Origin of the sequence: Micrococcus sp. Mcc28 (genome assembly GCF_024519775.1) — a bacterium.
Classification (GTDB): Bacteria; Actinomycetota; Actinomycetes; order Actinomycetales; family Micrococcaceae; genus Micrococcus; species Micrococcus luteus.
On record NZ_JALJRH010000004.1, the window covers coordinates 115,344 to 171,454 of the forward strand.

Sequence of the window (56,111 nt, forward strand, 5' to 3'; positions counted from 1 at the left end):
GACCGTGGGGATCTCGAGGGCCGCGAGCCGGTCGTAGACGGCGTGGCCGAGCAGGGCCAGGTCGCGGCCGACGTCGTCGGTGAGGCCCGCGATCAGGGACAGGTCCGCCCCGGCCGCGAAGGTCCCCTCCACACCGGTCACGGCCAGGGCCTGGATCGCGCCCGCGGCGGCCCGGGCGGCCTGCTCGTCGAGCACCCGGCCGAGGCCGAGGAGCGTGGCCGGGCCCAGGGTGGCGGGCCGGCGGGGTCCCTGCCCGTTGTCCAGCGTGAGCAGCGCGAGCGTGCCCGCGCCATCGGGCAGGGCGTGGTCGGTCACGGTGACGGTGGTGACGACCTCATCCGGGGCCAGGGCGGGCAGGTGGTCGAAGGAAGCAAGAGAAACGGATGTCATGCGGGTCACACTACCGGCGAGTAGCCTCGGCGTCGACGCGACGCGACGGACCGATCCGGCCGGCCGCGTCGGGGGCTCAGGCGCCGGCGGGATCGGGGTCGAGGAGCGCGACCGTGACGATCGCGCCGACGTTCTCCACCTGCCACGGGCGCGCGCCCCGCTCCGTCAGGAACGCGTCGACGGTCTCGGGGGTGATCGGGGCGGGCGGGGTCCAGCAGATCCGCCGAAGGGTGTCCGGGGTGAGGAGGTTCTCGGTGGGCATCCCCAGCTGCTCGGCCCGTCGGGCGACGCGGGCCTTGGCCGTGCGCAGGCGGCGGTCCGCCACCGGGTCCCGGTCCTTCCAGGCCCGGGGTGGGGGCGGGCCGTCCCCGGTGCGGATCTGCGCCGCGGGGGCGTCGTCCCGCTCGGCGTCCTCGACGCCGGCCCGGATCGCGGCGATCCAGCGCGGGGCCTCGCGGCTCGCGGCGCGGCCGTGGAAGCCGGAGGTCTGGCGCAGGGCGGGGACGGTGCGCGGCTGGGCGGCCGCGGCGGCGACGATCGACCGGTCCGGGATGAGCCGGCCGGGGGCGACGTCGCGGTGGCGGGCGAGGTCCTCGCGGGCCTCCCACAGGCGCTTGAGGACCGCGCGCTGCACGGGGCGGCGCAGCGTCTGGGAGCCCGAGGTGCCGCGCCAGGGGTCCTTCTTCGGCGTGGGCGGCGGGGCCGTGCGCACGTGCTCGAACTCCTGCTCGGCCCACGCGAGCTTGCCGTCGGCCTCGAGGCGCGCGATCAGGGCCTCGCGCAGCGGGACGAGCAGCTCGACGTCGAGCGCCGCGTAGGTGAGCATCGCCTCGGGCAGCGGACGCACCGACCAGTCGGCGGCCGAATGCTCCTTGGCGAGGGTGACCCCCAGCAGCTCCTCCAGGACCGCGGCCAGGCCGACGCGCGGCAGGCCGGACACCCGGGCCGCGAGCTCGGTGTCGAACAGCCGATCGGGGCGCAGCCCCTGCTCGGCCAGGCAGGGCAGGTCCTGGCTGGCCGCGTGCAGGATCCACTCGACGCCCGCGAGGGCCTCCTGCAGCGGGGCCAGCCCGTCGAGGGCTTCGGGATCGACGAGCCAGATGCCGGCGCCCTCGCGCTTGAGCTGGACGAGCATAGCCCGCTGGCCGTACCGGATCCCGGAGGCGCGCTCCGCGTCGACGGCGACGGGCCCGGTCCCCGCGGCGAGCGCCGCGGCGCAGGCCTCCAGGCCCGCGCGGGTGTCGGTGAGCCGGGGGACTCCACCGGCCGGTGTGGCGATCAGCCGCGGGGGCGCGTCCGGGGCGGCCGTCTCGGGGGCGTCGGTCATGCTGCTCCTGTTCGGGGAGGTCGGGGCGGGGACGGGCCGGGGCCCGGTGTGTCGGAGGCGCGGGCGCGCGGTCAGGGGCCGGCCGTGTGGACGTCCGCGGCGTGCTCGGGCGGCAGACCGGCGAACGCGCAGATCATGTCCGACCACGCCTCGAGATGCGAGCCGAGGTCCCGCGGGGCCGGGGTCCACGAGGCGCGCAGCTCGATGTCGGTGGTGTCCGGGGCCGCACTGAGCGTCCCGAAGCCCTCCGCGATGCTGCGCGTCGCGGTGCCGCCGGCGTGGGAGTGCTCGGCGTGGCGGCGCTCGAGCGCCTCCACGAGCCACGTCCACGCGACGGCGCCGGCCAGCTGGTCCAGTGCGACGTCCGGTTCCAGGCTCGCACGGATCCATGTCACCGCCCGGAAGCCTCCCGGCCACCGGGCGTCCGGGGCCGGGTCGTGCAGGAGGACGAACCGCCCCGTGGCCAGCACGCCGCCGGTCGCGCCCGGCCCGTCGCACACGTCGGCGGCGAGGGCGACGGCGAAGGGCGCCTGCCCCTCGGGTGCCGGGATCTCCCGCAGCCGCACCTCGGTCCGTGGCCGCGCATCGCGCAGGTCCGCCAGGGCACGCCGGAACACCCCCGGCGGCACGGGCGCCTCGACCGCCCCGGGGGCGGCGGAGAGGCGACGGGGCCCGATCACGCTCATGCCCGTCAGCCTAGGCTGCGGGGCCCAGCGGGCCGCGGGGGCGCGCCGTGGACGCCACGGCGCTCCCGCACCGGATCAGCGCGCCCCGTCCGGGGCCGCCGCGTCGTCGGCGGGGGCCAGGCGCAGCGAGATCGAGTTGATGCAGTAGCGCAGGTCCGTGGGGGTGTCATAGCCCTCGCCCGCGAAGACGTGACCCATGTGGGAGCCGCACGCCGCGCACCGCACCTCGATCCGCTCCATGCCCAGGGTGGTGTCCTTCAGGTACTCCACCCGGTCCTCCGCGAGCGGTGCGAAGAACGAGGGCCAGCCGCAGTGCGCGTCGAACTTCTCGTCCGAGCGGAACAGCTCGGATCCGCACGCCCGGCACGCGTACACGCCCTTCACGTGCGAGTCCCAGTACTCGCCCGTGAAGGGCCGTTCCGTGCCGGCCCGGCGCAGCACCTGGAACTCCTCGGGCGTGAGCCGTCGGGCCCACTCCTCGTCCGTCAGGCGGGCGCCGCCCGGGGCGGCCAGGGTCTGCTCGGGAGCGGGGACGTCCCGCGCGGGGTCGGGGGTGGGGCCGTCATGGGGGGTGTGGGGAGTCTCGGTCATGCCCGGTGCAACGGTCCGGAGCGCCGTCGTGTTCCCGACCGGCGTCGCATTGGCGGGCGCGCCCGCCCGTGGAGGACAATGGCGCGCATGGCCGCACGACCCCGCCGTCCCCGTCCCCACCCCGCCGACCTGCCGCCCGCCCTGGCCGCCGCCGTCACCGTGGCAGCCCGGCGGGCCGGGGGTCGCGACTCCCGCGTCCGCCGAGCGGGCCGCCTGGTCCGCCGCGGAGTCACCGGATCGGTGCGCGGCGGCGTGGCCGTGGCCTCCCCGGTGGCCCGCTGGGCCCCGCCCGTGCTCAGCGTCGCCGCGGCCTCCGCCTTCGTGCTGGCCGGGGCGAGCTCGGCGCTCGCAGGCGTGTTCGCCCGCACCGTGGTGACCCCCGTGCGCCGCCACGCCGAGTCCACGCCGATCCTCGCCGTCGTCGACACGCCCGCCGGGCAGGACGTGATCCTGCAGGCCGACGAGTACACCACCGTGCCCGGCCAGTACTCCCTCACGTTCGACGACGGCGCCGGATGCGCCCGCATCGGGGAGATCACCTCCTTCGACCCCCGGGACGGCACGGTGCAGCGCGCGGTCGAGGAGGTCTTCTCCGGCGATCTGACGACGGCGACCCGGGGCCGGTTCACCGGCTTCGTCTACCCGACCCCCGCCGACGCCGGGCTCGACGCCGAGGACGTGCAGGTGCCGGTGCCCGGCGGCCACGCCCGCGCATGGCGCATCGAGCCGGACCCCAGCGAGGACGGCGAACCCCGTCCCGCGGAGGGGCTGTGGGCGGTGATGGTCCACGGCCGCGGCGCGCGCCGCAACGAGGGCATCCGCGCCGTGCCGACCGCCCGCCGCCTGGGCATGACGTCGCTGCTGATCTCCTACCGCAACGACGGCGACGCCCCGGACGCCGCCGACGCCCGCTACGGGCTCGGCACCACCGAATGGGAGGACGTCGAGGCGGCCATCCGCTACGCCCTCGACCACGGCGCCCGGGACGTCGTCCTCTTCGGCTGGTCCATGGGCGGGGCCGTGGTGCTGCAGACCGTGGACCGCTCCCCGCTGGCCCCGCACGTGCGCGGCGTGGTCCTGACGGGCCCCGTCATCGACTGGGTGGACGTGCTGCGCCACCAGGCCCGGCTCAACCGGATCCCCGAAGCCGTGGGCCTGCTCGGCCAGTGGCTGCTGGCCAACCGGGCCGGCCGGTTCATCACGGGCCTGGCCGCCCCCGTGGACCTCAAGGCCCTGGACTGGGTGACCCGCGCCGACCACGTGCGTGTGCCCACGCTGATCCTGCACTCCGAGGACGACGAGTACGTGCCCGTCGGCCCCTCGCAGGACCTGGCCGAGCGCAACCCGGACCTCGTGCGGTTCGTCCGCTTCCACCAGGCCCGCCACACCCGCGAGCAGAACGTGGACCCGCGCAAGTGGGACACCACCGTGCGCGGCTGGCTGCGCGCCGTGCTCAGCGCCCCCCGCCCCGGCGGCCGGGGGCGCTGACCGCGCTCAGGCCGCGGCGTCCGCCAGCCCCCGACGGCGCAGCAGCGGCTCGAGCTCGGCGTCCCGGCCACGGAACGCGCGGTAGGACTCCAGCAGGTCACGCGTATCGCCCCGCGAGAGCAGCTCGTCCGCGAACCGGCGGCCGTTCTCCCGCGTCATCCCGCCGTGCTCGCGGAACCACTCCACGGCGTCCGCGTCCAGCACCTCGGCCCACACGTAGGAGTAGTACCCGGCCGCGTAGCCGCCGCCGAAGATGTGCTTGAAGTAGCCGGTGCCGTAGCGCGGAGGCACCAGGTCCGGGTCGATGCCCGCCTCGGTCAGCACCCGGCGCTCGAACGCGGCCGGGTCGGCCGTGGCGGCGTCCACCGTCTCCTCCGTCAGCGAGTGCCAGGCCCAGTCCACGAGCGCCGCGCCCAAATACTCGACCGTGCGGTGCCCCTCGCCCCACAGGTCCGCCGCCTCGAGCCGCTCCAGCGTCCCCGCCGGCAGCGGCTCGCCCGACTCCACGTGCCGCGCGTACGCGGCCAGCAGGGACGGCTCGCGCAGCCACACCTCGTTGACCTGCGACGGGAACTCGACGACGTCGCGCGGCACGTTCGTCCCGGTGAGCGAGGCGTACTCGCCCCGGGCCAGCAGCCCGTGCAGGGCGTGGCCGAACTCGTGGAACAGCGTCGTGGCCTCATCCAGCGTCAGCAGGGCCGGACGCCCCGCCGCCGGGGCCGGCACATTCATCGTGGTGAACACCACCGGGCGCTCGCCCAGGGCGTCCGCCATGTCCCGCACCGTGTGCATCCAGGCACCGCCCGACTTGGTCGGCCGCGCGAACAGGTCCGCGACGAACAGACCCACCCCGGCACCGTCCTCACCCGTCACCTCGAACACCCGGATCCCGGGGCGGTACAGGTGCCGCGCCAGCTCCGGGCGCTCGGCGAACGTGAGCCCGTACAGCGCCGTCGCCGCCGCGAACACGCCCTCGGTCAGCACCCGGTCCAGCTCGAAGTACGGGCGCAGGGCGTCCGCGTCCACCGCGAACTCCTCCCGCGCGTACGCCGCGGACAGCGCCGGCCAGTCCCATGGGGCCACCTCGGCGTCCGTCCGGCCCGCGTGCGCCGCCGCCGTCGCCGCGTCCGCCCGCGCGTTGGCCATCGCCCGCGGCGCCATCGCGGCCAGCAGCTCCTCCACGGCCGCCGTCGACGGCGCCGCCCGGTCCTTCAGCGCCTGCTCGGCCCAGCTCTGCGCCCCCAGCAGCCGCGCCTTGCGCAGCCGCAGCCGCACCATCGCCATCGCCGTCGTCAGCGTCTCGTGCTCCCCGGACCCGCCCCGGCCCGTCGACGCCTCGAACACCTCGCGCCGCATCCCCTCGTCCTGCAGGGACGCCAGCCACGGCTGCGACGTGAACAGGGACAGCGTCAGCAGCCACGGGCCCGCCGCCGCGTCCCCGTCCCCGTGCCCCGCCTCGGCGGCCGCCCCCGCCGCCGCGGCCAGGTCGTCCTCGCTCAGACCGGCCAGGCGCTCGCGGTCCGTGACGAGCACGGCGCGGGCGGCGGTGTCCGCGACGAGGCGGCGCGTGTAGGCGGCCGAGAGGGACGCCAGCTCCGTGTTGATCCCGCGCAGCTCCTCGCGCGCGGCCTCGTCCAGGTCCGCCCCCGCCAGGGAGAGGCGCAGGCGCAGCGTCTCCAGCAGGCGGGCGTCCTCGCCCGTGAGGCCGCCGTCGTCGATCGAAGCGGCGCGCGCCGCCAGCCGCGGGTCCAGCAGGATCGCGTCCTCGTGGGCCGCGAGCTCGGGGGAGAGCTCCTCGGCCAGGGCCTGCCGCGCATCCGTGCCGTCCGAGCCGACGAGCGTGAAGAACATCGCGGCGGAGCGGCGCAGCAGCTGGCCGGACAGCTCGAGCGCACGGACGGTGTTCTCGAAGGTCGGCGCCGTGGCCGCCCCGAGGATCTGGTCGACCTCGGCGCGCTGGGCCGCCATCCCCGCGCGCACGGCCTCGGCCAGCTGCGCGTCGGAGACGGCGGAGAAGTCGGGCAGCCCGTAGGGCAGGTCGGAGGGGGTCGCCAGCGGGTGGTCGGCGGGCAGGACGGAGGGCGCGGAGGTGTGGGTCATGGGCGCGAGTGTAGTCAGCCGTGATCCGCGCCACCCCACCGGGCGTCGCTAGACTGGGCGGTCGAGCCAGCAGACGAGATCCAGACCTGAGGAGGCGTGATGGCAGGACATTCCAAGTGGGCGACCACCAAGCACAAGAAGGCCGTCATCGACGCGCGGCGCGCCAAGGCGTTCGCGAAGTACATCAAGAACATCGAGGTCGCGGCACGTGCCGGCGGACCCGACGTCGCCGGCAACCCCGCCCTCGACCTGGCCGTGTCCAAGGCCAAGAAGGCCTCGGTGCCCAACGACAACATCGACCGCGCCGTCAAGCGCGGCGCCGGCCTCACCGGCGAGGTCATCGACTACGCCGAGATCATGTACGAGGTCCGCGGCCCCCAGGGCTCGGCGCTGCTGGTCGAGTGCCTGACCGACAACAAGAACCGCGCCGCCGCGGACGTGCGCGCGGCCGTCACCCGCAACGGCGGCACCATGGCCGACTCCGGCTCCGTCTCCTTCCTCTTCGAGCGCAAGGGCCTCGTGCGCCTGCCCGCCGAGGGCAACACCGAGGACGGCCTGCTCGAGGCCGTGCTCGAGGGCGGCGCCGACGCCGAGGAGGTCGTCGTCTCCGGCGACTCCTTCGAGATCCTCTCGGACCCCTCCGACCTGCAGTCCGTGGCCAAGGCCCTCGACGAGGCGGGCGTGGAGTACGAGTCCGACGAGCTCGAGTTCGTCCCCACCATGAAGGTGGACCTGGACGCGTCGGGCGCCCGCACCTTCCTCAAGCTGGCCGATGCCCTCGAGGACCTCGACGACGTCCAGAACGTCTTCTCGAACGTGGACATCGCCCCCGAGGTCCTCGCCGAGCTCGACGAGGACTGATCGCGCTGAGCGCGCGCCGGCCCGCCGACGTCGTCCGGATCCTCGGGGTGGACCCGGGGCTCACCCGCTGCGGGATCGCCGTGGTGGACGTGGACGCGCGACGGCGGGCCGCGCTCGTCCACGTCGAGGTCACGGGCACCCCGCCCACCGCCCCCCTGGACCAGCGCCTCCTGCGCATCGACGAGGCCGTCTCCGCGGTCCTCGCCGCGCACCGGCCCGATCGCGCCGCCGTCGAGCGCATGTTCGCGAACACGAACACGCCGACCGTGCTGGGCACGGCCCAGGCCGCGGGCGTGGCGATCGCCGCGGCCGCGCGCGCCGGCGTCCCCGTGGGCCTGCACACCCCCTCCGAGGTCAAGGCCGCCGTCACCGGACACGGCGATGCGGGCAAGGAGCAGGTCACCACGATGGTCACCCGGATCCTCCGCCTCGACGCCCCGCCGCGCCCGGCCGACGCGGCCGACGCCCTCGCCTTGGCCATCGCCCACGGCTGGCGCGGCACCGCCCTCGGCGCGGCCGCCGGCCAGACCGGCCTCGACACCGCGGACCTCGCCTCCCGGGCGGGGCGCTCGCAGTTCGCCGCCAAGGCGCCCGCGCGCGCCCGCCCGCGGGGCCAGCTCACCGCCGCGCAGCGGGCCTGGCTCGACGCCGAGCGCTCGGCGGGCGGCGGGCGACGCCGGTAGGCCGCTGCCGGGCCGGCGTTCGATGATATGTTCGAATCCGCGCCGACCGGCGTCCGTCCGTCCCGACAGGAGGGCCCCTCATGATCGCCTCGCTCAGCGGCACCGTCGAGCACGTGGCCCTCGACCGGGCGGTCATCGCCGTCGGCGGCCTGGGTGTGCAGTTCTCCGCCACCCCGCAGACGCTGGCCACCCTGCACGAGGGCCGGCCGGGGGCGGTGCAGACCCACCTCGTGGTCAAGGAGGACGCCCTGACCCTCTACGGCTTCGCGGACCGCGACGAGCGCGAGGTGTTCGAGGTGCTCATCACGGCCAACGGCGTGGGTCCCCGCCTCGCCCTGGCGATCCTCTCCGTCCACCACCCCGAGACCGTGCGCCGGGCGGTCACCGAGGAGGACGAGAAGACCCTCACCCGCGTGCCCGGCATCGGGCCGAAGATGGCGCGCAAGATCATCGTCGAGCTCTCCGGCCGCCTCGCGCCCACCGGGGAGCCGGTGCCCGAGGCGGAGGCCGAGGCGAGCGCCGAGCCGACCGTCGAGGCGCTCTGGCACGCCGACGTCGTGCAGGCGATGGCCGGCCTGGGCTGGTCCGAGAAGGAGGCGCTCAAGGCCGTCGAGGCCACCGTGGCGGCCCGCCCGGAGCTGGACGAGGGCCGCGACGTCGCCGCGCTGCTGCGTGCCACCCTGCGCGACGTCGGCATGGCCGGCTCTGTGCGAGGCGGGCGATGAGCGCGGAGTCCTCGCCGCTGTCCGCGGCGGCCGTCGACCCGGAGGAGCGTCGGCTCGAGGCCGCGCTGCGCCCCAAGCACCTGGACGAGTTCGTGGGCCAGATGCGCGTGCGCGAGCAGCTGGACCTCATGCTCGCCTCCGCCCGGCTGCGCGACCGCGCCGCGGACCACGTCCTGCTCTCCGGTCCGCCCGGGCTCGGCAAGACCACGCTGGCGATGATCGTGGCCGCGGAGATGAACGCCCCCCTGCGGCTGTCCTCCGGCCCCGCGATCCAGCATGCGGGCGACCTCGCGGCCATCCTGTCCTCGCTCACCGAGGGCGAGGTGCTCTTCCTCGACGAGATCCACCGGATGTCCCGCCCGGCCGAGGAGATGCTCTACATGGCCATGGAGGACTTCCGGGTGGACATCGTGGTGGGCAAGGGCGCCGGCGCCACCTCGATCCCGCTCGAGCTGCCGCCCTTCACGCTCGTCGGCGCCACCACGCGGGCCGGCCTCCTGCCGGGGCCGCTGCGCGACCGCTTCGGCTTCACGGGCCATCTGGACTTCTACACCGAGGTGGAGCTCGAGCGCGTCCTGCGCCGCTCCGCCCTGCTGCTGGACATGCGGCTGGCCACGGAGGGGTACCGGCAGATCGCCCGGCGCTCGCGCGGCACCCCGCGCATCGCCAACCGCTTGCTGCGCCGCGTGCGGGACTGGGCGCTCGTGAAGGGGCTGGCCGAGGTCGGCGCGCACGACGCCGCCGCCGCCCTGGACATGTACGAGGTCGACGGGCGCGGCCTGGACCGGCTCGACCGGTCCGTGCTCACGGCCCTGTGCACCACGTTCGGCGGCGGGCCCGTGGGGCTCAGCACGCTGGCCACCGCCGTGGGGGAGGAGGCCGAGACCGTGGAGACCGTGGCCGAGCCCTTCCTCATCCGCGAGGGCATGGTGGCGCGGACCCCCCGTGGCCGCGTCGCGCTGCCGGGGGCCTGGGAGCACCTGGGCCTCGCCGCTCCGGAGGCCACGCCGGGGCCGTGACGCCCAGGGCGGGCCCCTACACTGGACAGGCCCGCCCACCCCGAGCATCAGGAGTCCCCCATGCCCGTCGCCACCGCCGCGACCCTGCCCGTGATCGCCCAGCAGGCCCAGGGGGGTGGCGGCAGCCTGCTCATGCTCATCGCCTTCGCCCTGCTCGCGGTGATGCTCTTCCTCTCCTTCCGCAAGGGCAAGAAGATGCAGCAGCAGCAGGCGCAGATGCGCAGCACCCTCGCCCCAGGCGTCGAGGTCATGACGGGCGCCGGCATCTTCGGCACCGTCGTGGCCGTGGACACCGAGGGCCAGCGGGTGACGCTGGAGACCGCCCCGGGCACCCGCATGGACGTGCACCTGCAGGGCGTCACCACCGTCGTGGAGCCGGAGACGGCCGCCGCGCCCACCACGGACCCGTCGCGTCTGGATGACGCCCCCGGCACCGAGTACCGCGCCGACGACGCCGACGACCCGCGTCCGCGCCGCGACGACCTGGCCTGAGGCCCACCCACCCCTGCACACGCGGCCCCGCCTGGCGGGGCCGCTCGAATGTGACGGAAGCACCTGAGCAATGGCGAAGAGAACACCCACCGGCTCCGCCGGGCGCACCCTGGCCTGGCTGGCCGCCCTCCTCGTGGTCCTGGCCGCGATCCTCGGCGGGGGCGTGGCCTCCGGCGCGGCCTCCTGGGCTCCCAAGCTCGCCCTCGACCTCGAGGGCGGCACGCAGATGGTGCTGGCCCCCCAGACCTCGACGGGCGAGTCCGTCACCCCCGAGCAGCTGGACCAGGCCGTGGAGATCATCCGCCAGCGTGTGGACGGCTCCGGCGTGGCCGAGGCGGAGGTCGCCACGCAGGGCTCCCAGAACGTGGTCGTCTCCCTGCCCGGGGTCCCGGACGAGGAGACCCGCCGCCTGATCCAGGCGTCCGCGGACATGCAGTTCCGCCCCGTGCTGCAGTCCGGCCCGGGGGAGGCCACCCCCGAGGACCAGCGCCTGCCAGAAGACCAGCTGCCGAAGCCCGACGGGGAGCCGGCGGACGCCTACGACCCGAACTGGGTCACCCCGGCCCTGCTGGCCGAGTTCCAGGCCACGGACTGCACCGCCCCGCGGGACCCGGCCGCGCCCCCGCCGCCGTCCGACCGGGCGATCGTCGCCTGCCAGCCCTCCGAGGAGCTCGCCGACGGCGCCGTCACGCCGGCCCAGAAGTACATCCTGGGCCCCGTGGTCATCCCGGGCACCCAGATCAAGGGCGCGTCCAACGGCATGGCCCAGGCCCAGGGCGGCGTCTCCACCAACCAGTGGGTCGTCAACATCGAGTTCGACGAGGAGGGCACCAAGGCCTTCACGGAGGTCACCCAGAAGCTCACCCCGTACCCCGAGGGCGACCCGCGCAAGCAGTTCGCGATCTTGCTGGACGGGGACGTGATCTCCGCGCCGCAGTCCAACGTGGTCATCACCAACGGCAGCGCGCAGATCAGCGGCCCCACCCTGAACGAGCAGACGACGGCGCAGTTGGCCGAGCAGCTCAACTACGGCTCCCTGCCGATCTCCTTCTCGATCGAGTCCGAGCAGCAGATCTCCGCCACGCTCGGCCGGGACCAGCTCTTCTGGGGCCTGATCGCCGGCCTGATCGGCCTCGGCCTCGTGGCCGTGTACCAGTTCTTCCAGTATCGGGCCCTGGGCCTGCTGACCTTCGCCTCGATCATCGTGGCGGGCGTGCTGACGTGGCTGACCATCGCGATCCTGGGCTGGACGGACAACTACCGCCTGTCCCTCGCGGGCATCGCCGGGCTCATCGTGGCGATCGGTCTGACGGCGGACTCGTTCATCGTCTACTTCGAACGCATCAAGGACGAGCTGCGCGCGGGCCACACCGTGCCCGTCGCCGTGCACGAGGGCTGGAAGCGCGCCCGGCGGACGATCACCGCGTCCAAGGCCGTGAACCTGCTGGCCGCCGTCGTGCTGTACTTCGTGGCCGTCGGCAACGTGCGCGGCTTCGCGTTCACCCTCGGCCTCACCGCGATCGCCGACCTGATCGTGGTGTTCATGTTCACCCACCCGCTCATGGTGCTGTTGGCCCAGACCCGCTTCGTGGGCGAGGGACACCCGATGTCCGGACTGGACCCGTCGCTGCTGGGCGGGCCGTCCCTGTATCAGGGCGCCGGCCGCTTCCGCGAGCCCGCCCACGCCCCCCGCACCGGGCTCCCGGCGGAGGACTCCGACGAGCCGGCTGACGCGGCGGCCGCCGACGCCCCGCGCCCGCTCGTCGCGACGGGCGCCCCCCGCGCGGGCTCGTCCGCCCGGGGGGGCGGCCGCCGCTCGCGCACCGCGCCGCCCATGACGATCGCCGAGCGACGCCGCGCCGAGCGACGCCGCCAGGAGGAGGACCAGTGAACCGCTTCGCCGACTGGGGCAACGCCCTCTACTCGGGCCGCATCTCCTACCCGTTCATCCAGCGCTGGCGGCGGTGGTTCGCCCTCGCCGCCCTGCTGCTCGTCCTCGCCGGCGGCCTGACCGCCCTCCGCGGTGGCTTCAACCTCGGCATCGAGTTCCGGGGCGGCTCCGAGTTCACCGTCTCGCAGACGGCCTCCACCGACGTGGCCGCGGGCGAGCGCGCCGTGACCGACGTGCTGGCCGACGGCCACGCCACCGTCACGAACGTCGCCCCGGGCACCGTGCGCGTCCAGACCGAGCAGCTCGACGACGCCCAGACCCGAGCCGTGGCCGCGAACCTGCAGGAGGCCTACGGCGTCGGCCAGGACCAGGTGACCTCGACCTTCGTGGGGCCGACCTGGGGCGCCGCGGTGTCGCAGCAGGCCCTGATCGGCCTGGTGATCTTCGTGGTGCTCGTGACCCTGTTCATGGCCGTGTACTTCCGCACCTGGAAGATGTCCCTGGCCGCCGTGCTCGGCATGCTCTACGTGGTCGCGCTGACCGCCGGCATCTACGGCGCCACCGGCTTCGAGATCACGCCGTCGGCCATCATCGGCTTCCTCACGATCCTGTCGTACGCGCTCTACGACACCGTGGTGGTCTTCGACAAGATCCGCGAGAACACGATCGGGGCCGAGGAGGACCCGGAGCGCTCCTTCGTCGAGAACGTGAACCTCGCGGTGAACCAGACGCTCGTCCGGTCCATCACGACCTCCGTCGTCGGCATCCTGCCGGTCGGCTCGATCCTGTTCATCGGCGCGGGGCTGCTCGGTGCCGGCACGCTGCGGGACATCGCGCTCGCGCTGTTCGTGGGCATCATCGTGGGCACCCTGTCCACCCTGTTCCTCCAGGCGCCGCTGTACGCCCTGCTGCGCCGCAACGACCCGGACGTGCGCGACCACGACGCCCGGGCCGCGGCCCGCGCCGCCCGGGAGCGTGCCTCAGAGGCGGTCACCGATCCCGACGTCGCCCCCTGGGACGACGGCGCGCGACTCTGACGGAGCCGCTGCGGCCCCGGTGGTCTTCCTGGGGCGGGGTGGGACGGGCGCGGGTAGACTCGCCGATCATCCCGGCCGGAGCGGTCGGGGCCGCACGAGTCAGGAGGCGTGGCCCATGAGCGAGCAGGACCCCACTCCCGCCCCGGCCCGTCCCGCCCCGGCCCGTCCCGCCCCGGTCCGGCCCCGCAGCCGGATCGCACGCCTGACCGGCCGGCACGCCACCGAGTACTCGCCCCTGCTCGAGCCGCTGATGCGCACCGTGCGGCAGCGAGCCACCAAGACCGAGCTGGCCGAGATCGTCCGCGCCTTCGAGGTCGCCCGCGCGGCACACGAGGGGCAGATGCGGCGCTCCGGGGACCCGTACATCACCCACCCCGTCGCGGTCGCCACGATCCTCGCCGAGATCGGCGTGACGGGCCCGACGCTCCTGGCGGCCCTGCTGCACGACACCGTCGAGGACACGGACTACTCCCTGGAGCGCCTCCGCGCCGACTTCGGCTCCGAGGTCGCCCTCCTCGTGGACGGCGTGACCAAGCTGGACAAGGTGACCTACGGCGCCGCGGCGCAGGCCGAGACCGTGCGCAAGATGGTCATCGCGATGGCCCAGGACGTGAACGTCCTGCTCATCAAGCTCGCCGACCGGCTGCACAACGCGCGGACGTGGCGGTACGTCTCCCCGGAGTCCAGCGCCCGCAAGGCCCAGGAGACCTTGGACATCTACGCCCCGCTGGCCCACCGGCTCGGCATGAACACCGTCAAGTGGGAGCTCGAGGACCTCTCCTTCGCCGCCCTCAAGCCCAAGATGTACGCGGAGATCGTGCGCCTCGTGGGGGAGCGCAACCCGGAGCGGGAGAAGCACATCGCGGCGCTGCGCACCGTGATCGAGGAGCACCTGCGCGAGCACCGGATCCGGGCGACCGTCACCGGACGGCCGAAGCACTACTACTCGATCTACCAGAAGATGGTGACGCGCGGGAAGGACTTCGACGACATCCACGACCTCACGGGCATCCGGGTGCTCGTGGACTCCGTGCGTGACTGCTACGCCGTGCTCGGCGTCATCCACGCGCGCTGGAACCCGGTCCCGGGCCGGTTCAAGGACTACATCGCGGTCCCGAAGCTCAACATGTACCGCTCCCTGCACACCACGGTGATGGTGCCGGGCGGCAAGCCGGTGGAGATCCAGATCCGCACGCAGGAGATGCACCGCCAGGCCGAGTACGGCGTCGCCGCGCACTGGCGGTACAAGGCCCAGGTCGCCGGCCAGGCGCCGGTGCAGGCCACGCCGGCCTGGCTGCGCTCGGTGATGGACTGGCAGGCGGACACCCGGGACCCGGACGAGTTCCTCGCCTCGCTGCGCACCCAGATCGGGGCGGACGAGGTGTACGTCTTCACGCCGAAGGGGGAGATCCGCACCCTGCCGGCCGGCTCCACGCCCGTGGACTTCGCCTACGCCATCCACACCGACGTCGGCCACCGCACCATCGGCGCCCGGGTCAACGACAAGCTCGTCCCGCTGTCCACGCCGCTCAGCCACGGCGACACCGTGGAGGTCTTCACCTCGCGCGCCGAGGACGCGGGGCCGAGCCGGGATTGGCTGGGCTTCGTGGTCTCGCCGCGGGCCCGGTCCAAGATCCGTCACCACTTCGCCACGCAGCGCCGCGACGAGCAGGCCGACCGGGGACGCGAGTCGCTGACCCGTCAGCTGCGCAAGGCCGGCATGGCCGTGCAGCAGGTGCTCGGCGGCGAGGAGCTGGTGCAGGTGGCCACGGATCTCGGCTACGCGGACCTCGACGGGCTGTTCGTGGCCCTCGGCGACGGCCACGTGTCCGCCCAGTCCGTGCAGGAACGCGTCGCGGAGCGCCTCGCTCCGCCGACGTCGACGCAGGCCGAGCCGGAGGGCGAGCTGACCGTCGGCGAGGTGGACCTGCAGGAGCTGGTCCCGGCCCAGTCGCGGCGCGCCCCCGCGCGGGCCACCAACGACGCCGGCGTGCTCGTGGACGGCGACGGCGGCGTCATGGCCAAGCTGGCACGGTGCTGCAACCCGGTGCCGCCGGACGCCATCGACGGGTTCGTCACCCGCGGCTCCGGGGTCTCCGTGCACCGGGTCGACTGTCCCAACCTGGCGACCCTGCTCGCGCAGGAGCCGGAGCGCCGCACCCCGGTCAGCTGGGCGCCGTCGCGGGACACCGTCTACCTGGTGGAGATCCAGATCGAGGCGCTGGACCGCAAGTCGCTGCTCTCCGACGTCACCCGGGTCCTCTCCGAGAACCACGTGAACATCCTCTCGGCCTCCGTGAACACCACCCGCGACCGCGTGGCGATGAGCCGGTTCGTCTTCGAGATGGGCGACCCCCGGTTCCTCGGCCACGTGATCGACGCGGTGCGCCGCATCGACGGCGTCTTCGACGTGCACCGCACCTGAGCCTCCCGGCCTCAGTCGGGGACGTCCAGCGCCGCCAGCAGCGCGCCCAGCCGGCGCCGGGCCGCCACGACGCCGGCACGGCGGGTCCGGCGGGCCAGCCGCTCCCGCAGCCCGGCGGCGCCGTGGGCGCCGATCACGGCGGCCGCGCGCCGCGCCGCATCCGGGTCGGCGCTGAGCAGCAGGTCTTCGACTGTCCGGGCGGGCGTCGTGACCCGCACGGGGCCGAAGCGGAGCACGTCGTGCTCGGCGGGGGCGACGCCCGTGGCATCGGCCGCGACGTCCGACTGCGTGAGCGTCCAGGGCAGCAGGCCCCCGCCGGCGGGGCGCCGGTGGAAGTGCGGCACGGCCGCGTGCAGCCGCCCGGGCGCCGCGCCGCCGGCCAGGATCCAGGCCGCCGACGGGCCGATCGCGGTCCAGCCGGCGGCCAGGAGCGGGCCGCCGAGGGTCCACAGGGCAGCGGCCCGGACCGCGGGATCGTCCGCGGCGTCCGGCCGCGCCCACACCCCGGGCAGCAGCGGCCGCACGGCGCCCCGCGCGCCGAGCGCCTGCAGCTCCGGCTCCGTGAAGGGGTCGCCCGCCAGCACGAGTGCCCCGGTCGGGGCGGTCTCCTCGATCGTCACGGTCGTCATGCCCGGATCCTGCCAGAGACGGGGACGCCCCCGCGGCCGCCTGTGGACAGGCGGGCCGCGGGGGCGTGCTCGAGACGGGTGGGGCTCAGCGGAGCTCGGAGGCCGAGGCCTCGAGGGCCTGCTTCCACTGCAGGCGCGCGTCGAGCGCCTCCTGGGCCTTCTTGACGGCGCGCTGGTCGCCCCGGGCCTGGGCCCGGGCGAGATCCGCCTCGAGCCCCGCGATGGTCTCCTCGAGCTGCGTGAGGGCGGAGTTCGTGCGGGCCTTGGTCTCCGGGTCGGTGCGGCGCCAGTGCTCGTTCTCCGCCTGCTTGAGGGCGTCCTCGAGCTTGCGGAAGCCCTCCTCCATCCGGCGGACGTCCCCGCGGGGCACGCGGCCGGCATCCTCCCACCGCCCGCGCAGCTCGTTGAGCGCGCGCCGTCCGGCCTTGACGTCCGTGAACGGGAGCAGCTTCTGGCCGTCGGCGAGGATCTGCTCCTTCACCTTCAGGTTGGCCCCGTACTCGCGGTCGATCTCCTGGTTCGCGGCCTTGCGGGCGGCGAAGAAGACGTCCTGGGCGGCGCGGAAGCGGGCCCAGAGGGCGTCGTCCTCCTTGCGGGAGGCCCGGGGGGCGCGCTTCCACTCGTCCATCAGGTCGCGGTACTTGCCGGCGGTCACGCCCCAGTCGGTGGAGGTGGACAGCTCCTCGGCACGGGCGATGAGACGCTCCTTGACCTGCTTGGCCTCGGCCGAGGCGGCGTCCAGCCGGGAGAAGTGGGCGCGGCGGGTCTTGTCGAACGCGGTGCGGGCGCCGCGGAAGCGCTTCCACAGGTCGTCCTCGACCGACTTGGCCAGACGCGGACCGGCCTTCTGGGCGGCCTTCCACTCCTCGAACAGCTCCGTCATGCGCTTGGACGCGGTCTTCCAGGGCATCCGCTCGGCCGGGGTCTGGGCGAAGGTCTCGGCCTCGGCGACGATGGCCTCGCGGGTGGCCAGCTGCTCGGCCTGGGCGGCCTGCCGGGCCTCCTGTTCCGCGGCGCGGTAGTCGCCCAGGAGGGTCTCCAGGGCCGCCAGGCGGGTGCGGAGGGCGTCCATGTCGCCGACCATGTGGCGCTCGTTCACCGCGGTCGTCATCTGACCCAGCGCCCGGCCCAGCTCACCCGAGGGGGCGCCGGCGGCGATGCGCTGCTCGAACAGGGCCATCTGGGCGCGCACGTCGTCGTACTTGCGCACGAAGTACGCCAGCGCGTCCTCGGTGCTCGCGTCCGGCACCTGGCCGACCGCGTGCTCCTCCTGCCCGTCCAGCAGCGTGACGTGGCCGTCCTCGCTCACCCGGGCGAACCTGGCGGCCTCCTCCACCGGGGTGGGCGGCACGGTCGGGGCCACGACGGGGGCCGGGGCGACGGACGCGGCGGCGGGCGTCGCGGGGCGCACGGCGGCCGGGCTGGCCTTCTTCATCGCGGCCGGGGAGGGCACGGCGGGCGTCTCGGCGGGCTGGGAGGAATCACCGTGCGCCGGGGCGTCGGGGACGATCTCGGGGACGGGCCGGGCCTCGGCGGGCACGGTCGTATCGGCGGCCTCGGCCGACGCGGGGGTGGACTCGGTGGCGGGGGACTGCTGGTCGTCGGGCTGCATGTGATTGGTCACCGCTGGAACTCTCCCTGACTGCGCCGGCACGCAGTCGTCGAGGGATGCGGCCGGTCGGGATGGACACGAACAGGGCCAGCGTACCGGGCCGGACAGCGCCCGCGCCTAGAATGGGCCGGTGCGCCGGCGGGGGACCGTCGCGCGTCCCCGCCGTCGTCGTCTCGAAGGATCGCCATGTCCCGCAAGGCCTCCCTGTCCGGTTTCCACGAGTGGCTGCCCGCCGAGCGGCTCGTGGAGCAGCACGTGCTCGACACGCTGCGGCGGACCTTCGAGCTGCACGGGTTCGCCGGCATCGAGACCCGTGCCGTGGAGACCCTGGGCCAGCTGCTGCGCAAGGGCGAGGTGGACAAGGAGGTCTACGCGGTCTCGCGCCTGGCCGAGGACGAGGAGGTCGCCGCGGGCCTGCGCGATCCCAAGGACCCGGCCGACCCCAAGCGCCTGGCCCTGCACTTCGACCTCACCGTGCCGTTCGCCCGCTACGTCGTGGAGAACGCCGGCCACCTCGCCTTCCCCTTCCGTCGCTACCAGATGCAGAAGGTCTGGCGCGGGGAGCGCCCTCAGGAGGGCCGCGCCCGCGAGTTCACCCAGGCGGACATCGACGTCGTCGGCGACGGCGCCCTCTCGCCCCGGTACGACGCCGACGTCGCACTGGTGATGGCCGAGGCGCTCGGCGCCCTGCCGATCGGCGACTTCCTCATCCGCGTGAACAACCGCAAGCTCGCCGAGGGCTTCTACCGGGGCATCGGCCTGGAGGACACCGCCGGCGTGCTGCGCAGCATCGACAAGCTGGAGAAGGTCGGCCCGGAGGAGGTCGCGCGGCTGCTCCAGGAGGAGGTCGGCGCGAGCCCCGAGCAGGCTGCGCAGGCGCTGGCCCTGGCGGACATCCGCACGTCGGACACCTCGTTCGTCGAGCGGGTCCGCGCCCTGGGGGTGACCCACGAGCTGCTCGAGGAGGGGCTGACCGAGCTGGCCGACGTCGTCGCCACCCTGCACCGCCGCGCCCCCGGGCGCGCCGTGGCGGACCTGTCCATCGCGCGCGGCCTGGACTACTACACGGGCACCGTCTACGAGACCGTCCTGGTGGGCCACGAGCAGCTCGGCTCGATCTGCTCGGGCGGCCGCTACGACGCGCTCGCGTCCAAGGGGAACCGCGTGTTCCCCGGTGTCGGACTGTCCATCGGCGTGACGCGGCTGGTGATGCGCATGCTGTCCCAGCAGATGGCCGTGGCCTCCCGCTCCGTGCCGACCGCGGTGTACGTGGCGCTGACGGCGGACGAGGACTGGTCCGAGGCCCAGGACGTCGCGGCCCTGCTGCGGGAGCGCGGCATCCCCGCGGAGGTCGCGGTGTCCGCGGAGAAGTTCGGCAAGCAGATCAAGTATGCGGACCGCCGCGGCATCCCGTTCGTCTGGTTCATGGGTCGGGACGACGCCGGCGCGCGGGTCCACGAGGTGAAGGACATCCGCTCCGGCGAGCAGCACGCCGCGGACCCGGCCGACTGGACCCCGCCGGCCGAGGACCTGCTGCCGCAGGTCGCCCGCGCGCAGGACTGAGCGGACGCGGCCGCTATGCCGGCCCCGGTGTGCGGCGGCGGTGGGTGTCTGCGCGTCGGGTCACCGGCCCCGGCGCCCGGCCCGCACGAACGCGCGCCCGCCCACCCCGATCAGGAACACGCCCGCCATCGCGGCCACGGACATCGGCGGCAGGCTGAGGGCGAGCAGCAGGCACAGGGCCAGGCCGAGGACGTTGACGGCGCGGGGCACGCGCAGCGGGCGCGGCCGGGCCGGGCGGCGGCCGTCGTCGTCCCCGCGCAGGGTCAGGGCGGACAGGTTCGCCACCGCGTAGTAGACGAGCACGCCGAACGAGCTGAAGCCCACCACGGTGAGGATGTCCGTGGTGAGCAGGAGCAGGATCACGGCCGCGGCCACCGTCAGCTGAGCCGTCCACGGCGTGCCGGTCCCCGCATGGACCCGTGCCAGGGGGCGGGGCAGGTCGGACTCGCGGGCCATGGCCAGGGCGGTGCGGGAGATGCCCGTCAGCAGGTTGAGCATGGCCCCGGCCGCGGCGAGGGCGGCGCCGGCCACCGCCACCCAGCCCCAGCCGGAGCCCAGGGCGGTCTCGAGCAGGTCGCGCACGGGCGCCGGGGACCGGGCCAGCCCGGAGGTCCCGAGGCCCGAGATCAGCGCCGTGGCGAGCAGCAGGTACAACGCCACGGTCACGGCGAGGGCGATCAGGATGGCGCGCGGGATCGTGCGTGCGGGGTCGATGACCTCCTCACCCATGGTGGCCACGCGCGCGTAGCCGGCGAACGCGAAGAACAGGACGCCCGCGCCCATGAGCACGCCCTGCACGGGGGAGTCGACGCCGAGCGCCGCGGCCGAGCCCCCGGGGGCCTCGCGCGCCAGGCCTGCGCCGATGGCCAACACGAGCACGGCGAGCACGGGCACGAGGATCGCCAACGTCGCCTGCGCGGTCCGCGTCACGCCCGCCATCGCCACCCCGGTGAGCACGACGACGGCGGCCACGCCCGTCCACCGGGCCGCGGCGGCGTCGTCGGGGAAGAGGTACAGGCCGAGGGTGGCCGCCATCGCGGCCACCGACGCGGTCTTGCCCGTGACGAAGCCCCAGCCGGCGACGAAGCCGGCCCACGGGTGCAGCTGCCGCCGGCCGTAGACGTAGGCGCCGCCGGACTCGGGGTGGACGGTGGCCAGCTGCGCCGTGGACAGGGCGTTGCACAGGGCCGCGACGGCCGCGACCGCCAGGGCCCCGTACAGCAGGCCGGGGTGGCCGCCGGTGAGCGCGGCCGCCAGGCCGATCGCGGTGAACACGCCCGCGCCGATCATCGAGCCGAGGCCGATCGCGACGGCGTGGAGCAGGGTCAGGCGGCGCTGCAGGGCGGCGGTCATGACGGGGTCCTCCTGGGCTGGGGCAGTGTGGACGGGGCACTAGACTGACGGGAACGGCGCGCGCCCGCCCCGCAGGCGTATCACACGGCGTCGACCATCACATGAACCCCGCACATCGTCCGGCGACCGGACGGAGAGGATCCTCGTGCTGCGCACCCACTCCCTCGGCGAGCTCAACGCCTCGCTCATCGGCCAGACCGTCACCGTCACCGGCTGGGTGGCGCGGCGGCGAGACCACGGCGGCGTGGCCTTCGTGGACCTGCGCGACGCCTCGGGCTTCGCCCAGGTTGTGGTGCGGGACGAGGCGGACTTCGACCCGCTGCGCAACGAGTGGGTTCTGCAGGTCACCGGCACGGTCGAGCGCCGCCCCGAGGGCAACGAGAACCCGAACCTTCCCTCCGGTGAGATCGAGCTGATCGCGGAGACCGTGACGGTGCTCAACACCGCCGCCGCGCTGCCGTTCCAGGTGGACGAGCACGTGGAGGTCGGCGAGGAGGCCCGGCTGCGCCACCGCTACCTCGACCTGCGCCGCCCGCAGCCCTCGCGCATCATGCGCCTGCGCTCCGAGGTCAACCGGACGGCGCGCGAGCTGCTGCACGGCGAGGGCTTCGTGGAGGTCGAGACCCCGACCCTCACGCGCTCGACGCCGGAGGGCGCCCGCGACTTCCTCGTCCCGGCCCGCCTGGCTCCCGGCTCCTGGTACGCCCTGCCGCAGTCGCCGCAGCTGTTCAAGCAGCTGCTGCAGGTGGGCGGGATCGAGAAGTACTACCAGATCGCCCGCTGCTACCGGGACGAGGACTTCCGCGCGGACCGTCAGCCCGAGTTCACCCAGCTGGACATCGAGGCCTCCTTCGTGGAGCAGGATGACGTGATCGCCCTCGGCGAGAAGATCGTCAAGGCCCTGTGGGCCCTCGTGGGCGTGGACGTGCCGACGCCGATCCGCCGCATGACCTACGCCGAGGCCATGGAGAAGTACGGCTCGGACAAGCCGGACCTGCGCTTCGGCCTCGAGCTGACGGACCTGACCGAGTACTTCAAGGACACCCCGTTCCGCGTGTTCCAGAACGAGTACGTGGGCGCCGTCGTGATGCCGGGCGGCGCCTCCCAGGCCCGCCGCACCCTCGACGCGTGGCAGGAGTGGGCCAAGCAGCGCGGCGCCAAGGGCCTGGCCTACGTGCTCATCCAGGAGGACGGCGAGCTGACCGGTCCGGTGTCCAAGAACATCTCCGAGGAGGAGAAGGCCGGGCTGGCCGCCGCCGTGGGCGCGAACCCGGGCGACTGCGTGTTCTTCGCCGCCGGCAAGCCGAAGGAGTCCCGCGCGCTGCTGGGTGCGGCCCGCGTGGAGATCGGCCGTCGCTGCGGGCTGTTCACCGACGCCGGTGACGGCGTGGCCGCGAAGGACGCCGACTGGGCGTTCGTGTGGGTCGTGGACGCGCCGATGTTCGAGCCGGCGGCCGACGCCGTGGCCTCGGGCGACGTCGCCGTGGGCGCGGGCGCCTGGACCGCCGTGCACCACGCGTTCACCTCGCCCAAGCCGGAGTTCGCGGACACCTTCGACACCGACCCGGGCTCGGCCCTGGCCTACGCCTACGACATCGTGTGCAACGGCAACGAGATCGGCGGCGGTTCCATCCGCATCCACCGTCAGGACGTGCAGGAGCGCGTGTTCGAGGTCATGGGCCTGTCCCCGGAGGAGGCGAACGAGAAGTTCGGCTTCCTGCTCGAGGGCTTCAAGTACGGCGCCCCGCCGCACGGCGGCATCGCGTTCGGCTGGGACCGCGTGGTCGCCCTGCTGGCCGGCACCGACTCGATCCGCGAGGTCATCGCGTTCCCGAAGACCGGCGGCGGCTTCGACCCGCTGACGGCCGCACCGGCGCCCATCACCGCCCAGCAGCGCAAGGAGGCCGGCGTCGACGCGCAGCCGGAGCCGAAGCAGGCCGAGGCCGAGCCGGGAGCCTGATCCGGGCCCGCGGCGGGCCCGCCTCAGCCGCGCCGCGGACCGGCCAGCTCGTCCGAGTCCACGATCAGCGTGAACGGCCCGGAGTTGGTGAGGGAGACGTCCATCTTCGCGCCGAACACCCCGCGCTCCACGCGCACGCCGGCGGCCTCGAGCTCGGCCGTGAACCGCTCGTAGAGCGGCTCGGCCTGGTTGCCCTTCGCCGCGCGCGTCCAGGACGGCCGCCGGCCCTTCCGCACGTCGCCGTACAGCGTGAACTGGCTGACGACGAGCGCCGGGGCACCGGCGTCGGTGAGGGACCGCTCGCCGTCGAGCATGCGGAGCCCGGCCACCTTGCGGGCCACCTGGACGGCCTCGGCCTCGGTGTCGTCGACGGTCACGCCGAGCAGGATCACCAGCCCCTCGCCCTCGAAGGAGCCGACGACTTTGCCGTCGACGGTCACGGACGCGGAACGGGCGCGTTGCAGAACGGCTCTCATGCAGCCATTCTGCAACGCGCCCGGAACCGGTCCGCGTCAGCGGATCACTGACGACGGGTCGGATTCACCTCGTACACGGTGGTCGAGCCGGAGACCTCGTTGGCGACGATCAGCAGGGCGGTGCCGGAGGGGGACTCGTCGGCCGGCACGAAGGTCAGGCCCTCGGCGCCCATGTCACCCAGGCCGGCCGTGGCGTCGTCGCCCGCGGCATCCCAGTCACGGTCGTTGACGTAGTCCACGTAGGTGGCGTTCCGCGGGTCGGTGATGTCGAAGACCACCACGCCGCCGATGCGCTCGAGGCCCACGAACGCGTAGGTGCGGCCCTGGATCGTGCCCACCACTACGGACTCGGGCTCGGGGCCCTTGTCATCCGAACGGGAGTCCCCGGACGGGGTCTCGTCGTTGTTCGCGTTGAACGCGTGCTCCGGCAGCTCGCCGGCGGCCACGAGCCGGGCGATCTGCTCCTCGATCATGCCGGCGGAGTCGAACAGGCGGGTGCCGTCCGCGGTGTAGATGGAGAAGGACCGGCCGCCCAGTGTGGTCAGGGAGGAGTGGCACTCGCGCTCAGAGTCGTAGCCGAGGTCGGTGAGCACCTTCAGGCGGCCCAGGGCATCCTTCTTCTGCAGGGCCTTGGCCCCCGGGAACTCGGCGGCGCACAGGTCCAGGTCGCTGACGCGCTCGGAGTCGTTGAAGTCGCCCCACTCCCGCCCGTCACCCTCGTTGGCGGTGACGACCAGGTTCTGACCGCGCCAGCGGTACGTGTCGATGCCGTCGGGCATGGGCAGGCCGTCGACCGGCCAGTGGCCCAGCTCGATGCCGCCGTCCTTGTCCGAGGCGTCCAGCACGCCCTCGGTGGACCAATCGGTGGGCGTCAGCGCCCAGAGGTCCTCCAGCGTGGCGGACTTCAGGTCCACGACGGCGACGGCGTTGGCCTCCTGCACGGACACGTAGGCGGTGCGTCCGGTCGGGTCGACGGTGACGTACTCCGGCTCGAGGTTGCGAGCCACCCGACCGGCGGGCTCGTGACCGGCGGGCACCGCCATATCGGGGCCGGAGACGCGCACGCCGGCGGGCAGGGCGGTGCCGGCGTCGTAGGCACGGAAGTCCACGGTGCGCACCGCGTCCTGGGTCAGGCGGGAGAACTGCCGGGCGTTCTTCGGTACGGAGACCACGGAGATCGTGCCCTCCGGGTCGACGGAGAAGTCGTCGGCCGGTTCGCCCTCGTTGGCGACCACCACGTACGCCCCGTTCGGGGAGAAGGCCAGCGAGTCCGGCAGGGCACCCACCCGCACGCCGCCGAGGTAGCGCAGGGTGGTGGTGTCGAAGAACACGACCCAGCCGTGGTCGGTCTTCTCGGCGGCCTCGACGGCGACGGCCATCACACCGCCGGAGACAGCGACGGAGTTCACCGTGGCGCCCTTGTCCGTGACGGAGCCGTCCGCGGTGCGCAGGCCCTCGGCGGAGAGGGTCCGCTCGGCCACGGGGGCGGCGTCGGCGCCCAGGCGCATGACGTCGACGGCGCCGCGCTGCGCATTCACCACGAACAGGCGGCCGGAGACCGCGTCGAAGGCCGGGATCTCGGCGGCGGACTCGCCGAACACGCCGGTCTCGTGGGTGCCGGCGCGGGTGAGCTCGATGCTCTTGCCGGACGGGTTGGCGGCGATGGCGGCGCGCTGGGCCGTGGCCGAGTGCGGGGCGGGCGCGCTGAGGGAGGCCGGGGCGAGGAAGGCCGTGGACAGGGTCGCGGCGGTGACGGCCGTGGCGAGGCGTGCGAGGCGAGGCATGGATGCTCCAGTCAGGGCAGGGAGGCGGAGGACGGGGTCACCCCATCGCACGGATGTGAACGGTCCGTGACGTCCCGGCCAGCGCGCGGTGTCCCGCGGGTGTCGACGCCCCGGACGCCCCGCGTGCCGTCCGCCGAGGTCAGTCCTCGCTCGGCAGCCCCGCGAGCACCCGCACCGTCGTGAGGTTCCGGGCCGTGCCGCGCACCCCGAGCGCCCGGTCGAGGCGGGCCGGAGTGAGCGGGGAGTCGGCGACCCCCGCGGCGCAGCGCATCCACAGCAGCCGTCCCTCCAGGGCCGTGCGATCCGGCCCCGCGGGTCGGTCGTCCCCGTGGTCGAGCGCGGCCAGGGCGGCGGCCGCCTCGGGTGCGGGGTCGTCCTCGAGCACGGTGAGCTGCGTGCGTTTCGGCTCGCCGCCGGCCCAGGGGAGCGCGTCGTGCAGCTCCAGGGCGCGCCGGAGCGTGCCCACGTCCACGAGGACCACGGGGACGTCGAGGCCGCCCTCCTCACGCGCCCGTCGCGCGAACCCCTGCCGCACGCCCTCCGCGGCTGCGTCGGAGGACGCCCGGAACAGGACGTTGCCGCTGGCCAGGTGGGTGGTGACCGCCTCCCCGCCGGCGGCCTGGGCCCAGCGGATCAGCGTGTCCTTGCCGACACGGTTGCTCCGCCCCACGTTGATCCCGCGCAGCAGCAGGACGTGGGTGTGGTCGGTGCGCGGGGCGGCGGGGCTCATGCGGCCATGATGCCACCCACGCCCCCGCGGGCCGAGGACTACCCTGGACCCGATGGACGACCTCTTCAGCGCCGCCCACAACGGGGCCGACGACGACGGCCCGGCCGGCACCGTGGCCGCCCCGCACCCCGGCGCACCGCTGGCCGTGCGCATGCGCCCGCGCACGCTGGATGACGTGCTGGGCCAGCGGCACCTCATGCGGCCGGGCTCCCCGCTGCGCAAGCTCGCCGAGCCCGATCCGGACTCCGCCGCGGGACCGAGCTCGGTCATCCTCTACGGGCCTCCGGGCATCGGCAAGACGACGCTGGCCCACGTGATCGCCCGCGCCCCCGGGCGCACGTTCACGGAGCTGTCCGCGATCACGGCCGGTGTGAAGGACGTGCGGCAGGTGATGGAGCAGGCCCAGCGCGAACGGGACCTCTACGGGCGCACCACCGTCCTGTTCCTCGATGAGATCCACCGCTTCTCCAAGGCGCAGCAGGACGCGCTGCTGCCGGGCGTCGAGAACCGCTGGGTCGTGCTGGTGGCCGCGACCACGGAGAACCCGTCCTTCTCCGTGATCGCACCCCTGCTCTCCCGGTCGCTGCTGCTCACGCTGCGTCCCCTCACGGACGACGACATCGTCGGGCTGCTGGACCGTGCCGTGACCCAGGAGCGCGGGCTCAACGGCGCCGTGGTGCTCCAGGACGACGCGCGGGACTACCTGGTGCGGATGGCCGGCGGCGACGCGAGGCGGGCGCTCACGGTGCTGGAGGCCGCGGCCGGCGTCGCCCTGGACAAGGCGCGCGAGGCCGGCCGGGCGGGGGAGGGCGCCGTCGCGGTCACGGACGAGGACGCCGCGCAGGCGATGGACCACCACGTCCAGCGCTACGACAAGGACGGCGACCAGCACTACGACGTGATCAGTGCCTTCATCAAGTCCATCCGCGGCTCGGACGTGGACGCGTCGATGCACTACCTCGCCCGGATGCTGGAGGCGGGGGAGGACCCCCGGTTCATCGCCCGGCGGCTGATCATCTCCGCGTCCGAGGACGTGGGCATGGCCGACCCGACCGCGCTGCAGACCGCCGTGGCCGCCGCCCAGGCCGTGCAGCTGATCGGCATGCCGGAGGGACGCATCATCCTGGCGCAGGCCGTGACGCATCTGGCCACCGCGCCGAAGTCCAACGCGAGCTACACCGCCGTGAACGAGGCGATCGCGGACGTGCGGGCCGGCCACACGGGCGCGGTGCCGGCGCACCTGCGGGACGCGCACTACCCCGGCGCGGCGGCCCTCGGCCACGGCCAGGGCTACGTCTACAGCCACGACGAGCCGCACGCCGTCGCCCGTCAGCAGTACGCGCCGGACCCCCTGGTCGGGAGGGACTATTACCGGCCCAAGCCCATCGGACACGAGAAGCGGCTCACCGAGCAGGTGGCCGCGCTGCGCCGGATCATCCGCGGCGACTGAGCGCGCGCCGGGCCCGAGGGCGGACGCCTCGGGCGGCCGCGCGGAATAAAGACCCCGGATCACCGGTTGTCCAGGGATGAGCGGGGCGGTCGACGTCGGCCCGCCGACTCCTCGCCCGCTCGCGCCCCCATGCACCACCGACGCACAGAAGGAACAGAAGGAGCCGCCCCCATGACCCAGTCCACTCCGCAGCAGTCCACCCCCCAGCACACCGCCGCGCAGCAGCCGGCCCCGTACGGCCGCCCCGGCGCCGGCGGCCCCGCCCTCCCGCAGGCCGACTACCGCATCCTGCGCTCCGTCCCGGCCTACGCCGAGGCCCAGGCCCTCGTGGACCAGCTCTCCGACGCCGGGTTCCCCGTGGAGCGCGTGCGCATCGTGGGCACCGGGCTGCGCTCCGTGGAGCAGGTCCTGGGCCGGATGACCACCGGCAAGGCCGCCGTCCGCGGCGGGCTGCAGGGCCTGTGGTTCGGCCTCCTGCTCGGCCTGCTCTTCTCGATCTTCGCCCCCGGCTTCGGGTTCCTCTGGATCCTGCTGATCTCCCTGGGCCTGGGCGCCCTGTGGGGGGCCGTCTTCGGGGCGATCGGCCACGCGGCCACCGGCGGCAGGCGCGACTTCACGTCCCTGCAGACCATGGAGGCCGAGTCGTACGACGTGCTGGTCGAGGCCTCCCACCTGGACCAGGCCGGTCAGCTCCTCGGCGCGGACCCCGGCACCGCGGCCACGCCGCGCGCCTGAGCCCCGGCCCGCCCCGTCGTCGTCGCTCTGGTAAGGTGGACCGGTCTGGCAGGCGCTGCGCCCCGGACGCATCCCCCTCGAACGGTCCACGGGACACCCGCGTGCCCGGTCGAGGGACGCGCAGCGCATCAGTGGATGACGGGCGGCGGCACGCCCCTCAGCTCTCCTCAGGATCGCGGGGAGGCCAGGTTCGAGTCCCCTTGACCCGTGTGCCCCGGCGCGCGGACGAGACCTCGAGACAAACCCGAACCGTGCCGCACGTCAAGGAAAGGCAGGTCCACCATGAGTGGCAACCTTCGCACCCGCCGCACCGTGCGGCACTCCCGCGCCCTGGGCATCGCGCTGACCCCCAAGGCCGAGAAGTACATGGAGCGTCGTCCGTACGGCCCCGGCCAGCACGGCCGTGCCCGCCGCAAGCAGGACTCGGACTACGCGGTGCGCCTCAAGGAGAAGCAGCGTCTGCGCGCCCAGTACAACATCCGCGAGGCCCAGATGCGCCGCTACTTCGAGGAGGCCAAGCGCACCGCCGGCCTGACCGGTGAGAACCTGGTCGAGCTCCTCGAGCAGCGCCTCGACGCCCTCGTGCTGCGTGCCGGCTTCGCCCGCACCATCCAGCAGGCCCGTCAGCTCGTCGTGCACCGCCACATCCTGGTGGACGGCAAGCGCGTGGACGTCCCCTCGTTCCGCGTGAAGGAGGGCCAGATGATCCACGTGCACGAGCGCTCGGAGAAGATGGTCCCCTTCCAGCTGGCCGCCGCCGGCGCCCACCAGCAGGTCCTGCCCGCCACCCCGGGCTACCTGACCGTGGAGATCGACAAGCTGCGCGCCACCCTCACCCGTCGCCCGAAGCGCTCCGAGGTCCCCGTGACCTGCGAGGAGCAGCTCGTGGTCGAGTACTACGCGCGCTGATCCGCCGCGGCCGGGTCCGTCCCGGACGACGGCGCCCCGCGCGTCCCGCAGGCCCGGTCACCTCTCGGAGGTGACCGGGCCTGCGGCGTCCCCCGGGCCCGCCGCCGGGGATCGGCGCCGCGCCCGGTAAGGTGGGGCCGGAATCCCTGCCGTCCGAAGGAGGCCCCCGCCATGCTCCGCTCGCTGCTGCTCGTCGGCGCCGGCGCCGCATCCGGCTGGTTCGCACACCGCGCCCTCGGCGACCGTGCCCACCCGGCCACCGACGCGACCGACGCGCCGACGTCTGACCCTGGCTCCGCGGGGGGGCGCGCGGGGTTCTCCGCCCGCCTGGACCCGGAGCGTCTGGCCCGCCAGGCCGGTGAGGCCGCCGCCGACGCCGCGGCGGCCGCCCTGCAGGACGGTGCCCGGCGCCTGGCCGAGCGCGTCCGCGCCGAGGCCCCCTGGGCCGCGCCCTACCTGCCCCACACGGGGCCGATCATCTCCGGGGAGACCGTGGAGCCGCCGTCGCACGGCGCCGCCCGCCCCCAGACCACCACCACGCAGAAGGACACCCCCGCATGAAGTCCCAGGAGATCGCCCGCCGCTGGACCGCCTTCTTTGAGTCCAGGGGGCACCGCGTGGTGCCGTCGGCGTCGCTCGTCTCGCCGGATCCGTCGCTGCTGTTCACGGTGGCCGGCATGGTCCCGTTCATCCCGTACTTCCTGGGGGAGCAGACCCCGCCGAGCCCGCGCGTCGTCTCGGTGCAGAAGTGCATCCGCACCGCGGACATCGAGGAGGTCGGCAAGACCGTCCGCCACGGCACCTTCTTCCAGATGTGCGGCAACTTCTCCTTCGGCGACTACTTCAAGGAGACGGCCATCCCGATGGCCTGGGAGCTGCTGACGTCCTCGGTCGAGGACGGCGGCTTCGGCCTGGACCCCGAGCGCCTCTGGGTCACCGTGTACCGCGAGGACGACGAGGCCGAGCGCATCTGGCGCGAGGACGTGGGCGTCCGTCCCGAGCGCATCCAGCGCATGGGCAAGGACGACAACTACTGGAACACCGGCCAGCCCGGCCCGGGCGGCCCCTGCTCGGAGATCTTCTACGACCGCGGCCCCGCGTACGGCGTCGACGGCGGCCCGGCCGCGGACGACACCCGCTACATCGAGATCTGGAACCTCGTGTTCATGCAGTACCGCCTCTCCGCGGTGCGCTCGAAGGACGACTTCGACATCGCCGGCGAGCTCGAGCACAAGAACATCGACACCGGTCTCGGCCTCGAGCGGCTCGCCATGATCCTCCAGGGTGTGGAGAACATGTACGAGACGGACCAGGTCCGCCCCGTGCTCGACCGCGCCGCGCAGCTGGCCGGCCGCTCCTACACCTCCACCGAGGACCCGGCCGACCCGCACTACGACGACGACGTCCGCCTGCGCATGGTGGCCGACCACGTGCGCTCGGCCCTGATGCTGATCAGCGACGGCGTGCGCCCCGGCAACGAGGGCCGCGGCTACGTGCTGCGCCGCCTCATCCGCCGCGTCGTCCGCGCCCTGCGCCTGATGGGCGTCACCGAGCCCGTTTTCCCTGAGCTGCTGCCGGTCTCCCGGGACGCGATGAAGGGCACCTACCCGGTGGTCGCGGACGAGTTCGAGCGCATCTCCCGGATCGCCTACGCCGAGGAGAAGGCGTTCCTGCGGACCATCGCCGCGGGCACGGCCCGCCTCGACGCCGCGGTGGGCCAGGCCCGCTCGGCGGGCGGCGGCATCGCGGGCCCGGACGCGTTCGAGCTGCACGACACCTACGGCTTCCCGATCGAGCTGACGCTGGAGATCGCGGAGGAGGCCGGCGTCGCCGTGGACGAGGCCGGGTTCCGCGCCCTCATGGCCGAGCAGCGCGACCGCGCCCGCGCGGACGCCAAGGCCAAGAAGGCCGGCCACACGGACACCGCCGTGTACCAGCGCCTGCGCGCCGAGGGCCAGACCCACTTCACCGGCTACACCGAGCACACCACCGAGTCCGTGGTGCGCGGCCTGCTGCAGAACGGCGAGGAGGTCGCGTCCGCCGGCGCCGGCACGGAGCTCGAGCTCGTCCTGGACGCCACGCCGTTCTACGCGGAGTCCGGCGGCCAGGCCGCGGACACCGGCCTGATCACCGGCGACGGCTTCCGCCTCGAGGTGCTCGACGTGCAGGCCCCCGTGAAGGGGCTGTCCGTGCACAGGGTCAAGGTCCTCGACGGCGAGGTCGCCGCCGGTGCGCAGGCCCTCGGCGCGATCGACCTGCAGCGCCGCCTCGACGGCGAGAAGGCCCACTCCGGCACCCACCTGGTGCACGCCGCACTGCACCAGATCCTCGGCCCCGAGGCCACCCAGTCCGGCTCCTTCAACAAGGAGGGCTACCTGCGCTTCGACTTCCGCTGGGCCGAGGCGCTCTCGGCCGGGGCCCGCTCCGAGGTCGAGGACGTGGTGAACATCGCCATCCGCGACGACCACGCCGTGCTCACCCAGGAGATGAGCCTCGAGGAGGCGCGCGCACTCGGCGCGATGAGCCTGTTCGGCGAGAAGTACGGCGACCGGGTGCGCGTCGTGGAGATCGACGGCGCCTGGTCCCGCGAGCTGTGCGGCGGCACCCACGTGGGCCGCACCGCGCAGATCGGCTCGCTGACCCTGCTCGGCGAGCAGTCCGTGGGCTCGGGCAACCGCCGCGTCGAGGCGCTCGTCGGCCTGGACTCGTTCCGCCACCTCGCCGCGGAGCGCACCCTCGTCTCCGAGCTCTCGGAGATGTTCAAGGCCCCGGCCGAGGAGCTCAAGGACCGCATCGGCGCCACCCTGGACCGGCTCAAGGCGGCCGAGAAGCAGGTCGCGGAGCTGCGGGCCCAGGCGCTGCAGGCCCAGGCCGGGCAGCTCGTCGGGCAGGCCCAGGACGTCACGACGTCCGCCGGGACGTCGGTGCGGGTGCTGGCGCACCACGTCGGCGACGTGGCCGGGGACCAGCTGCGTTCCCTCGTGCTGGACCTGCGCGCCCGGATCGAGTCGGCCGGCGGCAACGCGGCGGGCACGCCCGTGCTCGTGGCCCTCACGGCCGAGGCCAAGGGCCGGCCCCTCGTGGTCGTGGCGACCAACGAGGCCGCCCGCGCGGCCGGCCTCAAGGCGGGCGCCATGGTCAAGACCGCCACCGGCGTGCTCGGCGGCGGGGGCGGAGGCAAGGACGACGTCGCCCAGGGCGGCGGCCAGGACGTCACGCGCGTCGGGGACGCGCTCGAGGCCGTCGTCGCCGCGGTGCGCGCGGCCTGAGGCGGACGTGAGCGCAGGTCAGGACGGGGCCGCCGTGGCGAGCGACGCCGTGCGCCGGGGGCGCACCCTCGGCGTCGACGTCGGACGTGCCCGCGTGGGCGTCGCGTCGGCCGACCCCGACGGCCTGATCGCCACCCCCGTGGCCACCCTGCGGCGGGATGCGCGTCGACGTCGTGACGTGGACGAGCTCGTCGCCCACGCACGCGAGCTCGACGTCGTCGCCGTGTACGTCGGCCTGCCGGTGAATCTGCGGGGCGAGCACACGCCGTCCACGCAGGACGCCCTCGACTACGCGGACGCCGTCGCCGCCGCCCTGGTCGAGGCGGGCCACCCCGTGCCGGTCCGGCTCGTCGACGAGCGGCTCAGCACGGTCTCCGCGCAGGCCGGACTGCGGGCCGCGGGCCGGTCCGTCAAGGACAGCCGCGGCGTGATCGACCAGGCGGCCGCCGTCGCGATCCTGCAGGCCGTCGTGGACGAGCAGCGCCGCACCGGCCGCTGGGCCGGCCAGGACCGGGAGCAGATCCGGTGACCGGCGACCACCAGCACGCGCGGCGTGAGGACCACTGGGACGATCTGCTCGGCGACGAGGCCGACGTCCACGACGACCTCGACGTGTTCGGCTTCGCCCACGGCGAGGCGGACGAGGCCGATCTCGGCGCCCCGTCCCAGCCGGTCGACGCGGCCGGCCCATGCCGGCCCCGCACGTTCCTGCGTCGCCGGGGCTCCGGGTCCCACCCGGCCCCGCGGGTCGATCGCGGCGCCGGCCGGCGGCGGACCGCGCTGGTGCTGGGCACGGTGCTCGTGGCGTTCGCCGTCGTGGTCGGGCTGATCGTGCGCGGGTTCCTGGGCGGCCCCGACCACACGGCCGTCGAGGGCGACGAGGTGACGTTCTCGGTGGAGCCGGGCGAGGACCTGGGCTCCGTGGCGGCCCGCCTGGACCGGGCCGGCATCGTGGCCTCCGCCCGTGCGTTCGAGCGCGCCGCCAGGGACACGGGCAGCGGTCTCGTGCGCTCGGGGGACTTCGTGCTGCGCGAGCGGATGCCCGCGGCCGAGGCCCTCGCGGTGCTCCAGGGCGCCGCGGACGGGGCCGTGCACTACGTGCTCGTGGAGCGCGGCCGGCGACTCACCGAGGTGCTGGACGCCGTCGCCGAGGCCACGGGGCTGCCCCGCAAGGAGCTCGAGGCCGCCGCCCACGACCCGACCCGCTACGGCGTCCCCGGGGAGGCGGGCACGCTCGAGGGCTGGCTCGACGCGGGGGAGTACCGCCTCCCCGTCGACGCCACCGCCGAGCAGGTGCTCGACTCCCTGATCCGGCCCACCCTCGCCGAGCTCGACGCCCTCGACGTCCGCGACCCGGCCGAGCAGCAGCGCCTGCTCACGATCGCCTCCATCCTCGAGGCGGAGGCCCTGCCCCAGGACTACCGGCAGGTCGCCGGCGCCATCGAGAACCGCCTCGCCCCGGACAACACCGAGACGCGCGGGCTCCTGCAGATCGACGCTACCGTCACGTACGGCCTCGGCGTGCGCAGCCTCAGCTTCACCTCGGGCCAGCGGCAGGACGCGTCGAACCCCTACAACACGTACGTGCACCCGGGCCTGCCGCCGGGTCCGATCGGCATGCCCTCCGACGCGGCCGTCGAGGCCGCCCTCGACCCGGCCGAGACGGACGCCTACTACTGGGTGACCACGGACATCGGCACCGGCCACACCGAGTTCTCCCGCACCTATGAGGAGCACCAGCAGCACGTGCGCACCCTGCAGCGCTACTGCGCCTCCAATCCGGGGGTGTGCTGATGCGCCCCACGCTGCGCGCGGCGGTCCTGGGCCGGCCGATCGCCCACTCGCTCTCCCCGGTGCTGCACGCGGCCGGCTACCGGGTCCTGGGCCTCGACGTCGACTACGGCCGACGTGACCTGGGCGAGGACGACGTGCTCGCCTTCGCGGCCGAGCACCTCGGCGCCCCGGGCGCGGCCGACGGCGGCGCGGCCGCGGCCCGCGGGCAGGACTGGCTCGGCTGCTCCGTCACCATGCCGCTGAAGCGGGCGGCCGTCGCCGCCGCCGGGCACGTCAGCGACCGCGTCCGGCTCCTGGGCACCGCGAACACCCTCGTGCGCGACCACCCCTCCGCGCCCGGGGTCGTCCACGCCGAGAACACGGACGTGGACGGCATCCTCGGCGCCCTCGCCGCGGCCGGCCTCGACCGTGCCGCCCGGGGCGGGACCGTCGGCGTCCTCGGGAACGGGGGGACCGCGACGGCGGCCGTCCTCGCCGCCACCACGCTCGGCGCGGACGCGGTGTTCTTCGGCGTCCGCGACGCCGCCCGCGCCGCCGAGGTGACGGCCCTGGCCGACGCGCTCGGGCTGCGCTGGGAGACCATCGGCCAGCCGGATCTGCTCCGGCGGGCACCGGGGCTGCGTGCCGTCGTCGCCACCCTGCCGCCGCGCGCCGCGGACGTCCTGGCCGCACACGTGCCGGCCGACGCCGCCCTGCCGCCCCTGCTGGACGCGGCCTACGACCCGTGGCCCTCCGTGCTGGCGTCCGCCTGGTCCCGGGAGGTCGGTCCGGTGGCGTCCGGGCTGTCCATGCTGCTGCACCAGGGCATCGAGCAGGTCCGGCTGTTCACGGCCCGGCCCCGCGCCGCAGCCGGGATGCCCGAGCCGGACTGGGCGGCGGTGACGCGCGCCGCGGCGGACGCCCTGGGACCGGCCGCCGGCTGAGCGTCGAACGCCGGATCCGGTGTGTCCCGTCCGGTCACACGTGACGGCGCGGCGCCCCGTGCGTGAGAGACTGCACGCCATGGTGCGCTGGTTGACAGCGGGGGAGTCTCACGGCCCCGCGCTCACAGGAATCGTAGAGGGACTGCCGGCCGGGATCCCGGTCACGACGCAGGACGTGCAGGACGCGCTCGCGCGCCGCCGCCTGGGGTACGGGCGCGGCGCGCGCATGAAGTTCGAGCAGGACGCGGTGACGATCCTCGGCGGCGTCCGCCACGGCCGCACCCTCGGCTCGCCTGTGGCGATCCAGGTGGGCAACACGGAATGGCCCAAGTGGGAGAAGGTGATGGCCGCCGATCCCGTCCCCGCGGAGGAGCTCGACGGTCTGGCCCGCAACGCGGCGCTCACCCGCCCGCGGCCCGGCCACGCCGACCTGACCGGCATGCAGAAGTACGGCTTCGACGAGGCCCGCCCCCTCCTCGAGCGCGCCTCCGCCCGTGAGACCGCCGCCCGTGTGGCCCTGGGCACCGTCGCCCGCGCCTTCCTCGGCGAGCTCGGCGTGCGGATCGTCTCCCACACCGTGGCCTTCGGGGAGGCCGCCCTGCCGGAGGGCCACCCGTTCCCCGTCCCCGAGGACGAGGCCCGCCTCGACGCCGACCCGGTCCGCTGCCTCGACCCGCAGACCTCCGCGGCGATGGTCGCCGAGGTCGACGACGCCCACCGCGCCGGGGAGACCCTCGGCGGCGTCGTGGAGGTGCTGGCGTACGGCGTGCCGATCGGCCTGGGCTCCCACGTCCACTGGGACCGCCGCCTCGACGCGCGGCTGGCGGGGGCGCTCATGGGCATCCAGGCGATCAAGGGCGTGCAGGTCGGCGACGGGTTCGCCACGGCCGCCCGACGCGGCACCGCCGCCCACGACGGGATCGCCCGCGGCGCGGACGGCCGCCCCCGGCGCACGACCGACCGGGCCGGCGGCATCGAGGCCGGCATGTCGACGGGCGAGCTGCTGCGCGTGAGCGCCGCGATGAAGCCGATCGCCACGGTGCCGCGCGCACTGCCCACGGTCGACGTCGCCACGGGCGCGGAGACCACGGCCCACCATCAGCGCTCCGACGTGGCGGCCGTGCCCGCCGCGGGCATCGTCGCCGAGGCCATGGTCGCCCTCGTCCTGGCCGACGCGATGCTCGAGAAGTTCGGCGGCGACTCCGTGGCCGAGACGCGCCGCAACCTCGAAGCGTTCCAGGCCGCGGTCCCCGCCCTGCCGGAGCCGGGCGCCGACGTCGTGGCGGACGGCCCGATGGGCGACCCCCTGCCGTGACCGACACCCCCGGGACCGCGCCGGCCCCGGGACCGGACCCGAGCACGCGTCCCGTCCCCGGGCCCGTCACCGTGTGCCCGTGGGAGGGCATGATCGGTGCCCTCGAGGCGCGCCTGACGGCCGCGGCCACGGTGGCCGCCGCGGCCGACGAGGACCCGGCCGCGCGCCCGGCCCGCCGGATCGTCCTCGTCGGCCCGATGGGGGCCGGGAAGACGACGGTCGGCCGGGCCCTGGCCGCCGTGACCGGGCTGCCCTTCGTGGACTCCGACGAGCTGTTCACCCAGGTGCACGGCCCGATCCCGGAGTTCTTCGCCGAGCACGGCGAGGCCGCGTTCCGGGCGGAGGAGGCGCGCGTCATCGGCCATGTGCTCGGCCGACCCGCCCCGTGCGTCCTCTCGTGCGGCGGCGGCGCCGTCCTGCATCCGGGCACCCGCCGCGCGCTGGCCGGGCCGGACTCCGACGTCGTCTACCTCGCGGTCGGAGAGGAGGAGGCGCTGCGCCGCGTGGGCGGCGGCGCGGGCCGCCCCGTCCTGGCCGGAGACCCCGCCGGGACCTGGCGGCGCATCCTCGCCGAACGCGAGGGGCTGTACCGCGAGGTCGCCGACCTCGTGCTCGACACCACAGGCCTGACGGCCGCCGAGGCGGCCTGGCGTATCGTGGGGGACGCCCACCGCCCCCGAAGGAGTGAGTCACACCCATGACCGACCGTGAGCCGGACATCACCGAGCAGGAGACCCCGGGGGCGGCGCCCGCGGCCGCTCCGGCCGCACCCGAGGACGTGACGGTCATCCCCGTGGCCGGCGGCCACGAGGCGACCGTGCACGGCGGCTACGACGTGGTGGTGGGCCGGGGCCTGCTCGCGCGCCTGCCGGACATGCTCGGCCCGACCGTCCGACGCGTGCTGGTCATCCATCCGCGCGCCCTCCGGGCCACCGGCGACGTCGTCAAGAACGACCTCGAGGCCGTGGGCCTGACCGCACTGACCGCCGAGATCCCGGACGCCGAGGAGGGCAAGCACCTGCAGGTGGCCGGGTTCTGCTGGCAGGTGCTCGGCCAGAACGACTTCACCCGGTCGGACGCGATCGTCTCCGTGGGCGGCGGCGCCGTGTCCGACCTGGCCGGCTTCGTGGCGGCCACGTGGCTGCGCGGCGTCCGCGTCGTGCACATGCCCACCACCCTGCTGGGCATGGTGGACGCGGCGGTGGGCGGCAAGACCGGCATCAACACCGCCGAGGGCAAGAACCTGGTGGGGGCGTTCCACAATCCGGCCGGCGTGCTGGCGGACCTGGACACGCTGCTCACCCTGCCGGCCAACGAGCTGATCTCCGGCCTGGCCGAGGTCGTGAAGTGCGGCTTCATCGCCGACCCCGCGATCCTCGACCTCATCGAGGAGGACCCGGCCCAGGCCCAGAACCCGCACTCCGCGCGGCTGCGCGAGCTGATCGAGCGTTCGATCCGGGTCAAGGCGGACGTCGTCTCCCGCGACCCCCGCGAGTCGGGCGCCCGCGAGGCGCTGAACTACGGCCACACGATGGGGCACGCGATCGAGCTCGCCGAGCGCTACCAGTGGCGCCACGGCGCCGCGGTGTCCGTGGGGCTGGTCTTCGCGGCCGAGCTGGCCCGCTCCCTCGGCCGGCTCGACGACGCCACCGCGGACCGCCACTGGTCGGTGCTGACGGCCCTGGGCCTGCCCGTCTCCTACCGCGGGGACCGGTGGCAGACCCTGCTCGAGGGCATCCGCCGGGACAAGAAGAACCGCGGCGACCAGCTGCGCTTCGTCCTGCTGGACGGGCTCGCGCAGCCCACCACCGTGGACATCCCGGACGCGTCCCTGCTCTTCGCGGCGTACCAGGAGATCGCAGAGTGAGCCGCCGCTGACCCCGGCCCCGCGCGGGGCCTCCCGTAGACTGGCCCGCGCACATCCAAGACCCCACCCACTGCAGGCGGACCCGTGACGGTCCGCGAGACCGATCGGGAGCACACACACGTGGCAACGAGCAACGACATCAAGAACGGCGCCGTCCTGAAGCTGGAGGGCCAGCTCTGGAACGTCACCGAGTTCCAGCACGTCAAGCCGGGCAAGGGCGGCGCGTTCGTCCGCACCAAGATGAAGAACATCACCACGGGCAAGGTCGTGGACAAGACCTTCAACGCCGGCGCCAAGGTCGAGTTCGCCACCGTGGACCGCTCCGACTACCAGTACCTCTACCAGGACGGCGCGGACTACGTGTTCATGGACGTCAAGGACTACGACCAGATCACCGTGCCCGGGGCCGTGGTCGGCGACGCCGCGAAGTACATGCTCGAGAACACCCAGGTGGTCATCGCCCTGCACGAGGGCACGCCGCTGTACCTCGAGATGCCGGCGTCCGTGGTCCTGGAGATCACCTACACCGAGCCGGGCCTGCAGGGGGACCGCTCGTCCGCCGGCACCAAGCCCGCCACCGTGGAGACCGGCGCCGAGATCCAGGTGCCGCTCTTCGTCGAGCAGGGCACCCGCGTCAAGGTCGACACCCGCACCGGCGACTACCTCGGCCGCGTCAATGACTGAGCGGGCCTCCGCCGGCTCCGCTGCCAAGCGGGGGACCACGGCGCGCAGCCGCTCCCGGCAGCGTGCGGTGGAGATCCTGTTCGAGGCCGAGCAGCGGGGCTCCAGCGCGCTGGAGGGCATCCGCACCCGCCGCGAGAGCACCGATCTGCAGGTGAACGCCTACACCCAGCGGCTCGTGGAAGGCGTCATCGCGGACCAGGAGCGGCTCGACGAGGCCCTGAGCTCCTACTCCCGCGGCTGGTCCCTGGACCGCATGCCCGCCGTCGACCGGGCGATCCTGCGCGTGGGGGCCTGGGAGCTGCTGTTCCAGGACGACGTGCCGGACGCCGTCGCCATCTCCGAGGCCGTCGCCCTGGCCGCCCAGCTGTCCACGGACGACTCGCCCGAGTTCGTCAACGGTCTGCTCGGCCGCCTGCAGCAGGTCAAGCCGACGCTGCTCGCCTGAGCCGCCGAGAGCTCCGTCACGAGGCCCGTCCCGCACCGCGTCATCCGCGCCGTGGGGCGGGCCTCGCTGGTAGAGTCGGCGACGTCCCGCGCGGGGGCCCACCGGCGCCCCGGGACGGACCACGCATCCTTTAAGAGCCGTCCTGTGAGGCGGGGAAGGAGGCGCCGGCATGGGAACTGACCCCGCCGCACCTCGTGCTGCCCGGACCGTGCTGTCCACGTCCGAGATCGACCGGGCGCTGACCCGGATCGCCCACGAGATCCTCGAGTCCAACAAGGGCGCCGAGGGTCTCGTCCTGATGGGGATCCCGCGCCGCGGGGCCCCCCTGGCCCGGCGGCTCGGCGCCCTGCTGGCCCGCATCGAGCCGGCCTTCGACCCCACCGCCGCCGTCGGTGAGGTGGACGTGACGCTCTACCGGGACGACCTCCGCCGCGGCACGGCCCGCACCCCGATGCCCACCCGCCTGCCCGAGGTCCCCCTCGACGGCGCCGTCGTCGTGCTCGTGGACGACGTCCTCTTCTCCGGCCGCACCGTCCGGGCCGCCCTCGACGCGATCGCCGACCTGGGCCGCCCCGCCGCCGTGCGCCTGGCCGTCCTCGTGGACCGCGGGCACCGCGAGCTGCCCGTCCGGGCCGACTTCGTGGGCAAGAACCTGCCGACCTCCACCGCCGAGCGCGTCCAGGTCCGGCTCATGGAGGTCGACGGCCCCGAGGGCACCGGCGAGGTCACTGAGGACGCCGTGAGCATCGTCGACCGTGTCGCGACCCGGGAGGGTTGAGCCGTGCGCCACCTGCTGTCCACCGCCGACCTCTCCCGCGCCGACGCCCTCGCCGTCCTCGACACCGCCGAGGAGATGGCCGCCGTCAACCAGCGCGAGGTCAAGAAGCTGCCCGCCCTGCGCGGCCGCACCGTGGTGAACCTCTTCCTCGAGGACTCCACCCGCACCCGCATCTCCTTCGAGGCCGCCGCCAAGCGGCTCTCCGCGGACGTGATCAACTTCTCCGCGAAGGGGTCGTCCGTCTCCAAGGGGGAGTCGCTCAAGGACACCGTCCAGACGCTCGAGGCCATCGGCGCGGACGCCATCGTGATGCGCCACTGGTCCTCGGGCGCGGCCCGCCAGCTGGCCGACTCCGGCTGGGTGCGCTCCGCCGTCGTGAACGCCGGCGACGGCACCCACGAGCACCCCACCCAGGCCCTCCTGGACGCCTTCACCCTGCGCCGGCGCCTCGCCGCGGCGACGGGAGAGGACCTGGTCGGCCGGGACCTGACCGGCATGCGCGTGGTGATCGTGGGGGACATCCTGCACTCGCGCGTGGCCCGGTCCAACGTGTGGCTGCTCAGCACGCTGGGCGCACAGGTCACCCTGGCCGCCCCGCCCACCCTGCTGCCCGTGGGCGTGGCCGCGTGGCCGTGCCAGGTCACCTACTCGCTGGACGAGGCCCTCGACGCCGGCCCCGACGCCGTCATGATGCTCCGCGTCCAGGCCGAGCGAATGGGCGGCGCCTTCTTCCCGTCCGCAGGGGAGTACACCCGGACCTGGGGGCTGACCGACGACCGCTTCGCCCGCCTCACCGCCGGCCGGGGCGCCCTGCTCGACGAGCCCGTGGTCATGCACCCCGGCCCGATGAACCGCGGCCTGGAGATCAGCCCGGCGGCGGCGGACTCGCCCCGCAACACCGCCCTCGAGCAGGTCGCCAACGGCGTGTCCGTCCGCATGGCGGTCCTGCACCTCGTCCTCAACCACGACCAGGAGGTCCGCCCGTGAGCGCCCCCAGCCCCGCCCCCCTGCTGCTGCGCAGCGCGCGCCTGACCACGGGCGAGACCGCCGACGTGCTCGTCGCCGAGGGCCGGATCGCCGCCCTCGGCCCGGACGCCGCGACCCACGCCGCCGGCCTCGACCCGGCCCCCGAGGAGGTCGACTGCGCCGGCCTGGTGCTGCTGCCCGGGCTCGTCGACCTGCACACCCATCTGCGCCAGCCCGGCAAGGAGGACGCGGAGACGGTCGAGACCGGCACCCGCGCCGCCGCGATGGGCGGCTTCACCTCGGTCCACGCGATGGCCAACTCGACGCCGACGGCCGACACCGCCGGCGTGGTGGAGCAGGTGTGGCGGCTGGGCCGGGACGCGGGCTGGTGCGATGTGCACCCCGTGGGCGCGGTGACCGTGGGCCTGGCCGGCGAGGCCCTGGCCGACCTCGGCGCGATGGCCGACTCGCAGGCCCGCGTGCGGATGTTCTCCGACGACGGCATGTGCGTCCACGACGCCGTGCTGATGCGCCGTGCGCTCGAGTACGTGAAGTCCTTCGGCGGCTTCGTGGCCCAGCACGCGCAGGAGCCGAACCTCACCGCCGGCGCCCAGATGAACGAGTCCGAGCTCTCCGGCGTCCTCGGCCTGGCCGGCTGGCCCGCCGTGGCGGAGGAGGCCATCATCGCCCGTGACGTGCTGCTGGCCCAGCACGTGGACTCCCGCCTGCACGTGTGCCACGTCTCCACGGCCGGCTCCGTCGAGCTGATCCGCTGGGCCAAGGCCCAGGGCGTGGCCGTGACCGCCGAGGTCACCCCGCACCACCTGCTGCTCACCGAGGAGCTCGTCCGCTCCTACGACCCCGTGTTCAAGGTCAACCCGCCGCTGCGCCGCGAGTCCGACGTGATGGCCCTGCGCGCCGGGCTGGCCGACGGCACCATCGACACCGTGGGCACCGACCACGCCCCACACACCGCCGAGACCAAGCAGTGCGAGTGGACGGTCGCGGCGATGGGCATGACGGGCCTCGAGACCGCCCTGTCCGTGGTGCAGCAGGCGATGGTGGACACCGGCCTGATGGACTGGGCCGGCGTCGCCCGCGTGATGTCCACGGCGCCGGCCCGGATCGCCGGCCTGACCGACCAGGGCCAGGCCGACGAGCGCGGCGTCCCGCGCGTCGGCGCCGTGGCCAACCTCGTGCTCGTGGACCCGCAGGCCCGCCGCACCGTGGACCCCGAGCAGCACCTGACCAAGTCCCGCAACAGCCCGTACCGGGGCATGGAGCTGCCGGGCGCGGTACGCCACACGGTCTACCGCGGCGCCCGCGTCGTCGCCGACGGCGCCCCCGCCCGGCCGTACCGCCACCCGGCCCTGACGGAGACGGGGGAGCGCGCGTGAGCATCACCTCCCTGGCCGCCGCCCTGGCGGCCCGTCCCGTCCCGCCGCGGACCCCGACGAAGGACTACGCGGACGTGTGGCTGCCGGTGACCCTGGGCACCCTGGCCGTCGTCCTCGTGCTGCTCGGCCTGCTGGCCCTCGGGTGGCGGGCCCGCCGCCGGGCGCAGGCCGGGATCCCGGCCCCGGCCCCCGTGCCGACGGCCCTCTACGACGCCGAGCCGACGCTGTCCGCGGAGGGCATGCACGTGGGCACGGTGCGCGGCGAGGACCGACTGGACCGCGTGGCGGTGCACGGCCTGGGCCTGCGCTCGCGCGCCGTCCTCGAGGTCCACGACGCCGGCACCCACCGCGGCCTGCTCGTGCTCCGCCCCGGGGCCGCCAACCTGTTCATCCCCGCGGACGACCTCGTCGAGGCCGGCCTGTCCGGCGGGATCGCCGGCAAGTTCGTCGAGCCGGGCGGGCTCGTCGCCTGGGGCTGGCGCCTCGGCGACGTCGAACTCACCTCCGCCTTCCGCCCCGACCGCCCCGAGGACCGCGACCGGCTCCTCGCCGCCCTGCAGACCATCATCGACCCCGCCCCGGCCGACCCGGCCGGCCGCGCAGGAGAAGGAGACCCCCGATGAGCACCCCCACCGACGACCTGGCCCTGCTCGTCCTCGAGGACGGCACCGTCCACCGCGGCCGGGCCTACGGCGCCCGCGGCCGCACCCTGGGCGAGGCCGTGTTCACCACGGGCATGACCGGCTACCAGGAGACCCTCACCGACCCGTCCTACGCGGGGCAGATCATCGTGCAGACCTCCCCGCACATCGGCAACACCGGGGTCAACGACGCCGACCGCGAGTCGCGGGCGATCTTCGCCGCCGGCTACGTGGTCCGCGACGCGGCCCGGCGTCCGTCCAACTGGCGCGCCGAGCGCACCCTCGACGAGGAGCTCGAGACGTTCGGCGTCGTCGGGATCCGCGAGGTCGACACCCGGGCCATCACCCGCCGCCTGCGCACCGAGGGCTCGATGCGCGCCGGCGTGTTCTCCGGCGAGCACGCCGCCCGCCCGGAGGCCGAGCTGCTGGCGGAGGTGCGCGCCCAGCCGTCGATGGCCGGCGCCCGCCTCGCGGAGTCCGTCACCACGGAGCAGCCGTACGTCATCGAGCCGGCCGAGCACGGCTGGGAGGGCGAGCCGATCGCCGAGATCGCCGCCCTCGACCTCGGCATCAAGGCCGCCACGCCGCGGCACCTGGCCTCCCGCGGCATCCGCGTGCACGTGCTGCCCGCGGCCACGGACCTGGCCGGCATCCGCGCCGTGGACCCGGACGGCGTCTTCCTGTCCAACGGCCCCGGCGACCCGGCCACGGCAGACGCCCAGGTGGAGCTGCTGCGCGAGGTCCTCGACGCCGGCCTGCCGTTCTTCGGCATCTGCTTCGGCAACCAGATCTTCGGCCGCGCGCTCGGCTTCGACACCTACAAGCTGAAGTTCGGCCACCGCGGCCCGAACCAGCCGGTGCTGGACAAGGCCACGGGCCGCGTGGCCATCACCTCCCAGAACCACGGCTTCGCCGTGGACGCCCCCCTCGGCGAGCCGATCGAGGCGCCGGAGTCGCGCTTCGGCCGCGTCGAGGTCTCCCACTGGTCCCTGAACGACCAGGTCGTCGAGGGCCTGCGCCTGCTCGACCGGCCCGCCTTCTCCGTGCAGTTCCACCCGGAGTCCGCGGCCGGCCCCAACGACACCCTCGACCTGTTCGACCGCTTCGTGCAGCTGCTCACCGAGCACCGCGCCGCCACCACCCCCGCCACCGAAGGAGCCTGATCCATGCCCAAGCGCACCGACCTGAAGTCCGTCCTGGTCATCGGCTCCGGCCCCATCGTGATCGGCCAGGCCGCCGAGTTCGACTACTCGGGCACCCAGGCCATCCGCGTCCTCAAGGAGGAGGGCGTCCGCGTCGTCCTCGTCAACTCCAACCCGGCCACGATCATGACCGACCCGGAGCTGGCCGACGCCACCTACGTCGAGCCCATCACCCCGGCCGTGGTCGCCAAGATCATCGAGAAGGAGCGCCCGGACGCCCTGCTGCCCACCCTGGGCGGCCAGACGGCGCTGAACACCGCCATCGCCCTCGACAAGGACGGGGTGCTCGAGCGCTTCGGCGTCGAGCTGATCGGCGCGAACATCGAGGCCATCGAGCTCGGCGAGAACCGCGAGCTGTTCAAGGGCGTCGTGGAGCGTGCCGGCGGCGAGTCCGCCCGGTCCCACATCGTGCACACGATGGAGGAGGCCCTGGCCGCCGTCGAGGACCTGAAGTACCCCGTGGTGGTGCGCCCCTCGTTCACGATGGGCGGCCTCGGCTCCGGCATGGCCTACGACGAGGCCGACCTGTACCGCATCTGCGGCGCCGGCCTGCAGTACAGCCCGACCTCCGAGGTCCTGCTCGAGGAGTCCATCCTCGGCTGGAAGGAGTACGAGCTGGAGATGATGCGGGACAAGAACGACAACGTCGTCGTCGTCTGCTCCATCGAGAACGTGGACCCCGTGGGCGTGCACACCGGCGACTCCATCACCGTGGCCCCGGCCATGACGCTGACGGACCGCGAGTACCAGAAGCTGCGGGACATCTCGATCAACGTCATCCGCGAGGTCGGCGTGGACACCGGCGGCTGCAACATCCAGTTCGCGGTGAACCCCGTGGACGGGCGCGTCGTCGTCATCGAGATGAACCCGCGCGTCTCCCGCTCCTCGGCGCTGGCCTCGAAGGCCACCGGCTTCGCGATCGCCAAGATCGCCACCAAGCTGGCCCTGGGCTACACGATGGACGAGATCCCCAACGACATCACCCAGAAGACCCCGGCGTCCTTCGAGCCGGTCCTGGACTACGTGGTCGTGAAGGTCCCGCGCTTCGCGTTCGAGAAGTTCCCGGCGGCGGATCCCACGCTGACCACCACCATGAAGTCGGTCGGCGAGGCCATGGCCATCGGCCGCAACTTCACGGAGGCCCTGCAGAAGGCCCTGCGCTCGCTCGAGCAGAAGGGCTCGGAGCTCGCGTTCCCGCAGGACGCCGACCCGCAGGCCCTGCTCGCGGCGGCGAGCACGGCCACCACCGACCGGCTCTCCCAGACCCAGCAGGCGCTCTACGCCGGCGCCACGATCGAGGAGGCCTTCGAGGCCACCGCGATCGACCCGTGGTTCCTGGACCAGTTCGTGCTCATCAACGAGGTCGCGGACGAGATCCGCGACGCCGAGGTCCTCGACGAGGCCCTGCTGCGCCGCGCCAAGCGGCACGGGTTCTCCGACGCCCAGATCGGCTCGCTGCGGCACATGGACGCCGCGGTCGTGCGCGGCGTGCGTCACGCCCTGGGCGTGCGCCCCGTCTACAAGACCGTGGACACCTGTGCCGCCGAGTTCGAGGCCTTCACCCCGTACCGGTACTCCAGCTACGACCTCGAGACCGAGGTCGCCCCGCACGAGGGCGAGTCGGTGATCATCCTCGGCTCGGGCCCGAACCGGATCGGCCAGGGCATCGAGTTCGACTACTCGTGCGTGCACGCCACCATGGCGCTGCGCGAGGCCGGCTACGAGACCGTGATGGTCAACTGCAACCCGGAGACGGTATCCACGGACTACGACATCTCCGATCGCCTCTACTTCGAGCCGCTCACGCTCGAGGACGTCCTGGAGGTCATCGCGGCAGAGGAGGCCTCCGGCGGCGTGCGCGGCGTCTTCGTGCAGCTCGGCGGCCAGACCCCGCTCAAGCTGGCCCAGCAGCTCGCCGACGCCGGCGTGCCGATCCTGGGCACCTCGCCCGCGGCCATCGACCTGGCCGAGCACCGCGGTGAGTTCGCGCTCGTGCTCGAGCGCGCGGGCCTGGTGGCGCCGAAGAACGGCACGGCCGTCTCCTTCGACGACGCCAAGCGCGTGGCGGACGAGATCGGCTACCCCGTGCTCGTGCGCCCCTCCTACGTGCTCGGCGGCCGCGGCATGGAGATCGTGTACTCCGAGGAGGCGCTGGCCCACTACGTGGCGCACGCGACGGAGATCACCCCCGACCAGCCGATGCTCGTGGACCGCTTCCTCGAGGACGCGATCGAGATCGACGTCGACGCCCTCTACGACGGCACCGAGCTGTACCTCGGCGGCGTCATGGAGCACATCGAGGAGGCGGGCATCCACTCGGGCGACTCCGCGTGCGTGCTGCCCCCCGTCACCCTGGGCCCGGACGTGCTCGAGCGCGTGCACCGCGCCACCGAGCGGATCGCGGCCGGCGTCGGCGTGCGCGGCCTGATCAACATCCAGTTCGCGCTCGCCTCGGACGTGCTGTACGTGATCGAGGCGAACCCGCGCGCCTCGCGGACCGTGCCGTTCGTCTCGAAGGCCACGGGCGTCCAGCTGGCCAAGGCGGCCGCGCGGATCGGCGTCGGCGAGAGCATCGCCGACCTGCGCGCGGCCGGCATGCTGCCCACGGCGTACGACGGCGGCACCCTGCCGATCGGCGCGCCCGTGGCGGTCAAGGAGGCGGTGCTGCCGTTCACCCGCTTCCGCACCGCGGAGGGCCGCGTGGTCGACTCGCTGCTGGGCCCGGAGATGCGCTCGACGGGCGAGGTCATGGGCATCGACAAGCACTTCGACACCGCGTTCGCCAAGTCCCAGTCCGCCGCCGGCGGCCCGCTGCCCACCTCGGGGCGCGTGTTCGTGTCGGTCGCGAACCGGGACAAGCGCACCCTCGTGGGCCAGGCCAAGCGCCTCGTCGACCTCGGCTTCCAGGTGGTCTCCACCGGCGGCACCGCCGAGGTGCTGCGGCGCAACGGCATCCCCGCGGAGGTCGTGGCGAAGATCGCCGACGCCGGGCACGAGGACGGCGCGGGCACCGTGCTGGAGCAGCTGCACGCCGGCACCGTCGATCTCGTGCTGAACACGCCCTCCGGCGGCGACGCCCGCACGGACGGCTACGAGATCCGCGCGGCCGCGACGTCGCTCGGCGTGCCGGTGATCACGACCACGGCCGAGTTCGGGGCGTGCCTGCAGGCCATCGAGGCCATGCGGTCCTACGAGTGGTCCGTCACCTCACTGCAGGAGCACGACGCGCGCCTGCAGCAGGCTGTCGCCGGTCCGGAGGCCGCGGCGTGACCACGACGGCGACGGGCGGCGCGGGGCCCCGCGCCCCCTTCGGGCGGCGGCTGGCCCAGGCCATGGAGACGGCCGGTCCGCTGTGCCTCGGCGTGGACCCCCATCCGGGCCTGCTGCGGCAGTGGGGCCTGAGCGACACCCCGGCGGGCCTCGAGGCGTTCTCCCTGACCGCCCTCGAGGCGGCGGTGGGTCCCGAGGGGCCCCGCGTGGCGGCGATCAAGCCCCAGGTGGCGCTGTACGAGCGCCACGGATCGGCCGGCCTGGCGGCCCTGGAGCGGCTGCTCGCGGCCGCCCGAGACGCCGGGGTGCTCACGATCGCGGACGCCAAGCGCGGTGACATCGGCTCCACCATGGACGGCTACGCCGCCGCGTGGATCGCCGATGCCTCGCCCCTGGCCGCGGATGCGGTGACGCTCAGCCCGTACCTGGGTTTCGGCACCCTCGTGCCGACCATCCGCGCCGCCCACGAGGCCGGCCGCGGCGTGTTCGTCCTCGCGCTGACCTCCAATCCGGAGGGCCGCGAGGTCCAGCACGTGGGCGAGGGGTCGGCCGAGGGATCGGTCGCCCGGCGCATCGCCGCGGCGGCGGCCGCCGAGAACGCGGCCCTGCGCGGCGACGACGCGTGGGGGCCGGTGGGACTCGTCTTGGGCGCCACGGTGGCCGCCGAGGCGGACCGCCTCGGCCTGGACCTGCCGGCCCTCGGCGGGCCCCTGCTGGCGCCCGGGTTCGGTGCCCAGGGCGCCACGGCCCGGGGCATGCGGGCCGACTTCGGGACGGCCTGGCCGCAGGTCTTGGCGACCTCGTCCCGCGGCATCCTGAGCGCGGGCCCGTCGGTGGCCTCGCTGGTGGACACGATCGAGGAGAATCGCGCCGCCCTGCGGTGACGCCCGCGTCCTCCCGGCGCGCCCGTGCCGTGTGGACGGGATGGTATCTTCCCTTTCGATCGGCTGTGCTCGTCGTCCTTGACGGTGGAAGGGTCTCGACGGGGCCGGTGAGGAATGAGAGGCATCGAGGTCAGACCATGGCGTTGCGGCAGCTCAGTGTGCAGGAGCGGGCGGAGGCCCGGAGGAAGGCCCTCCAGGCCCGCCAGGCGCGGGCGGAGCTCAAGGCGGCCTTCGCCGCCGGTGCGGTCGGCCTGGCCGACGTGTTCGCGCGCGCGGACACCGAGGACGCCGTCGCCCGCCTGCGGACCGTGGACCTGCTGCTGGCCCTGCCGGGCGTGGGCGAGGTCCGGGCCCGGGAGACGATGGCGGGGTGCGGCATCTCGCCGCGGCGTCGGCTGGGCGGCCTGGGCCGTCGTCAGCGCGAGGCGTTGATCGCCTATATTGGCCGGTGACCCCCACACCCCGGCGGGTCGGCGCCGGCCCGGGTGAAGGGCCTGCGAGGCCCGTCCCACCAGGAGGATGCGTGACCGACACGTTCGACCCCGGACCCGCCCCCGCCGTCCCGGTGGCCCGCACCGCCGTCCAGGAACGCCCCCCGGGCCCGGGCGTCACCGTCCTGGCCGGCCCCACCGCCGTCGGCAAGGGCACCGTGTCGGCCTACGTCCGCGAGCACTACCCCGAGGCCTGGCTGTCCGTCTCCGCCACCACCCGCCCGGCGCGCCCGGGCGAGGAGGACGGGGTGCACTACTACTTCACGACGCCGGAGGAGTTCGACTCCCTCGTCGAGGCGGACGAGATGCTGGAATGGGCCGTCGTGCACGGCGTCCACCGCTACGGCACGCGGCGCGACCGCGTGATGGAGGCCGTGGCGCAGGGCCGCCACGTCCTGCTGGAGATCGACCTGCAGGGAGCGCGCCAGGTCCGCCGTGCGCTGCCGGAGGCCACCTTCGTGTTCCTGGCGCCGCCGAGCTGGGAGGAACTCGTGTCCCGGCTGCTCGGCCGCGGCACCGAGAGCCCGGAGGAACAGCGCCGCCGGCTCGAAACGGCTAGACTGGAACTCGCCGCGGAACCCGAGTTCGACGCCGTCGTCGTGAACGACCGCGTGGAGCGGGCCGCCGAGGAACTGGTGAGACTCATGGGGCTGGACCCCGAGCGCCGTCCGACCGAGGCCTGAGGACCGGCCGCACCGACGCCGCACCCGGCGCCGACGTGACAGTGAGATGAAGACTTTGGAGACCCCGTGACCGAACAGTACGAAGGCATCGTCAACCCGCCCATCGACTCCCTGCTGGAGCGGGTCGACTCGAAGTACGCCCTGGTGCTCTTCGCCGCCAAGCGGGCCCGGCAGATCAACGCCTACTACTCGCAGCTGCACGAGGGGCTGTTCGAGTACGTCGGCCCGCTCGTGGACACCCAGCTGAACGAGAAGCCGCTGTCCATCGCCCTGCGCGAGATCGAGGCCGACCTGCTCGTGTCCCGCGAGGCCGTCGAGGCCACCCCGGAGGCCGACCTGGCCGCCGAGGACTTCGGCGACTTCTCCCTGCCGGGCGAGGACGACCCGTTCGCCACCCTCGAGTCGGCCGACGCCCACCAGCCGATGGGCGATCCCGCCGCCATCGAGGAGGCCGCCGAGACGGTGCGCGCCGAGGAGGGCACCTCCGAGGACGCCCCGGAGGCCTGAACCCGTCATGGAGATCGTCCTCGGGGTCGGCGGCGGCATCGCGGCCTACAAGGCGGCGCTGCTGCTGCGCCTGATGACCGAGGCCGGCCACGGCGTGACCGTGGTGCCCACCGCCAACGCCCTCGAGTTCGTGGGCGCGGCGACGTGGGAGGCCCTCTCCGGTCGCCCGGTCCGCACGGACACGTTCGAGGCGGTCGACGAGGTGAACCACGTCCGGCTCGGCCGGCGTGCGGACCTCGTGGTGGTCGCGCCGGCCACCGCCGATCTGCTCGCGCGCACCGCCGCGGGGATGGCGCCCGACCTGCTGGGCAACGTGCTGCTCACCGCCACGTGCCCCGTCGTCCTGGCCCCCGCCATGCACACCGAGATGTGGCACCACCCCGCCACGGTCGCCAACGTCGCCCTCCTGCGCGAGCGCGGCGTCACGGTCGTGGACCCCGCCGTGGGCCGGCTCACCGGGGCCGACTCCGGCGCCGGGCGGCTGCCCGAGCCCGCCGAGATCTGGGAGCGTGCGCAGGCCGCCGCGGCCGCGGGCGCCCCGCGCCGTCCCCGGGCCTCCGGGTCCGACGCCGAGCCGACACCCGGCCCGCTGGCCGGTCGCACCGTGGTGATCACGGCCGGGGGCACCCGCGAGGCGCTGGACCCGGTCCGCTACCTGGGGAACCGCTCCTCCGGCAAGCAGGGGGCCGCCCTGGCGCGCGCGGCCCTCGAGGCCGGCGCCACCGTGCGGTTCGTCGCCGGGTCCATGTCCGTCCCGACGCCCGAGGGCGTCGAGCGCGTCGTGCCCGTGGAGTCCACGCAGGACCTGCTCGAGGCCGTGCTGGCGGAGGCCGCCGACGCCGACGTCCTCGTGATGGCGGCGGCCGTCGCGGACTTCCGACCGGCCGAGGTCTCCGACGCCAAGATGAAGAAGGGCGACGACGGCGGCGCGCCCGTCATCGTGCTCGAGCGCACCCCGGACGTGCTCGCCACGGCCGTGCGGACCCGCTCCGAGGGCGGGCCCATGGCCCCGCTCATCGTCGGCTTCGCCGCGGAGACCGGCGACGCGACGTCCTCCGTGCTCGAGTACGGCCGGGCCAAACTGGCGCGCAAGGGCTGCGAGATGCTCGTGGTCAACGAGGTCGGCACGGACAAGGTGTTCGGCCGGGACGAGACCGCCGTGACCATCCTGTTCGCCGACGGCCGCCCCGCCGTGGAGACCGTGGGCTCCAAGGACCAGGCGGCGGCCGCCGTCGTGCAGGCGATCGTGGATGACCTCGCCGGTCGCGACCCCGCCGGCGCGTCGGGCCGCTGACCTAGACTGTGCGGCATGACCGATGCCGCCTCGCTGAGCCCCGCCCGCCACGCCGACCCGTATTCGGGGGTGGGCGGCGGAGAGCTCCGCCTCTTCACCTCCGAGTCCGTCACGGCGGGCCACCCCGACAAGATCTGCGACCAGATCTCCGACGCCATCCTGGACGCGATCCTCGCCGCCGACCCGTCGGCGAAGGTGGCCGTGGAGACCCTGACCACCACCGGCCTGGTGCAGGTGGCCGGCGAGGTGAACACCTCGGCGTACGTGGAGATCCCCAAGATCGTGCGCGAGACCATTCTGGACATCGGCTACGACTCCTCGGCCAACGGCTTCGACGGCGCCCAGTGCGGCGTGAACATCTCCATCGGCCAGCAGTCCTCGGACATCTTCGCCGGCGTCTCCCGGTCCCTCGAGGCCCGCGAGTACGGCTCGGCGGACGAGGTGGACGAGCAGGGCGCGGGGGACCAGGGCATCATGTTCGGCTACGCCACGGACGAGACCCCGGCGTACATGCCCATGCCCATCTACCTCGCGCACCGGCTCTCCGAGCGGCTCACCGCGGTGCGCCGGGCGGAGAACACGCCCATGCCGTACCTGCTGCCGGACGGCAAGACGCAGGTCACCATCGGCTACGCGCCCGGCCACGTGCCCACCACGGTCGAGGCCGTGGTGGTCTCCACGCAGCATCACGAGTGGGTCACGCAGGAGCAGCTGCGGGCGGACGTGGAGGAGCACGTGATCCGGCCCGTCATCGAGCGCTCCGGCCTCGACACCTCCGGCATGCGGATCATCATCAACCCGGGCGGCAAGTTCGTCATCGGCGGCCCCGTGGGCGACGCCGGCCTCACCGGTCGCAAGATCATCGTGGACACCTACGGTGGCATGGCCCGGCACGGCGGCGGCGCCTTCTCCGGCAAGGACCCGTCCAAGGTGGACCGCTCCGCCGCCTACATGCTCCGCTGGGTCGCGAAGAACGTGGTGGCCGCCGGCCTCGCCTCGCGCGCCGAGTTCCAGGTGGCCTACGCGATCGGCTCGGCCCGGCCCGTGGGCCTGTACGTGGACACCTTCGGGACGGCCACGGTGCCGGAGGAGAAGATCATCGAGGCCGTGAACGCGGTGTTCGACCTGCGTCCGGCCGCCATCGTGAAGGAGCTGAACCTCCTGCGGCCCATCTACCGACGGACCGCCGCGAACGGCCACTTCGGCCGGGACGACGCCGACTTCACGTGGGAGCGCACGGACCGCGTCGAGCAGCTGCGCGCTGCCGCCGGCCTCTGATCCGGAGGCGGGCATCACGGACACGCTGTTCGCCCTCCCGGAGCCGGAGGACGCGCCCCGACTGCCGGAGCGGGCCGAGGGGTGGCCGGAGCGGCCGATCGCCCGCGTCCTGCTGGACTCGCCCGTGCCGCACCTGGACCGCGAGTTCGACTATCTCGTGCCCGTGGCCCTGGACGACCGGGCGGTCCCCGGCTCCCGCGTGTCCGTCCGCTTCGGCGGACGGGCCATGACGGGCTGGCTCGTCTCGCGGGAGCAGGAGCCGGCCACCGGCGCCCAGCTCACCGAGCTCACCGGCGTGCTCACCGCCATCCCGCCGCTGACGGAGGAGGTCCTGGCGACGGCTCGCGCGGTGGCCCGCCGCCAGGCCGGCGTCGTCACGGACGTGCTGCGGGCCGCGGTGCCCCCGCGCGTTGCGCAGGTCGAGAAGGCCGCCCTGGCGGAGGACGCGGAAACCGCCGCGGACCACCCTGTGACGCTGACCGGCACGGACGCCGAGCGCCCGGAGCCTCCCGCGGCGGAGGAGGGCCTCGTGCCCACGGTGTGGGAGTCCCTCGAGGGGGGCACCGCGTTCGTGTCCGCCGTGCTGGCCGGGGACGCCGCGCGGGCGGCCGCCGTCGTGCCCTCGCGCCTGTTCGAATGGGACGAGGCGGGCGCGCTGGCCGCTCTGGCGCGCACGGTGGCCGCCTCGGACGGCGGCGTCCTGCTGCTGGTGCCCGACCACCGCGACCTCGACCGGCTCTGCGCCGCCCTCGACGAGCACGTGGGGGAGGACGCCTACGCGCGGATCGGCTCCGAGGACGGCAACACGCCCCGGTACCGCGCCCACCTGGCCGCGCTGCGCGGCACCCGGCGCATCGTGGCCGGCACCCGGGCCGCCGTGTGGTCGCCCGTGCGCGACCTGAGGCTGGTGGTGCTCTGGGACGACGGCGACGACGCGTGGGCAGAACCCCGCGCGCCCTACTTCCACGCCCGAGAGGTCGTGTTGGAGCGGGCCCGCGCGACCGGCGCGGCGCTGCTCTTCGCCGGGCCCTCCCGGTCCGTCCCGGTGCAACGGCTCGTCGAGTCGGGCTGGCTGCTGCACCTGGGCCCCTCCCGCGCGACCCAGCGCGAGCTCGGGCCACGGGTCGTCTCCACCGCCGACGCCTGGGAGACGGCGCGCGACCCGTTCGCGCAGCGGGCGCGGCTGCCGCAGGCCGCCTGGGCCGCCGCCCGCGCCGCGCTGCTCGGGCCACGGCCGGGCCCGGTGCTCGTGCAGGTGGCCCGGGCCGGCTTCATCCCCGCCCTCGTGTGCGAACGGTGCCGCACGCCCGCCCGCTGCCGCGTCTGCGCGGGGCCGCTGGGCTTCCGCGACGCGCGGGCCGCCCGGCACGGGGAGGTGGCCTGCCGGTGGTGCGGCACCCGGGAGCGCGGCTTCCGGTGCACCGAGTGCGGCGGCACGACGCTGCGGGCCGGCGCCCGCGGCGTGGACCGCACGGCCGAGGAGCTGGGCCGGGCGTTCCCGCGCGTGCCCGTGCACGCCTCCTCGGCGCAGCACATGCTCGGCTCGGTGCCGCCCGGGCCCTCCCTGGTGGTGGCGACCGTGGGGGCCGAGCCGGCGACGCCCGACGGCTACGCGGCCGCCCTGCTGCTCGACGGGGACAGCCAGCTCCAGCGCGAGGGCCTCGACGTGCCGGGCCGCGTGCTCGCCCGCTGGCTCGCGGCCGCCTGCCTGGTCCGCCCCGCCTCCGACGGGGGCGTCGTGGTGGTCACCGCGGACGCGGGGGAGGCGGTGAACGCGCTCGTCCGACGGGACCCCGACGGCTTCGCCGCGCGCCAGGTCGCCGAGCGGCGCGAGCTGCACCTGCCTCCCGCCGGCCGCCTCGCAGAGGTCACGGGGGAGGCCGCCGCCGTCGCGGAGTACCTCGAGCTCGTGGAGGCCGCCCGCCGGGAACGGCCGGACGAGGACGTCCACGAGGATCCGCACTCGGCCCCGCTCGATGGCGGCCCGGCGCGGCTGCCCTGGATTGGGCCGGTGCCGGACCCCGCCGACGAGACCCGCTCCCGCGCCCTGCTGATCTTCCCCTACGCGGCGGCCGAGGCCACCGTCGGCGCCCTGCGCGCCGCCCGGTCCGCAGCGAGCGCTCGGCGGGAGACCGCCCCGGTGCGGGTGCGGCTCGACCCGGCCGGGGTGCTCTGAGGGGGCGGCCGGACCGACCCGCAGCCCGAGGGGCCGGAGCGCGGCGACGCCGGGGCGATGACGGTGTCAGCGGCCGGCGCGGCGGAGCCAGTCGCGGATCAACGCCGCACAGGCGGCCGGCCGCTCGTAGTGCAGCAGATGCCCGACGCCGTCGAGGACGTGCAGCTCCGCCGTGCCGCCCGCGTCGTCGATCGCCGCGGCGAGCGCCTCCTGTGCCGGCACCGAGCCCAGCGGATCCTCCCGCCCCGCGACCAGCAGCACCGGCAGGCTGAGGCGGGCGGCGACGTCGGCCACGGAGCCCGTGCTCGAGGCGCGGTACGCCTCGGAGAGCATGCGTGCGGAGGCGAAGTCCGAGAAGTGGCGCCGGTGCTGGTCATGGGTGTACGCGAGGACATCCCTGTCCCTGGTGTGGGTCATGGCGAGCGTGGTCACCCACACGACCGGCGGCGCGCCCAGCAGCAGCCGCGCCGGGCGCTCGGGCAGGCGGGCGGCGACCTCGTAGTACCCCTCGGCGACGGCCGCCAGCACCCGACTCGACACGGACGCCGACGCCTCCAGCGCGGGTTCGGCGATGGGGTTGAGCAGGACCAGCCGTCCCCACCGGGACGGGTCCCGCGCGACCAGCTCGGCCGCCACCGTCGTCCCGTAGGAGTGCGCGACCAGCACGGGGGTCGCCCGCAGACCCAGGGCGGCGACGACGGTGGCCACCGCGTCCGCGTGATGGGCCACGGTGTGCTCGGCGTGGGGGAAGGGCTCCGAAGCCCCGAAGCCGGGCAGCTCGATCGAGTGGATCGGATGCTCCGGGAGCGCGTCGGCCAGCAGGGCGAGGCCGTGGTGGTCCCCGCGGAAGCCGTGCACGAACACGAGCGGGGCAGCGGCCGCGTCCCCCTCGGGTGCGCCGGGCGATCCCGGCGCGGCCACCGGAACGGGGGTGTACTCCCACACGGCCACGGACGACCGGATCCCGCTGACGGGGTCCGGGACGGCCAGGGTGTGCCGGCGGGGCGTCCGGGCCGGGTGGCCCGTGAGCACGCGGGGATCGGCGGGCGCCGCGGGCGGGCGCAGCAGATCGCGCAGGCGGACGGGCGGGCCCGGGGCGGCGGACGGCGTCGGGACAGGCACGTCCCCACCCTAGCTGTAGGAGGGCATGACGTTGTTGACTCGGGCCGGTGCCAACGAGGCCGGAGGAGCGTCTCCGCAGGAGGTATGAGGCCGATGGTAGTTGTAGTGGTTCACCCACACCGCCAGGGCCTCACGCCGAGCTTGCTCTGAGGTGTAGGGGCGGGCGTAGAGGACCTCATCGACCATCAGCCGGTTGTACCGTTCGACCT

50 protein-coding genes (1 of these 50 only partly in view) are annotated in these 56,111 nt (G+C 74.5%); 37 read left to right on the forward strand and 13 right to left on the reverse strand.

Features of this window, described 5'->3' with window-relative positions; genetic code table 11:
• The 4 genes from NR073_RS03245 to msrB form a co-directional block, all read right to left on the reverse strand.
• Nucleotides 1-390, reverse strand: partial view of a 3-hydroxyacyl-CoA dehydrogenase NAD-binding domain-containing protein gene (locus tag NR073_RS03245; protein WP_036317899.1) — the 5' end (the start) only. 1,782 nt of this gene lie to the left of the window's left edge; 390 of the gene's 2,172 nt are visible here — the first part of the coding sequence; its start codon is at nucleotides 388-390; its stop codon lies beyond the left edge, outside the window.
• Between the two features lie 76 nt (nucleotides 391-466).
• The gene (locus NR073_RS03250) at nucleotides 467-1,717 is read right to left on the reverse strand and encodes an HRDC domain-containing protein (RefSeq protein WP_036382839.1); all 1,251 of its coding nucleotides are present in this window, start codon (nucleotides 1,715-1,717) and stop codon (nucleotides 467-469) included.
• 71 nt (nucleotides 1,718-1,788) lie between these two features.
• On the reverse strand, nucleotides 1,789-2,403 hold the full coding sequence (locus NR073_RS03255) for a DUF3000 domain-containing protein (RefSeq protein WP_020627849.1): 615 nt from the start codon (nucleotides 2,401-2,403) through the stop codon (nucleotides 1,789-1,791).
• A gap of 75 nt (nucleotides 2,404-2,478) precedes the next feature.
• Entirely contained in the window at nucleotides 2,479-2,994 is a 516-nt protein-coding gene (gene msrB, locus NR073_RS03260) for a peptide-methionine (R)-S-oxide reductase MsrB (protein ID WP_020627848.1), read from the reverse strand.
• Between the two features lie 87 nt (nucleotides 2,995-3,081).
• On the opposite strand from msrB, the gene NR073_RS03265 reads away from it, so the two are divergent.
• A complete protein-coding gene (locus NR073_RS03265; RefSeq protein WP_020627847.1) occupies nucleotides 3,082-4,482 on the forward strand; it encodes a S9 family peptidase in 1,401 nt (466 codons plus the stop codon).
• A 6-nt stretch (nucleotides 4,483-4,488) separates the two neighbouring features.
• Here the strand turns inward: NR073_RS03265 and NR073_RS03270 are convergent, their stop codons facing one another.
• A complete protein-coding gene (locus tag NR073_RS03270; RefSeq protein ID WP_036380983.1) occupies nucleotides 4,489-6,582 on the reverse strand; it encodes a M3 family metallopeptidase in 2,094 nt (697 codons plus the stop codon).
• Between the two features lie 99 nt (nucleotides 6,583-6,681).
• Between NR073_RS03270 and NR073_RS03275 the strand changes: the two genes are divergently transcribed.
• The 8 genes from NR073_RS03275 to NR073_RS03310 all read left to right on the forward strand — a co-directional run bounded on the left by NR073_RS03275 (nucleotide 6,682) and on the right by NR073_RS03310 (nucleotide 15,715).
• Nucleotides 6,682-7,443, forward strand: coding sequence for a YebC/PmpR family DNA-binding transcriptional regulator (locus NR073_RS03275; RefSeq protein ID WP_036317934.1), 762 nt, complete (start codon nucleotides 6,682-6,684; stop codon nucleotides 7,441-7,443).
• 47 nt (nucleotides 7,444-7,490) lie between these two features.
• The gene (ruvC, locus tag NR073_RS03280) at nucleotides 7,491-8,126 is read left to right on the forward strand and encodes a crossover junction endodeoxyribonuclease RuvC (protein WP_036317938.1); all 636 of its coding nucleotides are present in this window, start codon (nucleotides 7,491-7,493) and stop codon (nucleotides 8,124-8,126) included.
• An 80-nt stretch (nucleotides 8,127-8,206) separates the two neighbouring features.
• The gene (gene ruvA, locus NR073_RS03285; protein WP_036317942.1) at nucleotides 8,207-8,851 is read left to right on the forward strand and encodes a Holliday junction branch migration protein RuvA; all 645 of its coding nucleotides are present in this window, start codon (nucleotides 8,207-8,209) and stop codon (nucleotides 8,849-8,851) included.
• The gene (gene ruvB, locus NR073_RS03290; RefSeq protein ID WP_036317944.1) at nucleotides 8,848-9,870 is read left to right on the forward strand and encodes a Holliday junction branch migration DNA helicase RuvB; all 1,023 of its coding nucleotides are present in this window, start codon (nucleotides 8,848-8,850) and stop codon (nucleotides 9,868-9,870) included. The genes ruvA and ruvB overlap by 4 nt, the downstream gene beginning before the upstream one ends.
• A gap of 60 nt (nucleotides 9,871-9,930) precedes the next feature.
• Nucleotides 9,931-10,362 carry a preprotein translocase subunit YajC gene (gene yajC, locus NR073_RS03295; protein WP_036317946.1) on the forward strand — a complete coding sequence of 144 codons (432 nt, stop codon included), beginning with the start codon at nucleotides 9,931-9,933 and terminating at the stop codon, nucleotides 10,360-10,362.
• 70 nt (nucleotides 10,363-10,432) lie between these two features.
• A complete protein-coding gene (secD, locus tag NR073_RS03300) occupies nucleotides 10,433-12,253 on the forward strand; it encodes a protein translocase subunit SecD (RefSeq protein WP_036317949.1) in 1,821 nt (606 codons plus the stop codon).
• Entirely contained in the window at nucleotides 12,250-13,290 is a 1,041-nt protein-coding gene (secF, locus tag NR073_RS03305; RefSeq protein ID WP_036317952.1) for a protein translocase subunit SecF, read from the forward strand. The genes secD and secF overlap by 4 nt, the downstream gene beginning before the upstream one ends.
• 115 nt (nucleotides 13,291-13,405) lie before the next feature.
• Nucleotides 13,406-15,715, forward strand: coding sequence for a bifunctional (p)ppGpp synthetase/guanosine-3',5'-bis(diphosphate) 3'-pyrophosphohydrolase (locus NR073_RS03310; RefSeq protein WP_069941678.1), 2,310 nt, complete (start codon nucleotides 13,406-13,408; stop codon nucleotides 15,713-15,715).
• Between the two features lie 11 nt (nucleotides 15,716-15,726).
• On the opposite strand, the gene NR073_RS03315 is transcribed toward NR073_RS03310, so the two are convergent.
• Together NR073_RS03315 and NR073_RS03320 are read right to left on the reverse strand one after the other, a co-directional pair.
• Nucleotides 15,727-16,344 (reverse strand): hypothetical protein, encoded by a 618-nt coding sequence (locus NR073_RS03315; RefSeq protein ID WP_036380977.1) that lies wholly within the window; start codon nucleotides 16,342-16,344, stop codon nucleotides 15,727-15,729.
• 85 nt (nucleotides 16,345-16,429) lie between these two features.
• Nucleotides 16,430-17,968, reverse strand: coding sequence for a DUF349 domain-containing protein (locus NR073_RS03320; RefSeq protein WP_044659821.1), 1,539 nt, complete (start codon nucleotides 17,966-17,968; stop codon nucleotides 16,430-16,432).
• Nucleotides 17,969-18,142: 174 nt separating this feature from the next.
• On the opposite strand from NR073_RS03320, the gene hisS reads away from it, so the two are divergent.
• Nucleotides 18,143-19,519, forward strand: coding sequence for a histidine--tRNA ligase (hisS, locus tag NR073_RS03325; RefSeq protein ID WP_036313678.1), 1,377 nt, complete (start codon nucleotides 18,143-18,145; stop codon nucleotides 19,517-19,519).
• A gap of 60 nt (nucleotides 19,520-19,579) precedes the next feature.
• On the opposite strand, the gene NR073_RS03330 is transcribed toward hisS, so the two are convergent.
• Nucleotides 19,580-20,872, reverse strand: coding sequence for an APC family permease (locus NR073_RS03330; protein WP_044659820.1), 1,293 nt, complete (start codon nucleotides 20,870-20,872; stop codon nucleotides 19,580-19,582).
• A 145-nt stretch (nucleotides 20,873-21,017) separates the two neighbouring features.
• On the opposite strand from NR073_RS03330, the gene aspS reads away from it, so the two are divergent.
• Nucleotides 21,018-22,832, forward strand: a complete 1,815-nt coding sequence (aspS, locus tag NR073_RS03335) for an aspartate--tRNA ligase (protein WP_044659819.1) — start codon at nucleotides 21,018-21,020, stop codon at nucleotides 22,830-22,832.
• Between the two features lie 23 nt (nucleotides 22,833-22,855).
• On the opposite strand, the gene dtd is transcribed toward aspS, so the two are convergent.
• The 3 genes from dtd to NR073_RS03350 form a co-directional block, all read right to left on the reverse strand.
• Nucleotides 22,856-23,308 carry a D-aminoacyl-tRNA deacylase gene (gene dtd / locus NR073_RS03340; RefSeq protein WP_044659818.1) on the reverse strand — a complete coding sequence of 151 codons (453 nt, stop codon included), beginning with the start codon at nucleotides 23,306-23,308 and terminating at the stop codon, nucleotides 22,856-22,858.
• Between the two features lie 44 nt (nucleotides 23,309-23,352).
• The gene (locus tag NR073_RS03345) at nucleotides 23,353-25,092 is read right to left on the reverse strand and encodes a choice-of-anchor I family protein (RefSeq protein ID WP_044659817.1); all 1,740 of its coding nucleotides are present in this window, start codon (nucleotides 25,090-25,092) and stop codon (nucleotides 23,353-23,355) included.
• Between the two features lie 139 nt (nucleotides 25,093-25,231).
• A complete protein-coding gene (locus NR073_RS03350) occupies nucleotides 25,232-25,822 on the reverse strand; it encodes a DUF1697 domain-containing protein (RefSeq protein ID WP_044659816.1) in 591 nt (196 codons plus the stop codon).
• A gap of 52 nt (nucleotides 25,823-25,874) precedes the next feature.
• On the opposite strand from NR073_RS03350, the gene NR073_RS03355 reads away from it, so the two are divergent.
• The 26 genes from NR073_RS03355 (at nucleotide 25,875) to NR073_RS11160 (ending at nucleotide 54,780) form a co-directional block, all read left to right on the forward strand.
• The gene (locus tag NR073_RS03355; protein WP_044659815.1) at nucleotides 25,875-27,272 is read left to right on the forward strand and encodes a replication-associated recombination protein A; all 1,398 of its coding nucleotides are present in this window, start codon (nucleotides 25,875-25,877) and stop codon (nucleotides 27,270-27,272) included.
• A 171-nt stretch (nucleotides 27,273-27,443) separates the two neighbouring features.
• A complete protein-coding gene (locus NR073_RS03360) occupies nucleotides 27,444-28,007 on the forward strand; it encodes a general stress protein (protein WP_020621560.1) in 564 nt (187 codons plus the stop codon).
• 282 nt (nucleotides 28,008-28,289) lie between these two features.
• Nucleotides 28,290-28,916, forward strand: coding sequence for a 30S ribosomal protein S4 (gene rpsD / locus NR073_RS03365; RefSeq protein ID WP_020621561.1), 627 nt, complete (start codon nucleotides 28,290-28,292; stop codon nucleotides 28,914-28,916).
• Between the two features lie 171 nt (nucleotides 28,917-29,087).
• Entirely contained in the window at nucleotides 29,088-29,477 is a 390-nt protein-coding gene (locus NR073_RS03370; RefSeq protein ID WP_020621562.1) for a hypothetical protein, read from the forward strand.
• Nucleotides 29,474-32,185, forward strand: a complete 2,712-nt coding sequence (gene alaS, locus NR073_RS03375) for an alanine--tRNA ligase (RefSeq protein WP_036380962.1) — start codon at nucleotides 29,474-29,476, stop codon at nucleotides 32,183-32,185. The genes NR073_RS03370 and alaS overlap by 4 nt, the downstream gene beginning before the upstream one ends.
• 7 nt (nucleotides 32,186-32,192) lie before the next feature.
• The gene (gene ruvX / locus NR073_RS03380; protein WP_044659814.1) at nucleotides 32,193-32,714 is read left to right on the forward strand and encodes a Holliday junction resolvase RuvX; all 522 of its coding nucleotides are present in this window, start codon (nucleotides 32,193-32,195) and stop codon (nucleotides 32,712-32,714) included.
• Entirely contained in the window at nucleotides 32,711-33,979 is a 1,269-nt protein-coding gene (mltG, locus tag NR073_RS03385) for an endolytic transglycosylase MltG (protein WP_044659813.1), read from the forward strand. The genes ruvX and mltG overlap by 4 nt, the downstream gene beginning before the upstream one ends.
• Nucleotides 33,979-34,902, forward strand: coding sequence for a shikimate dehydrogenase (locus NR073_RS03390; protein ID WP_044659823.1), 924 nt, complete (start codon nucleotides 33,979-33,981; stop codon nucleotides 34,900-34,902). The genes mltG and NR073_RS03390 overlap by 1 nt, the downstream gene beginning before the upstream one ends.
• A 79-nt stretch (nucleotides 34,903-34,981) precedes the next feature.
• A complete protein-coding gene (gene aroC / locus NR073_RS03395; protein ID WP_036336604.1) occupies nucleotides 34,982-36,217 on the forward strand; it encodes a chorismate synthase in 1,236 nt (411 codons plus the stop codon).
• Nucleotides 36,214-36,918, forward strand: coding sequence for a shikimate kinase (locus tag NR073_RS03400; protein WP_044659812.1), 705 nt, complete (start codon nucleotides 36,214-36,216; stop codon nucleotides 36,916-36,918). The genes aroC and NR073_RS03400 overlap by 4 nt, the downstream gene beginning before the upstream one ends.
• Complete coding sequence (aroB, locus tag NR073_RS03405; protein WP_082067642.1) at nucleotides 36,915-38,084, forward strand: 3-dehydroquinate synthase; 1,170 nt, start codon at nucleotides 36,915-36,917, stop codon at nucleotides 38,082-38,084. Before NR073_RS03400 ends, aroB begins: the two co-directional genes overlap by 4 nt.
• 120 nt (nucleotides 38,085-38,204) lie before the next feature.
• Entirely contained in the window at nucleotides 38,205-38,768 is a 564-nt protein-coding gene (efp, locus tag NR073_RS03410; protein ID WP_002857030.1) for an elongation factor P, read from the forward strand.
• The gene (nusB, locus tag NR073_RS03415; RefSeq protein WP_044659811.1) at nucleotides 38,761-39,213 is read left to right on the forward strand and encodes a transcription antitermination factor NusB; all 453 of its coding nucleotides are present in this window, start codon (nucleotides 38,761-38,763) and stop codon (nucleotides 39,211-39,213) included. The genes efp and nusB overlap by 8 nt, the downstream gene beginning before the upstream one ends.
• Nucleotides 39,214-39,382: 169 nt before the next feature.
• Nucleotides 39,383-39,991 carry a bifunctional pyr operon transcriptional regulator/uracil phosphoribosyltransferase PyrR gene (gene pyrR, locus NR073_RS03420; protein ID WP_036313707.1) on the forward strand — a complete coding sequence of 203 codons (609 nt, stop codon included), beginning with the start codon at nucleotides 39,383-39,385 and terminating at the stop codon, nucleotides 39,989-39,991.
• A gap of 3 nt (nucleotides 39,992-39,994) precedes the next feature.
• Nucleotides 39,995-40,978 carry an aspartate carbamoyltransferase catalytic subunit gene (locus NR073_RS03425; protein ID WP_036313715.1) on the forward strand — a complete coding sequence of 328 codons (984 nt, stop codon included), beginning with the start codon at nucleotides 39,995-39,997 and terminating at the stop codon, nucleotides 40,976-40,978.
• The gene (locus NR073_RS03430; protein ID WP_036313718.1) at nucleotides 40,975-42,354 is read left to right on the forward strand and encodes a dihydroorotase; all 1,380 of its coding nucleotides are present in this window, start codon (nucleotides 40,975-40,977) and stop codon (nucleotides 42,352-42,354) included. Before NR073_RS03425 ends, NR073_RS03430 begins: the two co-directional genes overlap by 4 nt.
• Nucleotides 42,351-42,977 carry a hypothetical protein gene (locus NR073_RS03435; protein ID WP_012750893.1) on the forward strand — a complete coding sequence of 209 codons (627 nt, stop codon included), beginning with the start codon at nucleotides 42,351-42,353 and terminating at the stop codon, nucleotides 42,975-42,977. Before NR073_RS03430 ends, NR073_RS03435 begins: the two co-directional genes overlap by 4 nt.
• Nucleotides 42,974-44,158, forward strand: a complete 1,185-nt coding sequence (gene carA / locus NR073_RS03440; protein WP_036313720.1) for a glutamine-hydrolyzing carbamoyl-phosphate synthase small subunit — start codon at nucleotides 42,974-42,976, stop codon at nucleotides 44,156-44,158. The genes NR073_RS03435 and carA overlap by 4 nt, the downstream gene beginning before the upstream one ends.
• Before the next feature lie 3 nt (nucleotides 44,159-44,161).
• Nucleotides 44,162-47,467: a carbamoyl-phosphate synthase large subunit gene (gene carB / locus NR073_RS03445; RefSeq protein WP_010078599.1), complete on the forward strand. Its 3,306-nt coding sequence runs from the start codon at nucleotides 44,162-44,164 to the stop codon at nucleotides 47,465-47,467.
• Nucleotides 47,464-48,351 (forward strand): orotidine-5'-phosphate decarboxylase, encoded by an 888-nt coding sequence (gene pyrF, locus NR073_RS03450; RefSeq protein ID WP_036313723.1) that lies wholly within the window; start codon nucleotides 47,464-47,466, stop codon nucleotides 48,349-48,351. Before carB ends, pyrF begins: the two co-directional genes overlap by 4 nt.
• A gap of 137 nt (nucleotides 48,352-48,488) precedes the next feature.
• The gene (gene mihF / locus NR073_RS03455; protein WP_036313727.1) at nucleotides 48,489-48,803 is read left to right on the forward strand and encodes an integration host factor, actinobacterial type; all 315 of its coding nucleotides are present in this window, start codon (nucleotides 48,489-48,491) and stop codon (nucleotides 48,801-48,803) included.
• 71 nt (nucleotides 48,804-48,874) lie between these two features.
• Complete coding sequence (gmk, locus tag NR073_RS03460; RefSeq protein ID WP_010078602.1) at nucleotides 48,875-49,525, forward strand: guanylate kinase; 651 nt, start codon at nucleotides 48,875-48,877, stop codon at nucleotides 49,523-49,525.
• 66 nt (nucleotides 49,526-49,591) lie between these two features.
• Nucleotides 49,592-50,032 carry a DNA-directed RNA polymerase subunit omega gene (gene rpoZ, locus NR073_RS11325; RefSeq protein ID WP_010078603.1) on the forward strand — a complete coding sequence of 147 codons (441 nt, stop codon included), beginning with the start codon at nucleotides 49,592-49,594 and terminating at the stop codon, nucleotides 50,030-50,032.
• A 7-nt stretch (nucleotides 50,033-50,039) separates the two neighbouring features.
• The gene (gene coaBC, locus NR073_RS03470; protein ID WP_044659810.1) at nucleotides 50,040-51,326 is read left to right on the forward strand and encodes a bifunctional phosphopantothenoylcysteine decarboxylase/phosphopantothenate--cysteine ligase CoaBC; all 1,287 of its coding nucleotides are present in this window, start codon (nucleotides 50,040-50,042) and stop codon (nucleotides 51,324-51,326) included.
• A 15-nt stretch (nucleotides 51,327-51,341) separates the two neighbouring features.
• On the forward strand, nucleotides 51,342-52,604 hold the full coding sequence (gene metK / locus NR073_RS03475) for a methionine adenosyltransferase (RefSeq protein WP_010078605.1): 1,263 nt from the start codon (nucleotides 51,342-51,344) through the stop codon (nucleotides 52,602-52,604).
• Nucleotides 52,605-52,716: 112 nt separating this feature from the next.
• Nucleotides 52,717-54,780, forward strand: coding sequence for a primosomal protein N' (locus NR073_RS11160; protein ID WP_159401773.1), 2,064 nt, complete (start codon nucleotides 52,717-52,719; stop codon nucleotides 54,778-54,780).
• Between the two features lie 66 nt (nucleotides 54,781-54,846).
• Here the strand turns inward: NR073_RS11160 and NR073_RS03485 are convergent, their stop codons facing one another.
• Nucleotides 54,847-55,902: an alpha/beta fold hydrolase gene (locus tag NR073_RS03485; RefSeq protein WP_044659808.1), complete on the reverse strand. Its 1,056-nt coding sequence runs from the start codon at nucleotides 55,900-55,902 to the stop codon at nucleotides 54,847-54,849.
• A gap of 9 nt (nucleotides 55,903-55,911) precedes the next feature.
• On the reverse strand, nucleotides 55,912-56,111 hold a 200-nt coding region (locus NR073_RS03490; protein WP_256748606.1), incomplete at its 5' end, for an integrase core domain-containing protein.

Bases quoted from the DNA above. Each gene is read 5' to 3' on its own strand.
- NR073_RS03250 (WP_036382839.1), bottom strand. From the start codon at position 1,717: ATGACCGACGCCCCCGAGACGGCCGCCCCGGACGCGCCCCCGCGGCTG.
- NR073_RS03255 (WP_020627849.1), bottom strand. From the start codon at position 2,403: ATGAGCGTGATCGGGCCCCGTCGCCTCTCCGCCGCCCCCGGGGCGGTC.
- msrB (WP_020627848.1), bottom strand. From the start codon at position 2,994: ATGACCGAGACTCCCCACACCCCCCATGACGGCCCCACCCCCGACCCC.
- NR073_RS03265 (WP_020627847.1), top strand. From the start codon at position 3,082: ATGGCCGCACGACCCCGCCGTCCCCGTCCCCACCCCGCCGACCTGCCG.
- NR073_RS03270 (WP_036380983.1), bottom strand. From the start codon at position 6,582: ATGACCCACACCTCCGCGCCCTCCGTCCTGCCCGCCGACCACCCGCTG.
- NR073_RS03275 (WP_036317934.1), top strand. From the start codon at position 6,682: ATGGCAGGACATTCCAAGTGGGCGACCACCAAGCACAAGAAGGCCGTC.
- ruvA (WP_036317942.1), top strand. From the start codon at position 8,207: ATGATCGCCTCGCTCAGCGGCACCGTCGAGCACGTGGCCCTCGACCGG.
- ruvB (WP_036317944.1), top strand. From the start codon at position 8,848: ATGAGCGCGGAGTCCTCGCCGCTGTCCGCGGCGGCCGTCGACCCGGAG.
- yajC (WP_036317946.1), top strand. From the start codon at position 9,931: ATGCCCGTCGCCACCGCCGCGACCCTGCCCGTGATCGCCCAGCAGGCC.
- secD (WP_036317949.1), top strand. From the start codon at position 10,433: ATGGCGAAGAGAACACCCACCGGCTCCGCCGGGCGCACCCTGGCCTGG.
- NR073_RS03310 (WP_069941678.1), top strand. From the start codon at position 13,406: ATGAGCGAGCAGGACCCCACTCCCGCCCCGGCCCGTCCCGCCCCGGCC.
- NR073_RS03315 (WP_036380977.1), bottom strand. From the start codon at position 16,344: ATGACGACCGTGACGATCGAGGAGACCGCCCCGACCGGGGCACTCGTG.
- hisS (WP_036313678.1), top strand. From the start codon at position 18,143: ATGTCCCGCAAGGCCTCCCTGTCCGGTTTCCACGAGTGGCTGCCCGCC.
- NR073_RS03330 (WP_044659820.1), bottom strand. From the start codon at position 20,872: ATGACCGCCGCCCTGCAGCGCCGCCTGACCCTGCTCCACGCCGTCGCG.
- dtd (WP_044659818.1), bottom strand. From the start codon at position 23,308: ATGAGAGCCGTTCTGCAACGCGCCCGTTCCGCGTCCGTGACCGTCGAC.
- NR073_RS03345 (WP_044659817.1), bottom strand. From the start codon at position 25,092: ATGCCTCGCCTCGCACGCCTCGCCACGGCCGTCACCGCCGCGACCCTG.
- NR073_RS03350 (WP_044659816.1), bottom strand. From the start codon at position 25,822: ATGAGCCCCGCCGCCCCGCGCACCGACCACACCCACGTCCTGCTGCTG.
- NR073_RS03355 (WP_044659815.1), top strand. From the start codon at position 25,875: ATGGACGACCTCTTCAGCGCCGCCCACAACGGGGCCGACGACGACGGC.
- NR073_RS03360 (WP_020621560.1), top strand. From the start codon at position 27,444: ATGACCCAGTCCACTCCGCAGCAGTCCACCCCCCAGCACACCGCCGCG.
- rpsD (WP_020621561.1), top strand. From the start codon at position 28,290: ATGAGTGGCAACCTTCGCACCCGCCGCACCGTGCGGCACTCCCGCGCC.
- NR073_RS03370 (WP_020621562.1), top strand. From the start codon at position 29,088: ATGCTCCGCTCGCTGCTGCTCGTCGGCGCCGGCGCCGCATCCGGCTGG.
- alaS (WP_036380962.1), top strand. From the start codon at position 29,474: ATGAAGTCCCAGGAGATCGCCCGCCGCTGGACCGCCTTCTTTGAGTCC.
- NR073_RS03390 (WP_044659823.1), top strand. From the start codon at position 33,979: ATGCGCCCCACGCTGCGCGCGGCGGTCCTGGGCCGGCCGATCGCCCAC.
- aroC (WP_036336604.1), top strand. From the start codon at position 34,982: ATGGTGCGCTGGTTGACAGCGGGGGAGTCTCACGGCCCCGCGCTCACA.
- aroB (WP_082067642.1), top strand. From the start codon at position 36,915: ATGACCGACCGTGAGCCGGACATCACCGAGCAGGAGACCCCGGGGGCG.
- nusB (WP_044659811.1), top strand. From the start codon at position 38,761: ATGACTGAGCGGGCCTCCGCCGGCTCCGCTGCCAAGCGGGGGACCACG.
- pyrR (WP_036313707.1), top strand. From the start codon at position 39,383: ATGGGAACTGACCCCGCCGCACCTCGTGCTGCCCGGACCGTGCTGTCC.
- carA (WP_036313720.1), top strand. From the start codon at position 42,974: ATGAGCACCCCCACCGACGACCTGGCCCTGCTCGTCCTCGAGGACGGC.
- carB (WP_010078599.1), top strand. From the start codon at position 44,162: ATGCCCAAGCGCACCGACCTGAAGTCCGTCCTGGTCATCGGCTCCGGC.
- mihF (WP_036313727.1), top strand. From the start codon at position 48,489: ATGGCGTTGCGGCAGCTCAGTGTGCAGGAGCGGGCGGAGGCCCGGAGG.
- coaBC (WP_044659810.1), top strand. From the start codon at position 50,040: ATGGAGATCGTCCTCGGGGTCGGCGGCGGCATCGCGGCCTACAAGGCG.
- metK (WP_010078605.1), top strand. From the start codon at position 51,342: ATGACCGATGCCGCCTCGCTGAGCCCCGCCCGCCACGCCGACCCGTAT.